58 protein-coding genes and 2 pseudogenes (2 of these 60 cut by a window edge) are annotated in these 54,151 nt (G+C 66.8%); 22 read left to right on the forward strand and 38 right to left on the reverse strand.

Features of this window, described 5'->3' with window-relative positions; all coding sequences use genetic code 11:
• The 4 genes in view from AC1VNX_RS28430 to AC1VNX_RS28445 are tightly spaced (at most 18 nt apart) and all read left to right on the forward strand, a layout consistent with a single transcriptional unit that may run on beyond the window.
• Positions 1-741: the 3' portion of an aromatic ring-hydroxylating dioxygenase subunit alpha gene (locus tag AC1VNX_RS28430; RefSeq protein ID WP_483160901.1), read on the forward strand. Its footprint begins 528 nt before the window's first position; 741 of the gene's 1,269 nt are visible here — the last part of the coding sequence; its start codon lies beyond the left edge, outside the window; the stop codon is at positions 739-741.
• 1 nt (position 742) lies between these two features.
• A complete protein-coding gene (locus AC1VNX_RS28435) occupies positions 743-1,213 on the forward strand; it encodes an aromatic-ring-hydroxylating dioxygenase subunit beta (protein WP_483160902.1) in 471 nt (156 codons plus the stop codon).
• A gap of 8 nt (positions 1,214-1,221) precedes the next feature.
• Positions 1,222-1,539, forward strand: a complete 318-nt coding sequence (locus AC1VNX_RS28440; RefSeq protein ID WP_483160903.1) for a non-heme iron oxygenase ferredoxin subunit — start codon at positions 1,222-1,224, stop codon at positions 1,537-1,539.
• Positions 1,540-1,557: 18 nt separating this feature from the next.
• Positions 1,558-2,784 (forward strand): NAD(P)/FAD-dependent oxidoreductase, encoded by a 1,227-nt coding sequence (locus AC1VNX_RS28445; protein ID WP_483160904.1) that lies wholly within the window; start codon positions 1,558-1,560, stop codon positions 2,782-2,784.
• A gap of 26 nt (positions 2,785-2,810) precedes the next feature.
• Here AC1VNX_RS28445 and AC1VNX_RS28450 read toward each other — a convergent pair whose 3' ends face one another.
• The 5 genes from AC1VNX_RS28450 to psrA all read right to left on the reverse strand — a co-directional run bounded on the left by AC1VNX_RS28450 (position 2,811) and on the right by psrA (position 8,200).
• On the reverse strand, positions 2,811-2,933 hold the full coding sequence (locus AC1VNX_RS28450) for a hypothetical protein (RefSeq protein ID WP_483160905.1): 123 nt from the start codon (positions 2,931-2,933) through the stop codon (positions 2,811-2,813).
• 19 nt (positions 2,934-2,952) lie between these two features.
• On the reverse strand, positions 2,953-4,401 hold the full coding sequence (phnY, locus tag AC1VNX_RS28455; protein WP_483160444.1) for a phosphonoacetaldehyde dehydrogenase: 1,449 nt from the start codon (positions 4,399-4,401) through the stop codon (positions 2,953-2,955).
• A 27-nt stretch (positions 4,402-4,428) separates the two neighbouring features.
• Complete coding sequence (phnA, locus tag AC1VNX_RS28460; protein ID WP_483160906.1) at positions 4,429-5,655, reverse strand: phosphonoacetate hydrolase; 1,227 nt, start codon at positions 5,653-5,655, stop codon at positions 4,429-4,431.
• Between the two features lie 53 nt (positions 5,656-5,708).
• A complete protein-coding gene (locus tag AC1VNX_RS28465) occupies positions 5,709-7,019 on the reverse strand; it encodes an MFS transporter (protein ID WP_483160907.1) in 1,311 nt (436 codons plus the stop codon).
• Positions 7,020-7,108: 89 nt separating this feature from the next.
• Entirely contained in the window at positions 7,109-8,200 is a 1,092-nt protein-coding gene (gene psrA / locus AC1VNX_RS28470) for an iron-containing alcohol dehydrogenase PsrA (protein ID WP_483160908.1), read from the reverse strand.
• Between the two features lie 239 nt (positions 8,201-8,439).
• On the opposite strand from psrA, the gene AC1VNX_RS28475 reads away from it, so the two are divergent.
• Complete coding sequence (locus tag AC1VNX_RS28475) at positions 8,440-9,306, forward strand: LysR substrate-binding domain-containing protein (protein ID WP_483162029.1); 867 nt, start codon at positions 8,440-8,442, stop codon at positions 9,304-9,306.
• Between the two features lie 655 nt (positions 9,307-9,961).
• On the opposite strand, the pseudogene AC1VNX_RS28480 reads toward AC1VNX_RS28475, so the two are convergent.
• The 3 genes and pseudogenes from AC1VNX_RS28480 to AC1VNX_RS28490 all read right to left on the reverse strand — a co-directional run.
• Positions 9,962-10,240: pseudogene (locus AC1VNX_RS28480) on the reverse strand (RNA recognition motif domain-containing protein); the annotation flags it as partial.
• A 61-nt stretch (positions 10,241-10,301) separates the two neighbouring features.
• Positions 10,302-10,568, reverse strand: coding sequence for a translation initiation factor IF-1 (gene infA / locus AC1VNX_RS28485; RefSeq protein WP_369662799.1), 267 nt, complete (start codon positions 10,566-10,568; stop codon positions 10,302-10,304).
• A gap of 28 nt (positions 10,569-10,596) precedes the next feature.
• Complete coding sequence (locus tag AC1VNX_RS28490) at positions 10,597-10,812, reverse strand: hypothetical protein (protein ID WP_184641721.1); 216 nt, start codon at positions 10,810-10,812, stop codon at positions 10,597-10,599.
• A 378-nt stretch (positions 10,813-11,190) separates the two neighbouring features.
• Between AC1VNX_RS28490 and AC1VNX_RS28495 the strand changes: the two genes are divergently transcribed.
• On the forward strand, positions 11,191-11,403 hold the full coding sequence (locus tag AC1VNX_RS28495) for a hypothetical protein (protein WP_483160909.1): 213 nt from the start codon (positions 11,191-11,193) through the stop codon (positions 11,401-11,403).
• 15 nt (positions 11,404-11,418) lie between these two features.
• Entirely contained in the window at positions 11,419-11,613 is a 195-nt protein-coding gene (locus AC1VNX_RS28500; protein ID WP_483160910.1) for a hypothetical protein, read from the forward strand.
• Between the two features lie 79 nt (positions 11,614-11,692).
• On the opposite strand, the gene AC1VNX_RS28505 is transcribed toward AC1VNX_RS28500, so the two are convergent.
• Positions 11,693-12,499: a transglutaminase-like domain-containing protein gene (locus AC1VNX_RS28505; RefSeq protein ID WP_483160911.1), complete on the reverse strand. Its 807-nt coding sequence runs from the start codon at positions 12,497-12,499 to the stop codon at positions 11,693-11,695.
• 480 nt (positions 12,500-12,979) lie between these two features.
• Here AC1VNX_RS28505 and AC1VNX_RS28510 point away from each other — a divergent pair, with 480 nt between their 5' ends.
• The 4 genes from AC1VNX_RS28510 (at position 12,980) to AC1VNX_RS28525 (ending at position 15,498) form a co-directional block, all read left to right on the forward strand.
• The gene (locus AC1VNX_RS28510; protein ID WP_483160912.1) at positions 12,980-13,141 is read left to right on the forward strand and encodes a hypothetical protein; all 162 of its coding nucleotides are present in this window, start codon (positions 12,980-12,982) and stop codon (positions 13,139-13,141) included.
• Between the two features lie 689 nt (positions 13,142-13,830).
• Positions 13,831-13,956: a hypothetical protein gene (locus AC1VNX_RS28515; protein ID WP_483160913.1), complete on the forward strand. Its 126-nt coding sequence runs from the start codon at positions 13,831-13,833 to the stop codon at positions 13,954-13,956.
• Positions 13,957-13,958: 2 nt separating this feature from the next.
• Positions 13,959-14,594, forward strand: coding sequence for a cysteine hydrolase family protein (locus tag AC1VNX_RS28520; RefSeq protein ID WP_483160914.1), 636 nt, complete (start codon positions 13,959-13,961; stop codon positions 14,592-14,594).
• A 31-nt stretch (positions 14,595-14,625) separates the two neighbouring features.
• Complete coding sequence (locus AC1VNX_RS28525; protein WP_483160915.1) at positions 14,626-15,498, forward strand: SDR family oxidoreductase; 873 nt, start codon at positions 14,626-14,628, stop codon at positions 15,496-15,498.
• Positions 15,499-15,722: 224 nt separating this feature from the next.
• Here AC1VNX_RS28525 and AC1VNX_RS28530 read toward each other — a convergent pair whose 3' ends face one another.
• The 3 genes and pseudogenes from AC1VNX_RS28530 to AC1VNX_RS28540 form a co-directional block, all read right to left on the reverse strand.
• Positions 15,723-16,019 carry a hypothetical protein gene (locus AC1VNX_RS28530; RefSeq protein WP_483160916.1) on the reverse strand — a complete coding sequence of 99 codons (297 nt, stop codon included), beginning with the start codon at positions 16,017-16,019 and terminating at the stop codon, positions 15,723-15,725.
• 37 nt (positions 16,020-16,056) lie between these two features.
• On the reverse strand, positions 16,057-16,407 hold the full coding sequence (locus tag AC1VNX_RS28535; protein WP_483160917.1) for a PRC-barrel domain-containing protein: 351 nt from the start codon (positions 16,405-16,407) through the stop codon (positions 16,057-16,059).
• Between the two features lie 408 nt (positions 16,408-16,815).
• Positions 16,816-16,980: pseudogene (locus AC1VNX_RS28540) on the reverse strand (hypothetical protein); the annotation flags it as partial.
• 252 nt (positions 16,981-17,232) lie between these two features.
• Between AC1VNX_RS28540 and AC1VNX_RS28545 the strand changes: the two are divergent.
• Positions 17,233-17,724, forward strand: coding sequence for a hemerythrin domain-containing protein (locus AC1VNX_RS28545; protein ID WP_483160918.1), 492 nt, complete (start codon positions 17,233-17,235; stop codon positions 17,722-17,724).
• Positions 17,725-17,737: 13 nt separating this feature from the next.
• Here AC1VNX_RS28545 and AC1VNX_RS28550 read toward each other — a convergent pair whose 3' ends face one another.
• Entirely contained in the window at positions 17,738-17,893 is a 156-nt protein-coding gene (locus AC1VNX_RS28550; RefSeq protein WP_483160919.1) for a hypothetical protein, read from the reverse strand.
• A 519-nt stretch (positions 17,894-18,412) separates the two neighbouring features.
• On the opposite strand from AC1VNX_RS28550, the gene AC1VNX_RS28555 reads away from it, so the two are divergent.
• Complete coding sequence (locus tag AC1VNX_RS28555; protein ID WP_483160920.1) at positions 18,413-19,132, forward strand: glycosyltransferase family 2 protein; 720 nt, start codon at positions 18,413-18,415, stop codon at positions 19,130-19,132.
• Positions 19,133-19,158: 26 nt separating this feature from the next.
• Positions 19,159-19,458, forward strand: a complete 300-nt coding sequence (locus tag AC1VNX_RS28560; RefSeq protein ID WP_483160921.1) for a DUF2934 domain-containing protein — start codon at positions 19,159-19,161, stop codon at positions 19,456-19,458.
• A 293-nt stretch (positions 19,459-19,751) separates the two neighbouring features.
• Here the strand turns inward: AC1VNX_RS28560 and AC1VNX_RS28565 are convergent, their stop codons facing one another.
• The 5 genes from AC1VNX_RS28565 to AC1VNX_RS28585 all read right to left on the reverse strand — a co-directional run bounded on the left by AC1VNX_RS28565 (position 19,752) and on the right by AC1VNX_RS28585 (position 23,488).
• The gene (locus AC1VNX_RS28565; protein ID WP_483160922.1) at positions 19,752-20,357 is read right to left on the reverse strand and encodes a class I SAM-dependent DNA methyltransferase; all 606 of its coding nucleotides are present in this window, start codon (positions 20,355-20,357) and stop codon (positions 19,752-19,754) included.
• Positions 20,354-21,112, reverse strand: a complete 759-nt coding sequence (locus tag AC1VNX_RS28570) for a PIG-L deacetylase family protein (protein WP_483160923.1) — start codon at positions 21,110-21,112, stop codon at positions 20,354-20,356. The genes AC1VNX_RS28565 and AC1VNX_RS28570 overlap by 4 nt, the downstream gene beginning before the upstream one ends.
• Positions 21,100-22,113, reverse strand: coding sequence for an acyl-CoA dehydrogenase family protein (locus AC1VNX_RS28575; RefSeq protein ID WP_483160924.1), 1,014 nt, complete (start codon positions 22,111-22,113; stop codon positions 21,100-21,102). The genes AC1VNX_RS28570 and AC1VNX_RS28575 overlap by 13 nt, the downstream gene beginning before the upstream one ends.
• 174 nt (positions 22,114-22,287) lie before the next feature.
• Positions 22,288-23,265 (reverse strand): lysylphosphatidylglycerol synthase domain-containing protein, encoded by a 978-nt coding sequence (locus AC1VNX_RS28580; RefSeq protein ID WP_483160925.1) that lies wholly within the window; start codon positions 23,263-23,265, stop codon positions 22,288-22,290.
• A 13-nt stretch (positions 23,266-23,278) separates the two neighbouring features.
• Positions 23,279-23,488, reverse strand: a complete 210-nt coding sequence (locus AC1VNX_RS28585; protein ID WP_483160926.1) for a hypothetical protein — start codon at positions 23,486-23,488, stop codon at positions 23,279-23,281.
• A 350-nt stretch (positions 23,489-23,838) separates the two neighbouring features.
• Between AC1VNX_RS28585 and AC1VNX_RS28590 the strand changes: the two genes are divergently transcribed.
• From AC1VNX_RS28590 to groL, 4 genes are all read left to right on the forward strand, one after another.
• Positions 23,839-24,075 carry a hypothetical protein gene (locus AC1VNX_RS28590; protein WP_483160927.1) on the forward strand — a complete coding sequence of 79 codons (237 nt, stop codon included), beginning with the start codon at positions 23,839-23,841 and terminating at the stop codon, positions 24,073-24,075.
• Between the two features lie 59 nt (positions 24,076-24,134).
• On the forward strand, positions 24,135-24,899 hold the full coding sequence (gene budC, locus AC1VNX_RS28595; RefSeq protein ID WP_483160375.1) for a meso-2,3-butanediol dehydrogenase: 765 nt from the start codon (positions 24,135-24,137) through the stop codon (positions 24,897-24,899).
• A 545-nt stretch (positions 24,900-25,444) separates the two neighbouring features.
• The gene (locus AC1VNX_RS28600; RefSeq protein WP_007835162.1) at positions 25,445-25,735 is read left to right on the forward strand and encodes a co-chaperone GroES; all 291 of its coding nucleotides are present in this window, start codon (positions 25,445-25,447) and stop codon (positions 25,733-25,735) included.
• 29 nt (positions 25,736-25,764) lie between these two features.
• Positions 25,765-27,417: a chaperonin GroEL gene (groL, locus tag AC1VNX_RS28605; protein WP_483160928.1), complete on the forward strand. Its 1,653-nt coding sequence runs from the start codon at positions 25,765-25,767 to the stop codon at positions 27,415-27,417.
• A 160-nt stretch (positions 27,418-27,577) separates the two neighbouring features.
• Here the strand turns inward: groL and xylB are convergent, their stop codons facing one another.
• The 11 genes from xylB to AC1VNX_RS28660 form a co-directional block, all read right to left on the reverse strand.
• On the reverse strand, positions 27,578-29,044 hold the full coding sequence (gene xylB / locus AC1VNX_RS28610) for a xylulokinase (protein WP_483160929.1): 1,467 nt from the start codon (positions 29,042-29,044) through the stop codon (positions 27,578-27,580).
• Between the two features lie 30 nt (positions 29,045-29,074).
• Positions 29,075-30,031, reverse strand: coding sequence for an AraC family transcriptional regulator (locus AC1VNX_RS28615; RefSeq protein WP_483160930.1), 957 nt, complete (start codon positions 30,029-30,031; stop codon positions 29,075-29,077).
• A 14-nt stretch (positions 30,032-30,045) separates the two neighbouring features.
• Positions 30,046-31,020: a carbohydrate kinase family protein gene (locus tag AC1VNX_RS28620; RefSeq protein ID WP_483160931.1), complete on the reverse strand. Its 975-nt coding sequence runs from the start codon at positions 31,018-31,020 to the stop codon at positions 30,046-30,048.
• Positions 31,021-31,041: 21 nt separating this feature from the next.
• Positions 31,042-31,716 carry a transaldolase family protein gene (locus tag AC1VNX_RS28625; RefSeq protein ID WP_483160932.1) on the reverse strand — a complete coding sequence of 225 codons (675 nt, stop codon included), beginning with the start codon at positions 31,714-31,716 and terminating at the stop codon, positions 31,042-31,044.
• Between the two features lie 7 nt (positions 31,717-31,723).
• Positions 31,724-32,512 (reverse strand): L-iditol 2-dehydrogenase, encoded by a 789-nt coding sequence (locus AC1VNX_RS28630; RefSeq protein WP_483160933.1) that lies wholly within the window; start codon positions 32,510-32,512, stop codon positions 31,724-31,726.
• Positions 32,509-33,909 carry a D-arabinitol 4-dehydrogenase gene (gene dalD / locus AC1VNX_RS28635; RefSeq protein WP_483162030.1) on the reverse strand — a complete coding sequence of 467 codons (1,401 nt, stop codon included), beginning with the start codon at positions 33,907-33,909 and terminating at the stop codon, positions 32,509-32,511. The genes AC1VNX_RS28630 and dalD overlap by 4 nt, the downstream gene beginning before the upstream one ends.
• An 82-nt stretch (positions 33,910-33,991) precedes the next feature.
• The gene (locus tag AC1VNX_RS28640) at positions 33,992-35,032 is read right to left on the reverse strand and encodes an ABC transporter ATP-binding protein (RefSeq protein WP_301511864.1); all 1,041 of its coding nucleotides are present in this window, start codon (positions 35,030-35,032) and stop codon (positions 33,992-33,994) included.
• A gap of 170 nt (positions 35,033-35,202) precedes the next feature.
• Positions 35,203-36,039 (reverse strand): carbohydrate ABC transporter permease, encoded by an 837-nt coding sequence (locus tag AC1VNX_RS28645; RefSeq protein WP_483160934.1) that lies wholly within the window; start codon positions 36,037-36,039, stop codon positions 35,203-35,205.
• Positions 36,040-36,052: 13 nt separating this feature from the next.
• A complete protein-coding gene (locus AC1VNX_RS28650; protein WP_483160935.1) occupies positions 36,053-36,910 on the reverse strand; it encodes a carbohydrate ABC transporter permease in 858 nt (285 codons plus the stop codon).
• Positions 36,911-37,051: 141 nt separating this feature from the next.
• Positions 37,052-38,362, reverse strand: coding sequence for an ABC transporter substrate-binding protein (locus AC1VNX_RS28655; RefSeq protein ID WP_483160936.1), 1,311 nt, complete (start codon positions 38,360-38,362; stop codon positions 37,052-37,054).
• A gap of 180 nt (positions 38,363-38,542) precedes the next feature.
• Complete coding sequence (locus AC1VNX_RS28660) at positions 38,543-39,472, reverse strand: LysR family transcriptional regulator (protein WP_483160937.1); 930 nt, start codon at positions 39,470-39,472, stop codon at positions 38,543-38,545.
• Positions 39,473-39,566: 94 nt separating this feature from the next.
• Here AC1VNX_RS28660 and AC1VNX_RS28665 point away from each other — a divergent pair, with 94 nt between their 5' ends.
• Positions 39,567-40,544 (forward strand): Bug family tripartite tricarboxylate transporter substrate binding protein, encoded by a 978-nt coding sequence (locus AC1VNX_RS28665; RefSeq protein ID WP_301511858.1) that lies wholly within the window; start codon positions 39,567-39,569, stop codon positions 40,542-40,544.
• Positions 40,545-40,598: 54 nt separating this feature from the next.
• Positions 40,599-41,660, forward strand: coding sequence for a 4-hydroxythreonine-4-phosphate dehydrogenase PdxA (locus AC1VNX_RS28670; protein ID WP_483160938.1), 1,062 nt, complete (start codon positions 40,599-40,601; stop codon positions 41,658-41,660).
• Positions 41,661-41,733: 73 nt separating this feature from the next.
• Here AC1VNX_RS28670 and AC1VNX_RS28675 read toward each other — a convergent pair whose 3' ends face one another.
• The 3 genes from AC1VNX_RS28675 to tal all read right to left on the reverse strand — a co-directional run bounded on the left by AC1VNX_RS28675 (position 41,734) and on the right by tal (position 44,703).
• Complete coding sequence (locus AC1VNX_RS28675; RefSeq protein WP_483160939.1) at positions 41,734-42,072, reverse strand: DUF805 domain-containing protein; 339 nt, start codon at positions 42,070-42,072, stop codon at positions 41,734-41,736.
• Between the two features lie 121 nt (positions 42,073-42,193).
• Positions 42,194-43,747: a glucose-6-phosphate isomerase gene (gene pgi, locus AC1VNX_RS28680; protein ID WP_483160940.1), complete on the reverse strand. Its 1,554-nt coding sequence runs from the start codon at positions 43,745-43,747 to the stop codon at positions 42,194-42,196.
• Positions 43,748-43,749: 2 nt separating this feature from the next.
• Positions 43,750-44,703 (reverse strand): transaldolase, encoded by a 954-nt coding sequence (tal, locus tag AC1VNX_RS28685; RefSeq protein ID WP_483160941.1) that lies wholly within the window; start codon positions 44,701-44,703, stop codon positions 43,750-43,752.
• Positions 44,704-44,968: 265 nt separating this feature from the next.
• On the opposite strand from tal, the gene AC1VNX_RS28690 reads away from it, so the two are divergent.
• Positions 44,969-45,640 carry a lipocalin family protein gene (locus AC1VNX_RS28690; RefSeq protein ID WP_483160942.1) on the forward strand — a complete coding sequence of 224 codons (672 nt, stop codon included), beginning with the start codon at positions 44,969-44,971 and terminating at the stop codon, positions 45,638-45,640.
• Here the strand turns inward: AC1VNX_RS28690 and AC1VNX_RS28695 are convergent.
• From AC1VNX_RS28695 to AC1VNX_RS28710, 4 genes are read right to left on the reverse strand one after another with little or no spacing between them, the layout of a single operon-like run.
• On the reverse strand, positions 45,586-46,248 hold the full coding sequence (locus AC1VNX_RS28695) for an HAD family hydrolase (RefSeq protein WP_483160943.1): 663 nt from the start codon (positions 46,246-46,248) through the stop codon (positions 45,586-45,588). The genes AC1VNX_RS28690 and AC1VNX_RS28695 overlap by 55 nt on opposite strands.
• Before the next feature lie 12 nt (positions 46,249-46,260).
• Entirely contained in the window at positions 46,261-47,313 is a 1,053-nt protein-coding gene (locus tag AC1VNX_RS28700; protein WP_483160944.1) for an ABC transporter ATP-binding protein, read from the reverse strand.
• A gap of 16 nt (positions 47,314-47,329) precedes the next feature.
• A complete protein-coding gene (locus AC1VNX_RS28705) occupies positions 47,330-49,594 on the reverse strand; it encodes an ABC transporter permease (protein ID WP_483160945.1) in 2,265 nt (754 codons plus the stop codon).
• Positions 49,595-50,611, reverse strand: coding sequence for an ABC transporter substrate-binding protein (locus AC1VNX_RS28710; protein WP_483160946.1), 1,017 nt, complete (start codon positions 50,609-50,611; stop codon positions 49,595-49,597). It lies immediately after the preceding gene.
• A gap of 190 nt (positions 50,612-50,801) precedes the next feature.
• On the opposite strand from AC1VNX_RS28710, the gene zwf reads away from it, so the two are divergent.
• Complete coding sequence (zwf, locus tag AC1VNX_RS28715; protein ID WP_483160947.1) at positions 50,802-52,274, forward strand: glucose-6-phosphate dehydrogenase; 1,473 nt, start codon at positions 50,802-50,804, stop codon at positions 52,272-52,274.
• A gap of 24 nt (positions 52,275-52,298) precedes the next feature.
• Here zwf and ygiD read toward each other — a convergent pair whose 3' ends face one another.
• Both ygiD and AC1VNX_RS28725 read right to left on the reverse strand, forming a co-directional pair.
• Complete coding sequence (gene ygiD / locus AC1VNX_RS28720; protein WP_483160948.1) at positions 52,299-53,198, reverse strand: 4,5-DOPA-extradiol-dioxygenase; 900 nt, start codon at positions 53,196-53,198, stop codon at positions 52,299-52,301.
• Between the two features lie 64 nt (positions 53,199-53,262).
• A protein-coding gene (locus tag AC1VNX_RS28725) for a glycosyltransferase (RefSeq protein ID WP_483160949.1) crosses the window boundary here: on the reverse strand, positions 53,263-54,151 show its end. It continues 1,082 nt past the right edge of the window; the window shows 889 of its 1,971 coding nt (coding positions 1,083-1,971); its start codon lies off the right edge, out of view — the gene reads right to left on this strand; the stop codon is at positions 53,263-53,265.

Raw genomic sequence — 54,151 nt, forward strand, 5'->3', positions numbered from 1 at the left:
CTCGAAGACTTCATGGGCCCGGAGATCCTGGGCTACTTCGACCGGCTCTTCAACGGCCGCAAGCTCACCATCCTCGGCTACAACCGCCAGCGCATTCCGGGCAACTGGAAGCTCATGCAGGAGAACATCAAGGACCCGTACCACCCGGGCCTGCTGCACACCTGGTTCGTGACCTTCGGCCTCTGGCGCGCGGACAACAAGTCGGAGTTGAAGATGGACCGGCACCACCGGCACGCCGCCATGATCTCCACGCGCGGCGCCAGCGGCAAGGCCGAGCAGGTGACACAGGTGTCGAGCTTCAAGGAAAGCATGCAGCTCAACGACCCGCGCTTCCTCGACATCGTGCCCGAGCCCTGGTGGGGCGGCCCGACGGCGGTGATGATGACGCTCTTTCCGAGCGTGATCCTGCAGCAGCAGGTCAACAGCATCTCGACGCGGCACATACAGCCCAGCGGCCCCGGCGCCTTCGACTTCGTGTGGACGCACTTCGGCTTCGAGGACGACACGGCAGAGATGACGCAGCGCCGCCTGCGCCAGGCCAACCTCTTCGGCCCCGCGGGCTTCGTGTCGGCCGACGACGGCGAAGTGATCGAGCTCTCGCAGAAGGGCTTCGAACAGAAGCCCTTCCACCGCACGCTCGCCGAACTCGGCGGCCGCGAGGTCGGCGACACGGACCACATGGTCACCGAGACACTGATCCGGGGCATGTACGAGTACTGGCGCAAGGTGATGGAGGCTTGAGATGGACTTCCAGGACTACTTCGAACTCTCCCAGCTCTACGCCCGCTACGCCCAGGCCGTGAGCTCCAGCGAGTGGGAACTCTGGCCCGAGTTCTTCACGGAAGACTGCGTCTACCGCCTGCAGCCGCGCGAGAACCACGACCGCGGCTTTCCGCTCGCCACGCTCTCCTTCGAGAGCAAGGGCATGCTGAAGGACCGCGTCTACGGCATTCGCGAGACCCTCTTCCACGACCCTTACTACCAGCGCCACGTGGTGGGCGCGCCGGTGGTGCTGAAGGCCGTGCCGGGGCGCATCGAGTCGGAGGCCAACTACGCCGTCTTCCGCACCAAGCTCTCGGAGCTTTCGAGCGTCTTCAGCGTGGGCCGCTACATCGACGTGGTGGTGCGCACCGAAGAGGGCCTGAAGTTCGCCTCGCGCCAGGTCATCTACGACAGCGAAATGATCCCGAACTCCGTCATCTATCCGATCTGAGGACCGCCATGAGTGAGCAGCAATGGACCGACGCCGCCGCGGTCGACGACGTACCGGCGGACGACGTGATTGCCATCCTCGTGGGCGGCAATGAAGTCGCGCTCTACAGCGTCGAAGGCAATGTCTACGCCACCGACAACATCTGCACGCACGGGCATGCCCGCCTGTGCGAAGGCTTCCTGGAAGGCCACGAGATCGAGTGCCCGCTGCACCAGGGCAAGTTCGACGTGCGCAACGGCGCCCCCACCTGCGCGCCGGTGACCGAAGCGATCCGCTCCTACCCCGTGAAGATCGAGGGCGGGCGGGTGTTTCTGTCGCTGGGCTGATCTGCACCGGGACAAGCGATGAGCGCGGAAGAGAAGACGATCGTGATCGTCGGTGCCGGCCAGGCCGGCGGATGGGCGGCGCAGACGCTGCGCGGCGAGGGCTTCGGCGGCAACATCGTGCTGATCGGCGACGAAGCGCATCGACCCTACGAGCGCCCTCCCCTGTCGAAATCGGTGCTCGCCGGCGAAGCCCTTCCGGAGACGACCCGCCTGCAGAAGCCCGAAGCCTTCGACGCGCTGAACGTGGACTGGCGCCCGCGCGTGAGCGCGACGCGCATCGACAGGTCGGCGAAGCAGCTGCACCTGAGCAGCGGCGACGTCGTCGGATACGACAAGCTGATCCTCTGCACGGGCGGCCATGCGCGGAAGCCGGGCATGCTCGGATCGGAACTGCCGGGCGTCTTCACGCTGCGCAACCTCGACGATGCCGCCGCGCTCGGTGCCGCGCTTGCGCCGGACAAGCGGCTGCTGGTCATCGGCGGCGGATGGATCGGGCTCGAAGTGGCCGCGACCGCCCGCAGGAAAGGGCTCGACGTCACGGTCGTGGAAGCAATGCAGCGCCTCTGCGAGCGCACCGTTCCGCCGGAAATCTCCGGCTACCTTCAACGGCTTCATGTTTCGAATGGCGTTCGTGTCGAACTGGGCGCGGGCATCGAGCGCCTGGCGCAAGGAGCAGACGGCACCGGCCTGATCGCCACGCTCGTCGATGGGCGAACGCTGGCCTGCGACGTGGTGCTGGCCGGCATCGGCCTGATCGCGAACGATGAACTCGCGCGAGAGGCAGGCCTGCAGTGCGAGGGCGGCATCGTGGTCGACCCGCAGTGCCGCAGCTCGGACCCAAACATCCTCGCCGCCGGCGATGTCGCCGTCTGGCATTGCGAACGGGCCGGTCGCCGGATGAGGCTGGAGTCCTGGCAGAACGCGCAGGAGCAAGGCATCGCGGCCGCGCGCTCCGCGCTGGGCATGGCTGTCAATCACCAGCCGCTTCCCTGGTTCTGGTCCGACCAGTACGGCATCAATCTCCAGATATTCGGCATGCCGGCACCGGAGCATCACAGGGTGGTGCGCGGCGACATGGAGAGCGACAGTTTTGTCGTGTTCTTTCTCGATGCCGGCAAGGTCGTGGCCGCACTGGGCCCGAACGCGGCGCGTGATCTGCGCTTTGCGCGGCGGCTGATCGAGCGCGGCGCGAGCGTCGATGCGGGCCAGCTTGCCGATCTCCAGATTCCGATGTCGAAGCTCTGATCGGCCGGAACGGCATCAAGCCAGCATCACGCCCAGCACGGCGAAGCGCGCATCGCCACATCGGCCACCGGGCCCGCGAAAAACGAGACGAGGCCCGCACCGATCACCCTCAGCGCCGCGGCCAGCTCGCACAGGGCGACGATGCCCATGATGCCCAGGGGGCGGCAACTACCAGGGCAGCGAATAGGTCTTGGTGTTGGTGAAGCTCTTCATGGCCTCGAGCACGCCTTCCTTGTAGCCCAGGCCGGAGTCCTTGATGCCGCCGAAGGGGGTGAGCTCGAGGCGGTAGCCCGGCACCTCCCGCACGTTGACGCTGCCCACGTTCAGCTCGCGGATGAAGCGCGTGATGTAGTCCATGCGGTTGGTGCACACCGCCGACGACAGGCCATAGGCCGTGCCGTTGGAGATGCGGATCGCCTCCTCGATGTTCCTGAAGCGGATCACCGGCGACACCGGCCCGAAGGTCTCGTGCTTCGCAACGGTCATCTGCGGGTCCACATGGTCGAGCACCGTGGGCGAGTACAGCGCACCGCGGCGCTCGTTGCCATAGAGCAGCCTCGCCCCCGCCTTGATGGCCTCGTTGACCACCGACTCGAACTGGATCGCCGCCGCCTCGTCGATCACCGTGCCCATGTCCGTGGCCGGGTCCATCGGATCGCCGTACTTCAGCGCCTTCGTCTTGGCCACCAGCAGCTCGACGAACCGGTCGGCCACCGACTCGTGCACCAGCATGCGCTTGATGGCCGTGCAGCGCTGGCCCGAGTTCTTGTACGAACCGCTGGCCGCCAGCGTCGCGGCCTCCTCGACGTCGGCATCCTCCATCACGATGATCGGGTCGTTGCCGCCCAGCTCCAGGATCTGGCGCTTGTACACCGCCTTGCCCGCGATGTACTTGCCGATGGCCACGCCGCCGGTGAAGGTGACCAGGTCCACGTCGGCGCTGGTGAGCATCTCGTCGGCGATCTCCTTCGGGTCGCCCGTGACCACCGACAGCATCTGCGGCGGCAGGCCCGCCTCGTACAGGATGTCGGCCAGGATGAAGGCCGTCAGCGGCGTCTTCTCGCTGGGCTTGAGCACCATGCGGTTGTTGGTGGCAATGGAGGGCGCCACCTTGTGGATCACCTGGTTCAGCGGATGGTTGAACGGGGTGATGGCGGTGATGGCGCCCTGCAGCGGCTCGCGCAGCGTGTAGACCTTGCGGCTCTTGCCGTGGTGGGTGAGGTCGCAGGAGAACACCTGGCCGTCGTCCACCAGCGCCTGGTTGGCGGCGAACAGCAGCACGTCGGAGGCTCGGCCCACTTCGTACAGCGAGTCCTTGCGGCACAGGCCCGACTCCATGGTGATGACGCGCGAGATCTCGTCCAGGCGCGAGGCGATGATCTCGCCCGCGCGCATCAGGATCTTGTAGCGCTCGTAGCGCGTGAGCGTGGGCTTGTAGTCGCGCGCGATCTTGTAGGCCACCCGCACGTCCTCCAGCGTGGCCTTGGGCACGGTGGCGATGACTTCGCCGGTGTAGGGGTAGGTGACGTCGATGGTGCGGTCGCGGTGCACGCGCTCGCCGGCAATGCGCAGGGCCTCGCGGTGGACGGTGCCTGGCTTCAGGATGGCTTGGCTCATGGGGAAGTGCTCCGGAAGTCGTTGTCGTTACTGGGCGTGGTTCAGCGCGATGTCCAGCGCATCGAAGTTGCGCAGCCGGCGCCCGGCGGCAATGCCGGTGACCGGGCGGTTGCAGATCAGCGGCACGCGCTGCTCGGAGACGCCGCCGTGCGAGCGCAGCGGCACTTCGAGCGCCGAGAGGTCGTGGCGGCTGGCCGAGGTGCCGATGACGGTGCTCTGCTCGCTGACCACCACGATGTCGCCGATGCGATCGGGCGGCAGCTCAAAGCGTTCGGCGGCGTCCTTGCGCGAGAGCACCAGCTCCATGCCGGGGATGCCCTTGATGCGCTCGATCCAGCCGGGCACGCTGGCTTCAGCGGGCGCGTACACGGTGGCGAAGGAGCCGAGCGCGCCGTGGTGCACCACGTAGGGGTCGGTGATCGGCAGGATGACCCGTGCCTCGTCCTGGCCGTACCAGCCGTCGAGCACGTCCTGCAGGTAGATGACCTTGGGCGCGCCGGCTGCGTCGTGCTTGTCGTTCATGCCGTGGTCGGCGGTGACGACGATGGTGGCGCCCAGGGCGTCGAGCTGCGCGAGGTAGCCGTCCATCATGGCGTAGAAGGCGTTGGCGGCGGGGCTGCCGGGGGCGGCCTTGTGCTGCACATAGTCGGTGGTCGACAGGTACATGAGGTCGGGGCGGCGCGACTCCATGAGCTTGACGCCGGCGGCGAAGACGAACTCCGACAGTTCGGCGCTGTACACCGAGGGCACGGGCATGCCGACCATGTCGAGCACGTTGTCGATGCCGTTCTCCTCCATCGTCACCTGGTCGGACTTCTCCGACGAGAAGCAGATGCCCTTCATGCGGTGGCCCAGGAGCTTGCGCAGCTTGTCCTTGGCGGTCACCACCGCGACCTTGGCGCCGGCATCCGCGAAGGCGGCCAGCACGGTGCCGGCGCGCAGGTACTTGGGGTCGTTCATCATGACTTCCTGGCCGAGCTCGCGGTCGAAGAAGTAGTTGCCGCAGATGCCGTGCACGGCCGGCGGCACGCCGGTCACGATGGACAGGTTGTTGGGGTTGGTGAACGAGGGCACCACGCAATCGGCCAGCAGGTCGGCGCCGGACTTCCTCATGCGGTCGAAGTACGGGGCCACGCCGGCGGCAATTGCCGCGTCGAGGTACGCGGGCTCGCAGCCGTCGACGCACACGACCACGACAGGGCGACTCATCCAGCGGTAGCTGCGGGCGTTGACTTCCAGCGATTCGGGTTTCATGGCAAGGATTCCTTGGTGGAGATGGATCGAAGAAGGAAGGCAGGGCAGTCGCCTCAGCGGCGGATGAAGACAGCGATGGCTGCGCTGATGAGGCAGCTGGCCGCGACGATCGGGAAGACCATCGACGTGCTGCCCGAGTGGTCCAGCAGCCGGCCGATCAGCGGCTCGCCGAGGCCCGCCAGCAGGTACGAGAAGAAGTTCATGACGCCGGTGGCGGTGCCCGAGCGCTTGGCACCCACGAGGTCGGGGCACAGCGCCCAGAACGAAGAGGCGGGGCCATAGACGAAGAAGCCTGCGAGGAACAGAAGCGCCAGCCCGCCGATGCTCGTGGGCAGCAGGTACATGCCGACGGAGGCCGCCGCACCCAGCAGCATGTACAGCACGATGGCCTTGTAGCGCTTCGAGCCGAAGACGCGGTCCGAAATCCAGCCGTTGGTCAGCGCGCCGAAGGCCATGCCTACCGGCAGCGCCACCGAGATCCAGGCCGGATCGATCATGCCGTCGGCCATCTTGCTCCAGTCCTTGCCGAGGAAGTGCACCGGCACCCAGACGATCAGCCCGTAGCGCGCCGCGTTCTGGAAGCCGATGGCGAGCGCCGCGATGAGCAGCTTCGGGTTGCTGAGCACGGCCTTGTAGCGGCTCCACGAGCTTTCCTCGGGCACGGCGTGGTTCGCTGCGGCGGCCTTCGCGTCCTCCGCATTGGCGATGCCGGTGTCGGGCGACTTGAAGCCCAGGTCCTCGGGGCGCTCCCGTGCGATCAGGTAGAACGCGATGCCGCCCACCAGCATCAGCAGCACGGGCAGCCTGAAGATCCAGCGCCAGTCCAGGTGCAGCACGTTGACGACCACGATGGAGGTGACGAACGACAGGATCGACGCGCACCCGGCCGCGAAGGTGTAGAAGCCGAACACCTTGCCGCGCTCGCCGGTACCCCACCAGTTCGACAGCAGGCGGCTGCCCGGCGCCCAGCCGAGCGCCTGGAAGTAGCCGTTGATGCCCCAGGGGATGGCAAGCGACTTGAAGCCGACGGCGAAGCTCACCACCCAGTTCGCCGCACAGGACAGGATGGCGCCGGCCGTCATCACCCGGCGGCCGCCGAACTTGTCCGCGAGGTTGCCGTTGATCGCCTGGCCGATGGCGTAGCACCACAGGAGACTGGCCGAAGCCCAGCCCAGGACTTCCTTGGACAGGCCGAACTCGCGCTGCAGGCCGGGAATGGCGAACCCGAAGGTCTGCCGCCCCGTGTAGAAGAAGAGGTAGCAGAACATGGCGGCCAGCAGCATTCGCCACTGCGCCTTCCTGAACGAATTCTCGAGAGGCGGAACGTAGGTACCCGCCTGCAGACCCTGGTTTGCCACTTGCATGTCTTGTCTCCTGTTCTTGACGGGCGTGGACCCGTGAAACCGGCTGTGCCGCCGGTGCTTTTCTCTCGACCTTCCTGGGCTTCGACCGGCTAGGCGGACACCGCGCCGATGAAGTTCTTGCCGCGCGCGCCGTCCATGGCGCGGGCAATCATGGCCTCGGCCTCGGCGTCCGCCACGCCATAGTCCGCGAACTCGGTCTTCACGCCCAGCTCCTGCAGGAAGCCGCGAAGGCGCAGGGCGCCAGCGCGCAGGTCGGGGCCGAACAGGCGCTGCAGCGTGCGGTCACGATCGGGCGACCGCGCCCACGCTTTCTCGAGGACGATCGGCAGCGTGAACGAGCAGGCAATGCCGTGGGGCAGGCCGTAGCGCAGCGTCATCTCGTAGGAGATCGAATGGGCCAGCGCCGTCTTCGTGTTGGAGAACGCAAGCCCCGCCTTGAGCGCGGCCATGGCCATGCGCTCGCGCAGGTCGATGCTGCGAAGGTCCTTCATCAGCGCAGGCAGGCATTCGAAGATGTCCTGCACGGCGGAGATGGCGAAGGTGTCGGAGACAGGGTTCGCGTTCACGTTCCATACCGACTCCAGCGCGTGGGACAGCGCATCGAGCCCGGTCGACACGGTGGTTCCCGCCGGCACCGAGAGCATCAGCTCAGGGTCCACGATGGCCGCCTCGGGCCAGGTGGACTCCAGGTGCAGCGAATATTTCTTCTGCCGGACGGAATCCCAGATCGTGGCCCAGGGCGTCACCTCGCTGCCGGTGCCGGCCGTCGTCGGCACCGCAATGAGCGGTTTGACGCTGGCGGGCTCGAAGGACTTGCCGCTCGCCAGCAGGCCGACCAGTTCGTCGAAGCGGCCGCTCGCGGTGCCCACCATCAGCGCCTTGGCAGTGTCGATGGCGCTGCCGCCGCCGACGGCGACGATCGCGTCGCAGGCGCCGGGCGCCCTCCAGAAGCGGCCGTAGAGCGCATCGAGGTGCGCCACGTCGGGATTAGGGCGCACGTCGTCGATCACCTCGACCAGCGAGCCGGCCAGCAGTTTCTCGAGGCGCGCCACCAGCCCCAGTTCGCGCGCCTCGGGAAAGGTGACGACAGCGACGCGGCGGCCGGCGAGGATGGATGGCAGCCGTTCCAGGCTGCCCTGGCCGCTGTGGATGGATACGGGATTGCGGTATGCGTGGGGCATCGGGTCTGTCTCGTGTGGGTGGTTGCTTTTTTGGCTGCTTCTGCGTCGCGCTGTGCCGCGCGTTCGTCGGTGGAAGCAGTGTCGAAGCGGCCCGTCGCTGCGTCCAATCGCATTTCCGGTGGGCGCATGGTCGAAAACCGATGGATGGACACAGCCCGTGGCGGCATCGCCCCCGGGGAAAGCGCCCATTCGCGGGCGGCCGTGCCTGTGAGAGGCTTTGCGATCCTGAAGCCAAATCCATGTTCCATCAGTACTACAAATCGATCAGGTGCTTCCATGCCGTCGCGAAGACCGGTGGTTTCACCTCTGCGGCGCAGTACCTGCACATCGGGCAGCCGACCGTGACCGACCAGGTCAAGTCACTGGAGACCCGCTTCAACGTGGAACTCTTCCTGCGCAGCGGCCGCAGCGTGAAGCTCACTGCCGCAGGGGAGCGGTTCTATGCCATCACGCAGGGGCTGTTCGGGCAGGAAGAGGAGGCCATGCTCTTCCTTCAGAGCGCCCGCAAGCTCAAGGTGGGGCTGGTGCGCGTGGGCGCGGTGTCGCCGCCCATCGCGATGGAGCTGGCGCGCAATTTCAAGGAGGCCCATCCTGCGCTGGACGTCAACGTGTCCATCGGATCGGAGGAGTCCACCTTGCGGGGCCTGCAGGATTTCAGCATCGACGTCGGCATCGTCGTCGAGCCGGCGGCGGCCGAGGGACTTCACATCGAGCCCTACCGCACGGAGCGCATCGTGGCAGTGGTGCCCAAGGGCCATGCATGGACGAAGCGAGCGTCCATCGCCACCCGCGACATCCAAGGCGAGACGGTCATCATGCGCGAGCCAGGCTCCAAGACCCGGCATCGCGTTGAAAGCGCCTGCCAGCAACAGAATGTGGACCTGCACTGCGCCATGGAAATCAACAGCCGCGAAGCCATTCAGCATGCAGTGGCCAACGGAATGGGCGTGTCCTTCGTCACCCAGGTGGAGTTCATCCCGCTGCCGGGCCTGGCGGCGGTCACCATCGACGACGAGCAGCTGTCGATCAGCTACTCATTGTGCTGCCTCTCCAGCCGCCGGAAGCGGCCCCTGATCGATTCCCTCTTTGAGGTTGCACTGAGGTGAAGCTCCGCAACGCCCCTTTGCGTCTTGCGCAGGTTCGATGTCGAGCTGACTGGACCGGGAAAGACCTGGCGTCGATCGGGATGTATCGCGGCGCATTCCGACTGAAGGGGAAACAACCACACTGCGGCAGTTCGTGCCATCGCGCGCCCTGGGCGATGAGTACGTCCCCGGCGACTAACGACCGGAGCGTCACCAGGCACATGGGCGTGCCCATCGAGATCGTGCAGCCGAGCCTCTGCGGGCGACGCATCCGCCAGGCAAGAGTTCAACGTGCGCGCCATCTGATAGACAGCTGAGCCCGTCGCGGCGCGATGCCTGTCAGGCTCGCGACTTCTTCTGCCACTCCCAGGGCCCCAAGGTCTGCCGGCGCCGCAGTTCGGCGCGCCCTTCTTCGGTGATGTCCTTGATCACGATCGATGGGTGATCGGCCGTGTCTTCCGGGCGAGATTGCGACCCTGCGTTCTGCAGAAGGACCCAACTCTTCGCTTTCAGCGCCCCCCGTGAAGGAAACCTCCTCGGGCTTGAGGATGGTCAGCGGAAAGACCGCATGCTCGATGCTGCGCAGGAATGCAACATGCGCAATCGACTCCGCGCTGTCTGCCTCCGTCAAATCCGGGACGAAAGAGGGGCCGATCGTCATGGTGGCTCAGTTGCGATAGCCACCGCCGAAGCCACCGGTGCGCGGCTCCATCGGACGCGCCAGATTGACGGTCAGTGCACGACCATCGATTTCCTTGCCATGGAGCCCTTCGATGGCGGCCTGCGCTTCCGCAGGCGAGCCCATCTCGACGAAACCAAAGCCCTTGGAGCGACCGGTATCGCGCTCCATCATGACCTTGGCCGAGGAGACATGACCGAAGGCCGAAAATTGTTGCTGCAGCGCGTCTTCACGCACCGTGTACGAGAGATTGCCGACGTAGAGTTTGTTGTCCATGATTTGCTTTCTTGAGTGAACCGAGATTCGGTATGAAATGGATGGGAGCCGGCGCGCAGGCCTACCGAACAGGGCGCCGCACGAGCGAAGAGCCGCTCTGGGTGCGAGGCTCCAGATGACGGAACGTGATCCGCCCCTTGTTGAGATCGTAGGGTGACATCTCCAGCGAGACTTTGTCGCCTGCGAGCACGCGGATGCGGTGCTTGCGCATCTTTCCGCCCGAGTAGCAGATCAGGCTGTGCCCGTTGTCGAGAGTGACGCGAAAGCGCGAATCAGGCAGCACCTCCTGCACCCGGCCTTGCATTTCAATCAGTTCTTCCTTGCCCACGACGCTCCTTCAGTGATTGGCCGGATGCTCAGGCCAGCTGGTTGTTCAGCACGAAATGACGGCCTTGCATCAGTGCATAGCGCGCCGCTCGCGCGGCGCTGTCGAAACGCGGAATGAGCCGGAAGACCCGGTCATGCATGCCACGGCGGATGGAAACCGAGGCAGCGTACTGCCCGGTATCCGTGAGTTTGGTCATTGGGGTGACGAGGTATCTGCCCACCTCGTGGGCCTGTGGAATCTGCATGTGATAAAGCGAGCGCTTGCCCTGAGGGCGCGCCGAGGCGGCGCGTGCCGGCGTTGGACCGGTCAGGCGCACGAAGTGAAACCGTGAAGGAAACGGGAGGGAACGGTCCGTGGGATGTTCTCTATTGAACGGACCGACGATGAAGCTCGCTGAGGGGAATGACGCTCCGCCGATGGAGGCGGAAATGGGTCACCTTGTCGGAGAGTTGAGGCCTGTGCGGGAGGCGGCTGCCGCAAGGTGTCAATCAAGGATTGAGGCAACGAGCACGCCGCAATCAATATGCCTAGTGTAGGTGATCTCGGGGCGCGTGGTATTTCGTGCCCCGCAGGCGGTGTTCCGGTGTTACGCTGACTCGCTTCATTTGCATGAAGGATCAGCATGACTCAGGCGCTTCTTTCCCTACCCCGGCAGGAAGCGCTTCGCGCCGATCTGCCCCACGTGGCCGATCTGCTGCACCACCGGCGTGCAGGCGAAATCGACGAGGCGGCGATCGACGATATGGTCTCGTTGTCCTGGCTCGAATGGCTGAGCGGATCGCTTCAGCTGACGACCACGGGTGTGAACATCTGCCGCCAGCAGCAGCCGAAGTAGGAACGTGCCTGAGCCATGAACCAGACGGACGTGATGCTCAAGATCGTGGAGATGGCTCGCATTGGCGGGGCACTTCCCGCAGACGAGGCGGTATCGCTGGTCGCGGCGAAAGTCGCGGACCTGGACATGTCATGCGAAGGCGTTCAACAGGAAGCTACCGACCTGATGCGTCTGGGCGCGACGATATGGTCGCTGGCCGGCCCGAGATAGACAACGCCTGCAAGCCCGTCTCGTCGCGCTCCCAGCCGACGGCAGGTACCACAGCGAAGATTGGCTGTGCCTTCTGGGCTCATTGAACTTCGTCGCACCAGACCTTGAAACCGTCCAGCTGATCCGGTCCGAAGGTGCAGGACAACGCCACGTCGCTGGCATCTCGTCCCTGCGCAATCAGCACGCGGCCGATGCGCGGCACGTTGTTGCGCGCGTCGAACGTGTACCAACGGTCATCCAGGAACGCCTCGAACCAACCTGCGAAGTCCATTGGACCGAAGGGTGGCGCAGTTCCGACATCGCCCAGATACCCGGTGCAATAGCGCGCTGGAATGTTCAGGCAGCGACACAGAGCAATGGCCAGGTGCGCATAGTCCCGGCACACGCCCTTCCCTTCCTTGAAAGCTTCCATGGCCGAACGGGTACGTCGAGCATGCTGATAGCCGAACTCGATGTGCCGGTGCACGAAATCGCACACCGCCTGCACACGCCCCCATCCGCTGGGCCCGCTCCCAAAACGCTGCCAGGCAAAATCGGACAGCAAGTCGGTTTCGCAGTAACGGCTGCCCAGCAGATACACCAAGGTGGATTCGGGCAGGTGTTCCACCGCCGTCTGGGAAGCGGACGGAGCAATGACGTCCGGCGAGCCGCTGTCACGGACCAAGGCATCCGTGCTCAATACAAAGCGCCCCGCTGGAGCGACCAGGCGCGTGCACCAGTTCCCGAACAGGTCTCGGTAAGCGGTCGTGGGCACCGCCGGATGCGTGAGCAGATGATCCGCGCGCAGGAGGTCCGATGCTCTTGAATAGTGGATGCTGAGATTCAGAATCATCGGTGTCGGCCGAGGAAACTTGTAGGCGATTTCGAAGCCGAGCTGGATGTTCATGGCCCCATCATGCTCCCTGGTGCGGGCTTCCTTGAGGAATAAGTGGTTCCCGCACTCCTGGCCCTCGCCCGCCACAGTGCAAGTTGCCCGGTTTTCGAAGCGTGCAGGCCAGGACTACCAAGGACGGCGCACCGTCCTACGCGGCCTCGCCGCTGGGGCGCTAGCGTCTTCTGACTTGCCGCTCGCGCCAACCATCGATCCCGATGCCGTACCCGTGGGAAGCTGTTCGGAGAGCGCCATGGCGAGCGAGCTTCTTGTCCACGATGGAAGATTGGGACTCTGGGTCTGCTCCAGCGTCCGTCAGCCCATCGAGAACGGCGGACTATGTGCCAGCGCCGAGGTCACCTTGGACGGCAAGCATCGCTGCAGATTGACGTTGATCCTGCCACGATCCTGGGTTGAAACCGATCTCGAATCCTTCAAGCGGCGTTGCCTGAACTGGGTCCTGGAAGCCGACAGGCGCACGAACGCCAGCGTCCGGTGAAACTCGCCTTTGACGGCGAGTCGGTGAAGGCGTCCAGGTTTGTCGCGGGCGGGTTCCTGTCAAAGGCAAAAGAAGAGGTCCAGCAAAGGGCGATGCTCGATCGGATCGAGAAGTTGGAGCGCTTGCAAACGCCGCGCTGTCGCTGGCGGGCGAAATGAGGAGGACGCTTCCTGCAGGCGCCGAGCCTTCGGCAGGCTGACGAGCCGCTGCCCGGCGAATGTCCGCTGACGATAGCAGCGGTCGCTCGGGCCGCAGGCGGCGAATGACTCTGGTCAGTCTGCGCACGTCGGTCGGCATCCTCGTGGGCGTCAGCTTCGCTGCATTTCTAGCGATCCCTGTCACGACGCTATCGCCAGACCAAGAGCTGGCTTGAGGCCAGCCGATTTCTGGAACTACCCGCTCTCCTTCTGGTGCTGCGGTGCGTGCTCCAAGCTGGCACGCCTGTGACGGTAGGCCGGCTAAGCGGCCTGCAAGTCAGGTTGACACAAGACATGCACTTGCGTATCGGCTCGTCGCTCCAGAGAGATGAGGATGCCTGTAGGCCGTCCGTCTTCGTCGTGTCGAAGCTGGATTCGATGTTCACGAAGGCCTCGTAAGGATCTGGACGAAGCCCTGCGTCAGCAGGCCGGCGGCATGCCGCTGGCAGAAGGCGAAAGCGCGGTGCTCGAGTGGGACGGCAAGCTGAGCATCATCAAGCGACGGTCCTGAACCGCAGCCCACGCCGCTCACGTAAGAAAGCGCCGACCTGCAGCGGCGGCGATTGCTTCACTCGGGCGTGCGGCCGCCGCTAACACTGGGGGCACCGGACGACCTCCCGTCATCCGTCATTCCAGACAGGGAGCACGCCATGAGCAGTAGCAACAACATCCGCGTCACGGGCACCGGAGACGGCACCCGCCCCACCACCAGTGGCGGCGTGGACAACATCGGCGGCGCGGAGTCCTTCACTGCACGCAAGACCTTTCCGGTTTGAGCATGGCCGCGCCTCGCCGTCTCTCTGCCAGTTCGTCGCCGCCGCGCGGCGCGCTGGCGGTCGAGGCGGCTAACGGTGAAACCGCCCTGCTCATCATCGACATGATCAGCTGCTGGGACTTTCCCGACGCCCACAGGCTGCTGCCCGCCGCCGCGGCGGTCGCGCCCGCCATCGCGGCCCTGAAGCGCCGATGCAAGGCACGGGGCGTGCCTGTGATCTACGCCAACGACAACCGCGGCCGCTGGCGTTCCGACTTCAGCGCGCTGGTGGACCTGTCGATGGCTGGCGGCGGCCTTGGGGCGACCGTCACTGCCGGCCTCGCGCCTGACCACGACGACTACTTCGTGCTGAAGCCGCAGCAATCCGCCTTCGTCGCCACGCCGCTCGAACAGCTGCTGGGCGTTCTGCAGGCGCGTCGCCTCATCTTGAGCGGCGTGGCCAGCGACCAGTGCGTGCTGAGCACGGCCTCCGACGCGCGCATGCGCGGCTTCGAGGTGGCGCTTCCGAAGGACTGCACCGCCACGCAGACGGACAGGCGCCACGCGATGCTGCTGGAGCAGTGCGACACGGTCTTCGGCATCGCGACCACCCCCGGCTCGCGCATCCGTCTGCCCGCCGGGCGAAAGCGCAAGCCATGAGACCACTGTTTCATTCCGTCTGGAGAAAGCCATGACACATCGCATGCAATCCGGCCCGAAGCCTCCTTTCGACACGCCTCGCCAGGCGCCGCCCGGCCTTGAATCGCGGATGGAACCGCCGCCGGACTTCGGCGAGTCTTCATACGTCGGCTCCGGCAAGCTTGTCGGAAAGGCCGCGCTCATCACCGGCGGCGACAGCGGCATAGGCCGCGCCGTGGCGCTCGCCTTCGCGCGCGAAGGTGCGGACGTGCTGATCTCCTACCTTGCCGAGGAAGAATCTGACGCCCGGCGCACCGCCGAACTCATCGAGAAGGAGGGCCGCACCTGCGTCGCCATGCCCGGCGACATCCGCGAGGAGTCCCATTGCAGGAAGCTGGTGGACACCGCCATGGAGCGCTTCGGCAAGCTCGACGTCCTGGTGAACAACGCGGCCTTCCAGATGGCGCACAAGGACCTGGCCGAGATCACGGCGGAGGAGCTGGACCGCACCTTCCGCACCAACGTCTACGCCAACTTCTTTCTCTGCAAGGCGGCGGCGGCCTGCATGAAGCCGGGCAGCGCCATCATCAGCACGGCATCGGTCAACGCCGACAAGCCCAACGCCACGCTGGTGGCCTACGCCGCGACCAAGGGCGCGATCCAGAACATGTCCGGCGGCATGGCCCAACTGCTGGCCGAAAAGGGCATCCGCGTGAACTGCGTGGCGCCGGGCCCGTTCTGGACGCCGCTGATTCCATCGACGCTGCCACCCGACAGAGTGAAGAACTTCGGCATGCAGACGCCGATGAAGCGACCAGGCCAGCCAGCGGAGCTGCAGGCGGTGTACGTACTGCTTGCTTCCGACCAGGCGAGCTATATATCCGGGGCCACGGTGGCGGTGACCGGAGGCGTGCCCTTCATCTGAGCGCGAGGCCGCGCCAGCAAGGGAGCCAAGGCGTATGTACGCACACATCCAGCCAGGCGCACGGAACTTGGCGCTCACGCGGCCTGGACCGAATCGCGGCCCTGGAAAGCGTGGGGCCCGCCGGGCTGTACTGGCGTCGACCGGGAAAACGCCGGCCGCAGTTCGTCATGAACGACCCGTTCTATGCGCCATCCGCCTTCAGCATGGTCCGGTATGCAGTGCCCTCAGGCGCCACTTCGTACACCACTACGCTCGTGAATCCATCGCATGGCCTGCTGTTCGCCATGACGCAGCGCTTCGGCCTCCGTGGCGTAGGCGGCATTGTCCGAATCCGCGGGAAGCCGGATGTTCTCTTCATCCGAATTGCCTGAGCGGCAGAAAACGACGGGCTCATAGACCCCGCGATCGGTACGCCGAGTGCCACAGGAGACGAACCAACCGCGGTAGTCGAAGGTGAGAAGCCGGTCGGCCACGCCGTACAAACCGGACGTACCGGGCGAGCCGGGAATACTGGAAGCCACGCGTTTTTCCTCGGCTGAAGAGAACTCCCCTGCTCCCTCAGAGGCCGTAGTACTTGTTGATGCTTGCGCTGTAGCGGTCGTCATAGTCCGGCACCCGGTCTTCGGCATAGCGCGGCGCCCCTTCGAGCATGACCTTGTCGATCGGCACCACATAGCCATCCTGCGAGGTGTCGTACTTGAGCAGGTTCCAGGGAATGGGGTAGCGGTCGGTGCCGATGCCGAGGAAGCCGCCGAACTCCATGACGGCGTAGCGCACCTGGCCCGTGAGCTTGTCGATCATGAGGTCGTCGATGGTGCCGAGCTTGTCGCCCGAGGGGTTGTAGACCTTGGTGCCCTCGACGCGATCCGACGAGATGACGTTGGCATTGGCGCTGGAAGTGACGTCCATGATGAATCTCCTGCCGGCACCGCTGGGAGAGCGCCGGTACTCGTGTGTTTGCTGAGCCCAGAGTTCAGGTATCTCTCCGCTGAAAGAACGCACGGATCGGTTGTGACACCGTCGAGTTGTAGGAAGGCTCCTCATGTCCGCGACGTGGGGCTCAGGCATGGCATCGCCTCTCCGACGGGGGACATGAGCCCTTCCATGTGCCCGTCTTCGGCCTTCAGGTTCACGCCCGGCGGTACGACAAGCCCCCCTGTCGGTGCCATGCCCGAAGGCTCCCCAGTCGCCGCGCGAGATTCGCCGCGTCATAGGGCGCGCGGACCTTGGTGTCTTTGTCGAGATAGCAGAACACGTCCTGCGGGCGCTCCATCGGTCAAGTGCGGCGTCGCCATAGCCGCTCGCGTAGATTTCCTTGTCGCCATGGAGCCGGACATAGACGAAGTCCGCGGTGAGGTTTTCGCTGGAAGGCCACTTCCCGCGTGGCGGTTGCGAAGCCCACCCGGAGCTTTCAGCTGTTCGTCGTGCGCTCGCGCAAGCGCCAGAACCGCTGCGGCATCGCGCGGCAGCAGCGCAAGGAATGAGTCCAGGCGCTCAGGGTCGTGGATCATTCCCGGAGGCACCTGCCACAGAACGGGCCCGGGCGATACCGACCTTCACGCTGTCGTACCTCGCAAGCGTCACCGGTGTTTCGGCTTGTTGCTCAGGAAGATGTGCGCCGCCGGCCACGTCCGGTGCCTTCCTACGTCGGGCAGGCGCCACGCACTCCATCTTGCGGACTCCCGCTTACTTCTGGTTCTCCCGATACCCCTCAACCCACGCATGGAGCCCACGATGCCAACGACCCGCCGCGCAACCCCCGATGCCTGCAGCCTTCTCGACACCGACCACAAGAACGTGAAGAAGCTCTTCACTTCCTACGACGATCTCGCCCACTCCCGCTCCGCCAGCGCACCCGACAAGAAACGCGAGCTCGCGATGCAGATCTGCATGGAGCTGCAGGTGCACACGCAGATCGAGGAAGAGATCTTCTATCCCGCTCTGCGTGAAGCCATCAGCGAGACCGACCTGCTCGACGAAGCCGAGGTGGAGCACGCCAGCGCCAAGGAACTGATCGCGCAGATCCAGGACGCGACCGAGATCGACGAGAAGTTCGACGCCAAGGTGAAGGTGCTCGGCGAGTACATCGACCATCACGTGAAGGAAGAGCGCAACGAGATCTTCGTGAAGGCACGCGCAACGCGTGGACTCGACCTTGTCGCCATGCGCGAGCAGCTTGCGCAGCGCAAGGAAGAGCTGATGGCGGAGATGGAAGCAATGGCCTGAGGGCCCATCTCACTCAGAACCAGGCCGTCGCAAGTGACGCCACGGCGGCCATCGGCATCGCGGCGGCGAGGATGGCGTAAAACGCCGGGGCCTTGCCCGGCGCATGGCCAAGCCCCTTTTGAACGCCCAGCAGACTCGCGAGCGCATACGCGGCCGAGCCGGCCAGCACGGGCAGTGTTCGACTTCCCGCCCTCGCGAACGTCCCACCGGAACGGCATCTGGAACGGCATCTACTTGTTCTCGAGTTATCGGATGCTCCTCGGCTGAAGGTAGCCCCCTGCCAGTCCGGGCAATGTGGATGGCCAGGAGGCCTCGGGGTGTCGGACAAGAGCATTTCGCGGTGCCGGCAGCCGGATGTCACTGCTGCCACCACCGCAGTTGCGATCACTATGTCTTGGAAGAAACGGACTTGAGGGTGCTTGGGTTCGATACGGCTGGCGCAAGAGGCAGCTTTTTTGCCGCAACTCTGTCTGTTCGACCCAGTCAATGCATCGCTGCTTGAGCAGGTCGACACCGGCAATGTCTCCAACAGCGGAAAAGGTGCTTTCCACACTCTTCACCAGATAGATCGTGCAGAGCCAAGGGGCATACAAGCAAGCCTACAAGTGGAGCGCGTGCGCGCTGACGCATCCAGGGTTGCGATCCGTTCAGTCTCATCCCGTCTTAGGAATGCCATGGAGAGAGACGAATGATCGGTATTGTCGTACCAGCGCACAACGAAGAAGGTTGCATTCGTGCCTGTTTGCGCGCTCTGAGCAACGCAGCCCGGCATCCCGATCTGACCGGCGAAGCCGTGGAAATCGTCGTGGTGCTGGATGAATGCAGCGACGCCACCGGCGTTCACGCTCAAGCGGGCGGGGCAATGACCGTGAGCATCCGGGCACGCAACGTCGGCATGGCACGTGCGGTGGGAGCGCAGGCGCTTCTCGAACGAGGTGCCCGCTGGCTTGCCTTTACCGATGCCGACACGGTGGTGTCTTCTTCGTGGCTCGTCGACCAGCTCTCACTGCGCTGTGACGCAGTGTGCGGGACTGTCGGCGTGGCCGACTGGACACCTCATGGCGAGAACGCCCGATTTCTGGCCGAGCACTTTCGGCAGACATACACGGATGACGAAGACCATGCGCACGTGCACGGGGCCAACCTGGGTGTATCCGCGGCTGCTTACCGGCGAACGGGTGGCTTCAAATATCTGGCGTGCAGCGAAGACGTTGCGTTGGTCAATGCACTGATCGCATCTGGCGCTCGTGTGGCATGGAGCGCGAAACCACGCGTGGTCACGAGCGCGCGCAAGGATGCGAGGGCCGTGGGCGGCTTTGCGGATGCGCTGATCCAAGTGGTAGTTCAGCAGTTGGAGGCGGCTTCGCAGCCGCTACTGGCCCCGATGCGAGTTCCTTCAACCCCATAAGACGCCCTCAATTTCAAGGAGTCATCATGAAGCGAGATCCCAAAACCGCGCCTATGTCGCCTGTCAACATCGACCAGAACAGAGCCATTGGGCAGGACAGCCCCACCGAGGGAAGTCACATGGGCAAGGAAGCGCACAAGACGCAAGGTGCCCCTGGACAGGACAACCAACTCGAGCGGACCGGCACAGACGAACCCAGTCGCGAAGAGGCGATCCGCAAGGCCGCCTACGACGCGTACCTGCGACGCGGCGGTGCCCCCGGCAGCGAAACCGATGACTGGCTCGAGGCGGAAGCGCAGGTGGACAGGCAGCGCAGCAAGGAGTGACTCGCCAGTTGCGATGGCGTGGTCTTGGGCATCTTATGAACCGCCGGGCCCCATATGCACGCGGACCGCAGCCATCCAACTGTTGCCTGTTGCCCATCTGGACCCTCTCCGCCCGCGGCGCTCAACAGCGCGTTGCTGAGCAAGAACACCCAGTTTCGGCACCGTCTTGTACTAAATGCGACCAGCCAAGCCGCGGCAATTGACGCGAGGAAGGCTGGCCACTGAACCAGATCCAGCACGTTGTCCATGACTTTGCTTTCACTGCGATTCCGTTCGAACGCCAATGGCGCCGATCACCGGATGCCTTCGTACTCGGCCACCGAGCGGCCATCGCGTGCCCACACCTGCAGCACGAAGTCGTCTTCCTCGTGGAGCACGAGGCGCGGCAGGCCGAGCGCCGAAAGCGCCGCATGCACTTCGTGCGTGGAAAGACTGCGCTGCGCGAAATCCGCGCGCCAGTCGCAGGCGACCAGCGTGCCGTCCGCTTCGAGCGAATCCCCGCAGCATTCGGCCACGCGCCGCATCTCGTCGCGCTCGAGGAAGTAGCCGAGCTCGCTCAGGACGATCAGGTCGAAGCCACCCGCATCGCGCGGCCACTCCGCAGGCAAGGTCTGTCGTTCCAGACGTACGTTGGCGAGCGCACCGGTGCGTCTGCGCGCGATCTCCAGCGCATGCGGCGAGAAGTCGCTCGCCAGCAGGTTGTCGCAGCGCTGCGACAACGCCTGCGTCAACTCGCCGGTGCCGCAACCCGGCTCGTAGGCACGCCGGTACCGGGCCTGGGGCAACGCGGCCAGCAGCACCGTGCGCTTGCGGATCTCGTACCAGCGATGGCGCACTGCGTAAGGGTCCTCGCTGGCTGCATAGAGCGCGTCGAAATACGACCTGCGCCCGCCGCTCACAGGAACACCACCTCGTAGGAACGCCGCGCCCGCGCGACGGTGGTGGCGCGCAGCACCGGGCCGGCGCCGGTGGATGCATCGCGGCGCAGCTGGCTCGTGAACGCCTGCACGGCAGCGCGCTTGCGCCGGATGGCTTCTTCGTCCAGGTCGATGCGGACCGCATGCTGCCAGGGCATGCGCCCGTCGCCGGGATGCGACCAGTGCCAACCCCAGACGGGCACTTCCGCCAGCCGTGCTCCCGAAGCAGCGCAGGCAAGCGCACAGGCCTGGCCTGTGGCTTCGTGATCAGGATGGCCATCGCGGCGCCAAGTGGTGAACACCACGTCGCGCGGCCGCAGCAGCGATACGAGCCGCGCGGCCAGCGTGCCGCGAACGGCCGCCAGACCGCCATCGGGCAGGCCCAGCCGCACGGGCTCGACAGGCAGCCCCAGGCGCTCGAGCGCGAGCCGGGATTCGAGCGGGCGCTGCGTCGCCAGCCGCTGGACAGGCCACTCGGTCGAGCCGTCGTGGCTTGCCGTGCCGTCGGTCACCGCGATGACTTCGATCCGCACACCGGCATCCGCCAATTGCGCAAGCAGCCCACCCACCGAGAGCACTTCGTCGTCGGGATGCGGAGCCACCACCACAGCGCGGGCGTTGCGCGGCACCAGCGTGCGCGCATCGGTGCGGGGCAGCGCGGCCAGACCTGGCCAGCCGTTCCACTCGGCCTCGGTCGTGCCTTCTCCGCGAATGGCGGAACGGGCTACAGCATCCATGAAGAAGACTCCTTTCCGCCCCCTTGCGCAGTGAGCGTGCCGAGGGCGGCGAGATCGCGTTCGGCGTGGCTCTGGCGAAGAAACACCGGCAGGTCGGCCATGGCCCGGGCGAAGGCCCGGTTGCGGCACAGCGGGCCCGCGCCTAGCGCCCTGCCCGCATGGCGCATGACCTCGTTGGCGGCCTGCTCCACGGCCAGCCGTGCGCGCAGGGCGACCTGCCTGGCGTCGTCGCGCGGGTGCCGGTCGATCCACTCGGCCGTCTCGCGCAGCAGCGCGGCCGCGGGCGTCAATGCCGCATCGATGGCGCCTAGATGCGCGAGCCGGTGGGGGTCCGGCGCCTTGCCCATGAGTTCATGCACCGTTCGCGCGATGCCGAGAGCTCCGCCGAACCAGCATGCGGCGATGCCCGCGCCGCCCTGCCAGAAGCCGGGGCGGCGCGTGTAGTCGCCGGGCCGGCCGATCGCGATGGCCGCCGCGTGGTCGAAACGGACGTCAACGCTGGCGCTGTCCGCCATACCGACCGCATGCCATCCCTCGTCCGTGACGCGTACCCCCGGCTGATCCATGGCAATGGCGGCAAGGCAAGGCTCGCCGTCGCGGTTCCAGCAGCTCACGACGGCGTGCGTGACAGTGGCCGCACCGGAGCACCAGGCCTTGGTGCCGTTCAGGCGAACGGCCGCGCCTCCGTCCTCTTGGGCGATCACCCGGGCATCCGGCGGTTCGGCGCACCAGGTCGCCCATCGCGCGCCTTCGCATGCGGGCGGCACGCTGCCGAGCTCGGCCTGGATCGCGAGTGCGTCCGTATGGCCTTCGAAAAGCTTGACCAGGGAGAGATCGTGGGCCGCGACTTCCGCCAGCACGCGCCAGCGCGCCAGCGTCTGGCCGGCGCCCGGCATGGGCAGCACATCGAGCCCTGCGTTCACCAGATGCTTGAGCGCCAAGTCGCTGCCGTGCCGCAGCTGCAGGTGCCGCAAGTCGTTGTCGGAGGGCTGGTCGTACATGGAGCGAAGAGCGGGAAAGATCGGAAGGGAAATGCACTTCGCGCCAAGTTAGGCAAGCCGCGCATCGCGGCTCGTCGGTTGGCTGCCCTCGCATCTGTAGGAGGAACCGCGAGGCTGGAGCTGGTGCGACATCGCTCTGAGCAGACCTGCCCCTTGGCCTTGACAGTCGGGATCTCACGCAGCCGACGCTTCGACCGGCGGCATGATGCCCTCCTGCGCGGGCAGGTTGCGCTCGAGGAACAGATACAACGCCAATCCGCCTGCCAGCGGGACCAGGTAGTACAAGGCCCGGTACGCCAGCACGGCCCCCATCAGCGCGCCCTGCTTCACCGTACCCGACAGCAAAGCGAGATACACCGCCTCCAGCACGCCCAAGCCGGCCGGGATCGGCGTGAGCACTCCGACGATCGACGCCGCGAGCAACACGCTCAGGGTGGTGGCGTAGGGCACCTTCTGCCCCAGCAGCAGGTACATGACCGTGCCCATGAGCGCCCAGTTGGCAGTGGAAAGCAGCAGCTGCGTTGCAGCGATGCGCGCGCTTGGCAAATGAAGATGCCTGCCCCTGATCACCCATTCGCGCTTGCGCGAGATGGCGCACGCCACCACGTAGCCCAGCGTCAGCAGGATCATCGCCGCGCCGAGCGCGCGCAACGCGCCCTCCCCGATGGGCGCCTGCCGGGGCGGCTCGATGACGCCAGCCGCGAAAAGACCGCCGGCCAGCAGCCCGTAGCCAAGCCAGTTGGTCGCAAGGCTGAGCCCGACGATCTGGGCGACGGTGGCTTCGTCGAGGCCGGCGCGTGCGTAGAGACGCGCACGCATCCCGATGCCGCCGACCAGCGAACCGAGATTCAGGTTGAACGCATAGCTCGTGACGGCGATGGCCCAGGTGCGCCAGTACGACAAGCGGTGGCGCAGATGATGCTTGCCGATAAGGTCGAAGCAGCCGTAGAGCGCATGGCTGACCGTGGCGAGTCCGAGCACCGCGAGCAGCAGCCAGGGCGAATATCGTTGCAGCGCATGCCAGGCACCGGCCCAGTCGATCTTGTGGACATGGGATAGCAGCATGGCCAGGACGGCAATGCCGAGCAGAGGCAGCAACCATCGCCGGCAGCGCTGCCATCGCGTCGAGCCGGCGGCGGCTCGGGAGTTCATGGCACCCGCCGGCTCAGTGAGAGTCCCGTTCGGTATCGGACTCATCAACCTTCCCGGGTGTCTTGTGCTCGGCTTCGCCCTTGTCGTGGAGCTTCTTGTTGGTCACTTCCTTCATCAGATGCTCGCCCTCGATGTCGCGACCATCGCTGGGTACCGACTCCTCCTGCGTGACTTCGGGTTCTTCATGCGTGGACTGCCTGGCAGGGTTTGGCTTCTTTGACATGGATGGCTCCTCGAACTCTGAAACTCTGAAACTCTGAACATGTGTGGAATCTTCGACGTCTGCGGCAGTCGCGCCGCCATCCGTCGACGACGCAGGGTGCAGGACATTTGCCATTGCCGCGATTGACGGCGCGAGGTGGCGCAAGGCGGCGCCCGACAATGCCTGGACTTCCGTTCGATGCCCAGGACAAGGCAATGAATGAGCCTGAGGCGCTTTTGCGCGACAGCCACCTCAGTCGATGTCCGACACGGCGCGCGGTACGAAGTCCTAGCGTTTCTCTTGCGGGGGATGTCTTCTTCCATCCGCCCTCATTCCATTCATTCGCGCCATTGCAGGAAAGGAAAGATGCCATGAGCGAACTATCGAGAAGACAGCAAGCCAGGGACGACAGGCGCGACAACCAGCGCGTCTTCGTGTTCAGCGTGACCGTGGCCATCCTCGTGATGCTCGGCGCCCTGTTTTACTTTTATGCCGTGGACAAGCGCGGCGAAGGCCCCTCGCACGAGGCAACGCCGCCGGCCGCGCAGGTACAGGGCGGCGCGCAGACGGTTCCCGCCCCAGCACCTGCAGCCCCGCCACCGAAATAGATGAAGGCCGCCGGACGCCGGTCTCTTCATCACCCGGACACATGATCGTGAGGATCGATATGCAACGTTTCAAGGATCGCGTCGTCATCGTGACCGGCGCTGGCAGCGGCATTGGCGAAGCCACCGCGCACCGTTTTTCGCGGGAAGGCGCGAACGTGGTGCTCGCGGGGGACACGCTTGCCAAGCTGCAGCATGTGGCACGTGAGTTGCCGGACGAACGCACCCTGGTGAAGTTGACCGATGTGTCCAGCTTCAGCCAGGTGCAGGCACTGGTGGATGCGACCATCGAGCGCTTCGGCGCGCTGCACGTGCTCTTCAACAATGCCGGCATCGCGGTCGAAGGCACGGTCACGCAGCCGCCGCTGGAAGATTGGAACCGGATCATGGCAGTCAACGCCGGCGGCGTGTTCCACGGCTGCCGCGCGGCCATGCCGCATCTGGTGCGCAGCAGGGGCTGCATCGTGAACACCGCTTCGGTCTCCGGCCTGGGCGGCGACTGGGGCATGGGTTTCTACAACGCGTCAAAGGGCGCGATCGTCAACTTCACCAAGGCTCTCGCGCTGGACCACGGCAAGAGCGGCGTGCGGGTGAACGCCGTGTGCCCCAGCCTCACCTTCACGCCGATGACCGAGGACATGAAAGGCGACAACGCGCTGATGGCGAAGTTCGCCGAGCGCATCCCGCTCGGGCGCGGTGCCGATCCCTCGGAGATCGCGGCCGTGGTTGCCTTTCTGGCGAGTGACGATGCAAGTTTTGTCTCGGGCGTCGCGATGCCGGTGGATGGCGGGCTGATGGCGTCCAACGGCCAGCCCGACATGGGCTGAGGAGCGGCACCACCATGGCAACGAACACAGTCGGCGAGGGCATGCGCACGCTGAAGGCGGTGATACGGGAATACTGAGCCAGCGTCATGGCCGGCCGGCCGGAAAAGACGACGACCTGAAGCGCTGGCCACATCGTCAGCACCCGCGTCTAGCTGACAAATGAGGGGCTGTATTGGCTCCGCCCTACTCCAGGGCAATCATTCTGCAGATTCATCGCTCCATTGAATTTCATCCGGGTAAATTTTGATCAAAAATTAGGCGATCAAGGCGCATTCATGCACGTTCAGCAGCGTCTTCCAGCGGCCTGCGGCAGCAGCAACCCCTCGGAAAAGTACGGTCGTGCAGTTCCGAGTTAGCTGAGAACCGACATCCGCACCGACAACGGCCAGCCAACCCGGCCTTGAAACGTCATCGATTGCCCTTATGATTAGCACTCGCTGCTGACGAGTGCTAACAACGGCCTCGCTTCCAGCCGATGGGCTGCCGGGCTCCGGTCCGGCACCCGACCACAAACCCGTTTCTTATCCATACATCCAGGAGATGCAATGAAACTTCGTCCTTTGGCCGATCGCGTGATCGTCAAGCGTGTTGACAGCGAAACCAAGACTGCCTCCGGCATCGTCATCCCCGACGCAGCCGCCGAGAAGCCCGATCAGGGTGAAGTCCTGGCCGTGGGCCCGGGCAAGCGCAACGACAAGGGCGAGCTGGCCGCACTGACCGTGAAGGTCGGCGACCGCGTCCTGTTCGGCAAGTACAGCGGCCAGACCGTCAAGGTCGGCGGCGACGAACTGCTGGTCATGAAGGAAGACGACCTGTTCGCAGTCGTCGAGAAGTAATTCAAACATCCCACTCGGAGTAAACAAACATGGCAGCAAAAGACGTAGTCTTCGGCGGTGAAGCCCGCGCACGCATGGTCGAGGGTGTGAACATCCTGGCCAACGCAGTCAAGGTGACCCTGGGCCCCAAGGGCCGTAACGTGGTGCTCGAGCGCTCGTTCGGCGCCCCCACCGTCACCAAGGACGGCGTGTCGGTCGCCAAGGAAATCGAACTGAAGGACAAGCTGCAGAACATGGGCGCCCAGCTCGTGAAGGAAGTGGCCTCCAAGACCAGCGACAACGCTGGTGACGGCACCACGACCGCTACCGTGCTGGCTCAAGCCATCGTTCGCGAAGGCTTCAAGTACGTGGCCGCGGGCATCAACCCGATGGACCTGAAGCGCGGCATCGACAAGGCCGTGACGGCCCTGGTCGAAGAGCTGAAGAAGGCTTCGAAGCCCACCACCACGTCGAAGGAAATCGCTCAAGTCGGCTCGATCTCGGCCAACAGCGACGAAACCATCGGCAAGCTCATCGCCGACGCGATGGACAAGGTCGGCAAGGAAGGCGTGATCACCGTGGAAGACGGCAAGTCGCTCGAGAGCGAACTCGACGTCGTCGAAGGCATGCAGTTCGACCGCGGCTACCTGTCGCCCTACTTCATCAACAACCCCGAGAAGCAATCGGCGCTGCTGGACAACCCCTTCGTGCTGCTGTTCGACAAGAAGATCAGCAACATCCGTGACCTGCTCCCCACGCTGGAACAAGTCGCCAAGGCCGGCCGTCCGCTGCTGATCATTGCCGAAGAAGTCGAGGGCGAAGCCCTGGCTACGCTGGTCGTGAACACGATCCGTGGCATCCTGAAGGTCGTGGCCGTCAAGGCTCCTGGCTTCGGCGACCGCCGCAAGGCCATGCTGGAAGACATCGCCATCCTGACGGGCGGCAAGGTCATCGCTGAAGAAGTGGGCCTGACGCTCGAAAAGGTGACGCTGGCCGACCTGGGCCAAGCCAAGCGCATCGAAGTGGGCAAGGAAAACACCATCATCATCGACGGCGCCGGCGCTGCTGCCGACATCGAAGCCCGCGTGAAGCAAGTGCGCGTGCAGATCGAGGAAGCCACGAGCGACTACGACCGTGAAAAGCTGCAAGAGCGCGTGGCCAAGCTGGCCGGCGGTGTTGCCGTGATCAAGGTTGGCGCCGCCACCGAAGTCGAAATGAAGGAAAAGAAGGCTCGCGTCGAAGACGCCCTGCACGCTACCCGCGCTGCAGTGGAAGAAGGCGTAGTGGCCGGCGGCGGCGTGGCTCTGCTGCGTGCCAAGCAAGCCGTGGGCGACAAGATCAAGGGCGACAACGCCGATCAGGACGCCGGCATCAAGCTGGTGCTGAAGGCCATCGAAGCTCCCCTGCGCGAAATCGTGAACAACGCCGGCGGCGAAGCCTCGGTGGTGGTGAACGCGGTTCTGGCCGGCAAGGGCAACTACGGCTTCAATGCCGCCAACGACACGTACGGCGACATGCTCGAGCTGGGCATCCTGGACCCGACGAAGGTCACCCGCACCGCACTGCAGAACGCCGCTTCGGTGTCCTCGCTGCTGCTGACGACCGAAGCCATGGTGGCTGACGCTCCGAAGGACGACGCCCCCGCTGGCGGCGGCATGCCCGACATGGGCGGCATGGGTGGCATGGGCGGCATGGGCATGTAACTGGCTCGCCCCAGGCTGCGCGGCACTTCGTGTCCGCTACGCCTACCCCCTACCGGGGGCGACACCTGCGGACCGGCAGAGCCGGATCCGCGGTGTCTCGCGAAATGAAAGAAGCCCGGCTTGCGCCGGGCTTTTTTCATGGGCGGTCGTGATCGCTCTGCTACTGGAATTGCGCCTGCACCGCCTTGTAGAGCGCCTGAAAGCGCGCATGCCTAGTCCTGTGGACATCGGCTCCATCGGTCGACGGAACCAGCTTCTGCTTCACCGGCGGCAGCGTGCACACCTCTGCCACCTCGCCCCCATCCGCCAGCCAGGCCAGCCGCGCCGCACCCAGCGCCCCGCCCGTCTCGCTGCCCGCATAGAGCGTGAGCGGAACCTGGAAGATGTCGGCCAGCAACTGCCCCCACCAAACGCTGCGTGCACCGCCGCCCACCAGCGCCATTTCGCGCAGCGGCATGTCGGCCGGCAGCCGCAGGGTGTCAAAGCCGTCGCGCAGGCCGAAGCTCACGCCCTCGACCACGGCGTAGGCGATTTCCGCCGGTCCGTGTGCATGCGTGAGCCCGAAGAGAACGCCTTGGGCATTGGGGTTGTTGTGCGGCGAGCGTTCGCCTGACAGGTACGGCAGGAACAGCGGGCAACGCTCGCGCCGTGCCGACGGTATGGATGCGGCCGCTTCGAGCAGCGCGGCCTCGTCGACGAACTTGAAAGTCTTCGCCGCCCAGCTCACCGCGCTCGCGGCGGAGAGCATCACCGACATCTGGTGCCAGCGCTTCGGCAGGGCGTGGCAGAAAGCGTGCATTGCCTGCGCGGGGTTCGGCAAGAAGCGGTCGGTCGACACGAACACCACGCCCGAGGTGCCCAGCGAGACAAAGCCCTGCCCCGGCTCGACCAGCCCCATGCCGACCGCGCTGGCCGCGTTGTCGCCCGCACCGCCCGCGATCTTCACGCCATCGCTCAGGCCCCAGCGCGCCGCCAGCTCGGGCTTGAGCTGAGCCGACACCTCGCTGCCTTCGACCAGCCTCGGCATGTGCGCACGCGTGAGCCCCGTGGCCGCGAGCAGTTCGTCGGACCAGTCGCGCGCGCCCACGTCCAGCCACAGCGTGCCTGCCGCATCCGACATCTCGCTGACCGCCTCGCCGCTGAGCATGAAGCGCAGCCAGTCCTTCGGCAGCAGCACGCGTGCGACGCGGCTGAAGATTTCGGGCTCGTGCTCGCGCACCCACAGCAGCTTGGGCGCGGTGAAGCCGGGCATCGCCAGGTTGCCCGCGATCTCGCCGAGCCTCGGCACGGCGCGCGTGAGCGCCTCGCACTGCGCACCGCTGCGGCCGTCGTTCCAGAGGATCGCCGGGCGCAGCACCTCGCCAGCTTCGTCGAGCAGCGTCGCGCCATGCATCTGGCCCGACAGACCGATGGCCCGTACCGACGCGAGCGCCTCGCCGTGCGAGGCCTTGAGTTGCGCCATCACCTCTTCGAGCGCCTGCCACCACTGCCGCGGCGCCTGCTCCGACCACAGCGGCTGCGGCCGTTCGACCGTGAGCGGCGCGCGCGCCACGCCCACGATGCGGTGATCGTCGGCGAGCAGCAGCGCCTTGAGCTCGGACGTGCCGAGGTCGAGTCCAAGATACAAGATGACCCCCTGGTTTCGTGCTTGGGAAGCTTAGGAAGAGATGCCGCCGCCGAAGCGCGTGTCCGCCTGCCGGCGGAACTCGCTCGGCGTCATGCCCTTGATTTCAAGGAAGCGCCGGTTGAAGTTCGCCACGTTGTTGAAGCCCACCTGGTAGCAGATGTCGGTCACGTAGTGGTCGGTCTGCATCAGCAGGTGGCAGGCGCTGTTGATGCGCACGCGGTTGACGAAGTCGGTGAAGCTGTTGCCGGTGGAGCGCCTGAAGAAGCGGCTGAATCGGCTCTCGCTCATGCCCAGCTCGGCCGCCACGTCCGACATCGAGATCGGCTCGGCCATGTTGTTGGTGATGCGGTTGACGATGCCGTTGATCTGGTCGACCTGCGCGTCGCCGTCGGCGCCCTGCGCGCCCTGCATCTGCACGCTCGACAGCAGGCGGTAGTCGGTGCATTGCGCCAAGTCGGCCATGAAGTCGAGGAACAGGCCCAGCCGGCGCACGCCGCGCGCGGCCTTGATGCGGTCCCAGTGCGCCTGCGCCTGCTGCGACATGCCGAAGAACTCGATGCCATGGCGCGCCCGCTCCAGCAGCTGCATCACCTCGCGCAGCTCGGGAATCTGCGCCGCCGCGTGCTCGATGGGCTCGTGGCGGAACTGGATCACCCTGTCGCGCCCCGCCGCGCCGCCCTCGGGCACGTCGAGCGAGATCCAGTTGTGCGGCAGCCTCGGCCCGCACAGCACCAGATGCCCCGGCTGGAAGGGTCCGATCCAGTCGCCGATGAAGGCCTTGCCCGAGGTCTCGGTGATCAGGTGCAGCTCGTACTCTTCATGAAAGTGCCACCGCACCAGCGGGCTCGGAAAGCCGTGCGCGAGGCAGCGCACCACGCCGGTTTCTTCGGGAGCCTCGTAGCCCAGCGAGGGGGAGCGCGCGAAGTCGCGCTCCAGTTCGGGCTGGCGCTGGCGGGGAATCGAGCGCTTGCGGGTGGACGTCGTCATGATGGCAGCACGGCTCAGGGCCGGGAAGCAGCAGCAACAGCGGTATTTTGTGCCTTCGCCAGCGCGGCGTGAACCGCTTCCAGCGTCGGCGGATCGGCACCCTCGCGGGTGCAATTCAGCGCGGCGGCGGTGGCGGCGAAGCCCATCACGGCCTTCCAGCTCTCGTCGCTCAGCCCGTCGAGCTGCTCCGGCCGCTCGATGCCGTGCGAAAGCAGCGCCACGGAAAGCCCCGCCGTGAAGGTGTCGCCCGCGCCGATGGTGTCGACCACGGCGACACGCGGCGCCGCCACGCTCAGCGGTGCATGGCCCGCGCGCCAGAGCGTCGCGCCGTCGCCGCCGCGCGTGACGATCACGGCGCGCGCGCCAGCCTTCAGGCACTCGGAGGCCAGCGCATCGACGGGCTGGCCGGGCGCGAGCAGCGCCGCGTCCTCGTCGCTGAGCTTGACCAGGTCGGCCATGCCGAACCAGCCGTTCACGCGCTCGCGATAGGCGGCGATGTCGGTGATGAGGCTGGGCCGCACGTTCGGGTCGAACACGATCACGCGCTGCCCCCGGTTCGCCGCGATCAGGTCGGCGATGCGCGCGGCGGCCGGGTCCTGCAGCAGCGAGATCGAGCCGAAGTGCAAAAAGCGGCACTCCGCCGGCAGCTGCGGCAGCGGCTCGGGCGCCCAGGTGGCGTCGGCGCTGCCTTGCGTATAGAAGGCGTAGCGGTTGGTCTGCGGCGTTCGCTCGACGAAGGCCAGCGTCGAAGGCGCGCCGCTGCGCAGGATGAAGCTGGTGTCCACGCCGTTGCGCTGCAGGAAGCCCATCAGCCGCTCGCCGAACAGGTCGGTGGAAAGCTGCGTGAGAAAGCCCGTGGGCTGCCCGAGCCGCGCGCAAGCCACGGCCGTGTTCAGCGGCGAACCTCCCTCGTGTCCGAGGAACGCCAGGGTGCCAGCCTCGCTGGCGGTGAAATCGATGAGGGCTTCGCCCGTGAGTGCAATGCGCATGGTGTCTGGATTCTGGCGCGGTCAGGCCGGCAGGTCGCGCGGGTCGGCGAGAAAGCCGCTTTCCGCTGCCAGCGTGGCGGGATGGTCGAGCAATTCGGAAAACAGGCGTGGCGGAATGGTGATGGCCCCCACGCCGATCCGCAACAGCGAAAGATAGGCCTCGCGCGAGCGGATGCTCGCCACCAGCAGCCGCGTGCCCGACGCTGGCCGCTGGGCGACCAGCGCCTGCATCTGCGCAATCAGCCCCAGCCCGTCGGCGCCGGAGTCTTCCAGCCGGCCCAGGTACGGCGCGGCATAGGCGGCGCCCAGCTGCGACGCGAAGTGCGCCTGCTCGGGCGCGTACACCGCAGTCCAGGTCACGGGCACGCCCTGCGCGATGAGCCGCGCGCCGGCCACGAAGCCCTGGCGCGTGGCCGGGATCTTCACCACCAGCTGGCCCGGCGCGAAGTGCGCGAGCAGCGCCTGGGCGTCCTCCAGCATGCCGTCGGCATCCTGCGAATACACCTGCGCCTGCACCTGCCGCGCGCCCAGCTCGATGCAGCGCCGCAGCAGGCCCGGCACTTCGGCGCGGCCGATGCCTGCACGCCTGAGCAGCGTCGGGTTGGTCGTCACGCCGTGCACCACCGGGTGCGGCAGGCAGGCCTGCAGCTCGGCCATGTCGGCGCTGTCGAGGTACAGGTGGAAGTCGTGGTTCATCTGGTCTTCAGCTCATGACGTTGCCGCCGTCGACGTTGAGGGTCTGCGCCGTGATGTAGCGCGCCTCGTCGCTGGCGAGGAACACCGCCGCCCCCGCGATGTCGTCCGGCACGCCCATGCGTCCGAGCGGCACCGCCAGGCCGACCTGCCGCTTCTTCTCTCCGGGCGGCAGCCCTTCGGCCTTGGCGAACAGGCTGTCCACATGGTCCCACATCGGCGTGTCGACCACACCGGGGGCGATGCCGTTGACGCGGATGCCGTGCGGCGCCATGGCCAGCGCGGCGCTCTGCGTGTAGCTGATGACGGCCGCCTTGGTCGCGCAGTAGTGCGACACCAGCGCCTCGCCGCGGCGCCCGGCCTGCGAGGCCATGTTGATGACCGAGGCGCCCTGCGTGCCCGCCTCCACCATGTGGCGCAGCACCGCCTGCATCACGAAGAACATGCCCTTCACGTTGACCGCGAACAGACGGTCGAAGGAAGCCTCGTCGCTGTCGAGCAGCGGCGCGAGGTCGAACACCGCCGCGTTGTTGAACAGCGTGTGGACCGGCCCGAAGGCCACCTGCGCCTCGGCCAGCATGTGCGCGATGGCCTGCGTGTCGGTCACGTCGGCCGCGATGTAGGCGAGGCTGTCGGGGTGGCGCTGCTGCAGCGCGCGCACGGCCTCGGGCGCGGCGGGCGCGCGGTCGATCACCGTGCAGCGCGCGCCTTCGGCGATGCAGGCCGCGGCCACGGCCAGGCCGATACCGCCGCCCGCGCCGGTCAGCAGCACATGCCTGCCCTGCAGCCTGCCGCTCATGGCTTGCGCTCCGCCGCCTGCACGAAGCGCGCGACGCGCTCGCCCGCGCGGCGCACCGCGTCGATCAGCCGCGCGTCGCCGGCGATGTTGCCCCACAGCCCCGTGTCGGAACACAGCGCGACGACCGGGTCGGCCGCGTCGCAGATGGCGTGCGCCACCGCCTCGTCCATGCCCTGGTCCTGGTAGGCGTAGGGCAGCGCGCCCTTGTGCCAGCGCTGCAGGAAGGCCAGGAACAGCGCGGGCAGCATCGCCACGCTCTCGACGGGCTGGCCGGCCGCGAGGCGCTCGCGCACCGTCGGAGCGATGAAGCCCGGGATCTTCGAGAAGCCGTCCGCCGCCACGCGCTGGTTGGTGTCGCGGATGGCCGGGTTGCCGAAGCGGTCGAGCACCACGTCGCGGTAGGCCGCGAGGTCGATCGGGCTCGGGCTCAGGCAGGGAATGACGTCGTCGGTGACGTAGTCGAAAGCCATCTTGCGGATGGCCGCGTCGTGCGTGCCCTCGTGGATGAAGCCCAGCCCGATCAGCGTGCCCGCCCAGGCAATGCAGCTGTGCGTGGCGTTGAGGATGCGGATCTTGGCCTCTTCATACGGCTGCACCGACTCGACCAGCTCCACGCCCACGCGGCCCCAGTCGGGGCGGCCGGCCGCGAAGTTGTCTTCGATCACCCACTGGATGAAGCTCTCGCCGGTGATGGCGGCCGCGTCATCGCGGCCCGTGGCCGCCTTCACGCGCGCGCGCAGCTCGGGCGGCGGGCGCGGCGTGATGCGGTCGACCATCGCATTCGGGCAGCGGGTGTTCGCGTTCACCCAGGCCAGCAGGTCGGCGTCGCCCGCCAGGCCGATGAACTCCAGCAGGCCGGCGCGGAAGCGGTCCCCGTTGTGGCGCAGGTTGTCGCAGTTCAGCAGCGTGAGCGGCCCGGCGTTCGCGGCCTTGCGCGCGCGCAGGATGGCGCAGACGGCACCGTAGATGGTCACGCCCTTGCCTTCGGTCTCGCCGCCTTCACCGCGGCGCGCACGCTCCACGTCGGCCGCGAGGTCGCCGAAGGACAGGTCGAGCCTGCCCTTGTCGTCGAGGTAGTAGCCTGCCTCGGTCACGGTGAACGACACGATGCGCGTCGAGGGCGCCGCGCCGCGCGCGATCACGCGTGCCAGCGAGGGCTCCCAGGGAAGCACCTCGCGGATGGCGGCGATCTCCTCGTAGCGGTACTCGCCCGCGGGTGAGACTGTTTCGAGCGTGTAGCGCCCGCCCTGGGCCTCGAGCGCGGCGACGACCTCGGCCATGTCCGGCCGGATGTTGGCACCCGAGAGCGACCAGCGGGTGTCGCCCGCGTCGATCAGCCGCTGCAGGTACACGGCCTGGTGGGCGCGGTGGAACGAGCCCAGGCCGAGATGGAGCACCGTGAACTCGGACAGAGCCGGTGGAGTTTGCGCAATGGTCACGAGAAGGTCCGTTGAAAAGACGGTGGACAGATGGTTGGGGTCACGCGGCGACCGAGCGGCCTTCGCGGTTGAAGAGATGCAGCACCGAAGGGTCGAGCTCCACCGCCACGTCGTCGCCGGCCTGCAGCGGCGTGCGGTCGTTCTGCCGCGCGATCAGCGGCACGCCGGCCACGTCGACGTGGATCAGCGTGTCGGCGCCCAGCGCCTCGATCAGCTCGACGCGGCCCAGCACGTCCGACACCGGCGCGCCCTGCTTCGGATGCACGCGCAGCCCCTCGGGGCGCACACCCAGGAAGCCGTCGGCCGGCAGGCGCCCGCCGGTGGCGGCGGAGAAGGAAGGAATGGCGTTCGCCGCCACCATGTTCATCGACGGCATGCCGATGAACTGCGCCACGAACTGGTTGGCCGGGCGGTCGTACAGCTCCAGCGGCGTGCCGACCTGCTCGATCAGCCCATCCTTCAGCACCACCACGCGGTCGGCCAGCGTCATGGCTTCCACCTGGTCGTGCGTCACGTAGATGGTGGTCGCGCCCAGCGCGCGGTGCAGCTTGTGGATCTCCACGCGGGTGTTGCCGCGCAGCGCCGCGTCGAGGTTCGACAGCGGTTCATCGAACAGGAACACCTTCGGCGCCCGCACGATCGCACGGCCGATGGCCACGCGCTGGCGCTGGCCGCCCGACAGGTCCTTGGGCGTGCGGTCGAGGTACTGCGTGAGGTTCAGCGTCTTCGCCGCGTACTCGACCTTGGTCTTGATCTCGCTCTTGGACACGCCCGCGAGCTTCAGCGCGAAGGACATGTTGTCGTACACGCTCATGTGCGGATAGAGCGCGTAGCTCTGGAACACCATCGCGAGATCGCGCTTGCCCGAGGGAGCCCAGGTGATGTCCTTGCCGTCGAGCAGCAGGTTGCCGCTGGTGATCGGCTCCAGCCCCGCGATCAGCCGCAGCAGCGTCGACTTGCCGCAGCCCGAAGGCCCGACGAAGACGATGAACTCGCCCTTCTGGATCTGCAGGTCGACGCCCTTGATGATGTTGACTTCACCAAAGCTCTTCTTGATGTTCTTGAGTTCGAGGTAGGCCATTCACGACTCCTTGATGTTTTGCCGGCAGGCGAGCGATGCGCCGACGTTGTTCGAAAGCGCGCGACGCGATCCGCAGGCTGCCGCGGAACCGGCTTTGCCGGGCCGCAGGCAGCGCCCCCTCGAGGGGGTTGGCGAAGCGACACGCAGTGCGCGAAGACTGGGGGTGGCGTTCATTTCACGGCGCCGAAGGTCAGGCCTTGGACGAGCTGCTTCTGACTGAACCAGCCGAACACCACGATCGGCGCGATGGCCATCAGCGAAGCCGCCGACAACTTGGCCCAGAACAGGCCCTCGGGGCTGGAGTACGAGGCGATGAGCGTGGCCAGCGTGCCGGCCTTGGCGGAGGTGAGGTTCAGCGCCCAGAAGGCCTCGTTCCAGCTCAGCACCAGGCACAGCAGGCCGGTGGATGCGAGCCCGCCCACCGACAGCGGCATCACGACGTGGCGGAACTCGGTCCAGAGGCTGGCGCCGTCCATGCGCGCCGCTTCGAGAATCTCGTTCGGAATGTCCTTGTAGGCGCTGTAGAGCATCCACACCATGATCGGCAGGTTCGACAGCGTGAACACGATGGTCAGCGCGGGGAGCGAGTCCAGCATGCCCGCCGTCTGCGCAATGACGTAGATCGGCACCAGCGCGCCCACGGCCGGCATCATCTTGGTGGAGAGCATCCACATCAGGATGTCGCGCGTCTTCTTCGTGCGGAAGAAGGCCATCGAGTACGCGGCGGGCGCCGCGATCAGCAGGCCCAGGATGGTCGAGCCCAGGCTGGTGATGAGCGAATTGCGCGCATACAGCAGGTAGTCGCTGCGGCGCTGCACCTCGCCGAAGTTGTCGAGCGTGGGCTCGAAGACGAAGAGCGGCGGCACATGGATGGCCTGCAGCTCCGTCTTGAAGGCCGTAAGGAACAGCCAGCCGAGCGGGAAGAACAGCAGCAGCGCGACGGCCCACGCGCCGACGGTGCGAATGGCCTGCGGCAGGAAGTTGCTGGGGGCTTGTTGTTGTTGCATGGCGTGTTGCTCCTCAGTCGAGGTTCTTGCCGATGATCCGGATGAGGAACACGGCCACGATGTTGGCCAGCACCACCGCGAAGAGCGCACCCGCCGAGGCCACGCCCACGTCGAAGTTCATGAGCGACTGCTTGAAGATCATGTAGGTCATGTTCGTGCTCTCGTTGCCCGGGCCGCCGTTGGTGGTGATGGCGATCTCCGCGAACACGCTGAGCAGGAAGATCATCTCGATCATGATCACCACCGCCATCGGGCGCGCGAGGTGCGGAATGGTGAGATAGAAGAAGCGCTGGATGGCGCTCGCGCCGTCCATGCGCGCGGCCTCCATCTGCTCGCGGTCGAGCGACTGCAGCGAGGTGATGAAGATCAGGCAGGCGAAGGGCAGCCACTGCCAGGCCACCATGATGATCACCGACAGCAGCGGCACGTCGGTGAGCCAGTCGATGGGCTGCGCGCCGAAGGTGCGCCAGACGTCGGCCAGGATGCCGTAGATGGGGTTCATCATCATGTGCTTCCACAGCAGCGCGTTGACCGCGGGCATGACGAAGAAGGGCGAGATCAGCAGCACGCGCACGATGCCGCGCCCCGGGAAGGGCTCGTTCACCAGCAGCGCGAGCAGCACGCCGAGCACCACCGTGATGACGATCACGCTGCCGATCAGCAGCAGCGTGTTCCATGTGGCCGGCCAGAAGTCGGGGTCGGTGATGAAGTAGTGAAAGTTCTCGATGCCCGCGAAGGTGCGCTCGCCGGGCTGCATGAGGTTGTAGTTGACGAACGAGAAGTACAACGTCATCACGAGCGGCACGATCATCCAGAGGAAGAGCGTTAGCACCGCGGGCGCCATGAGGGCGCGGGGCAGGAGTCTTTTCATTTTGTGTCCTCTCTGGGGGCTGTTGCTCCCTCTCCCGCTTGCGGGAGAGGGTTGGGGTGAGGGCATGCGGCGTCGACGACGCACGCGCTGCCGCCCCCTCACCCTGGCCCTCTCCCCGAGGGGAGAGGGGAAGGAAGCGGGTTACTTGTAGTACCCGGCCTTCTTCATCTCACGCTCGGCCGCGGTCTGCGAAGTCTTCAGCGCCTGGTCCACAGTGACCTTGCCCGACAGCGCCGCGCTCATCTGCTGGCCCACCGCCACGCCGATGGCCTGGAACTCAGGAATGGCCGCGTACTGCACGCCGACATACGGCGACTTCGGCAAGGTGCTGTCGGTGAGGTTCGCGCTGTCGATCGCCTTCTTCTCTGCCGCTGCGAACTTGGCGACCTTCTGGAACTCGGGGTTCGCGTAGGTCGACTTGCGCGTGCCTGTGGGCACGGAGGCCCAGCCGGTTTCCTTGGCCACGAGGTTGATGTATTCCTTGGAGGTGGCCCACTTGATGAACTTCTGCGCCGCCTCGTCCTTGGTCGAGCTGGCCGGAATGGCGAGGTTCCACGACCACAGCCAGTTGGCGCCCTTCGGCGTGGAGGCGGTCGGCGCCTGCGCGAAGGCCACCTTGTCGGCCACCTTCGACTGCTTCGGGTCGCTGATGAACGAGGCCGCGATGGTCGCGTCCACCCAGGCCGCGCACTTGCCTTCGTTGAAGAGCGCGAGGTTCTCGTTGAAGCTGTTGGCCGAGGCTCCCGGAGGGCCGTCCTTCTTCATCAGGTCGACGTAGAAGGTGATGGCGTCCTTCCAGGGCTTGGTGTCGATCTGCGGTTTCCACTGCATGTCGAACCACTGGCCGCCGTTGGTGTTGACCAGCGTGGTCAGGAAGGCCATGTTGTCGCCCCAGCCCGGCTTGCCGCGCAGGCACATGCCGTACACGCCGGCCTTCGGGTCGTTGGCCTTGTCGGCGAACTCTTTCACCTGCGCCCAGGTGGGCTGGTCGGAGAATTTCACGCCCACCTTGTCGGCGAGGTCCTTGCGGTACATGAGCATCGAGCTCTCGCCGTAGAAGGGAGCGGCGTAGAGCTTGCCTTCGTTCGACAAACCGTCGCGGATGGCGGGCAGCAGGTCGTCCACGTCGTAGGCGGCGTCGGTGGCGATGGGCTTGAGCCAGCCCTTCTTCGACCAGATCGGCGTCTCGTACAGGCCGATGGTCATCACGTCGAACTGGCCGCCCTTGGTGGCAATGTCGGTGGTCACGCGCTGGCGCAGCGTGCCCTCTTCGAGCGTCACCCACTTGAGCTTGATGTCGGGGTTGGCCTTCTCGAAGAAGGGGGTGAGCTTCTGCATCTCGATCATGTGGCCGTTGTTCACGGTCGCGATCACGAGTTCGGTGGCGGCCTGCGAGACGACGCCCGTACCGATGAGTGCGAGGACGAGGCCCGCTTTCAGAAAACGCTTCATGTTGTCTCCTAGAGGTGAGCGACGCCCTCTTGTTTGTCGGGTCGCCGTGCCGGGAATTCTGGAGAAGCGTGCCTGCGATTTTGGTACTGACGCCGCCATCACCAGTACTTTCATGCACCAGTTGGCTAGTGAATTCCCTAGTTAACGCAATACAGCATGGAAAACCGCAAGCCAAAGGTTTCAGGCGCTGCCCAATAGCTGCCGCCGCAGCTGCGCTGCCGCAGGCGACAGCGCCCGGTCGGCGCGGGTGATGAGACAGATCGGCGGCACCCGCACCGGCAGCTCCACCGGCACCACCCGCAGCACGCCCAGCCGGGCGTAGTGTTCGGCTTGCGAGGCGGGCATCACGGCCGCCATGTCGGAGTTCTCCAGCAAGGCCGTGATGGCGATGGGCGATGCCGTTTCGATGATGTCCAGCCGCTCCCGTATGCCCGCCTCCCGCATCGCCGCCTCGAAGCGCCCGCGCTGCGGCGAGCCCGGCGGCTGCAGCACCCACGACCAGCCCGCCATCTCGGCCAGCGTGACGGTGCCGCGCTCGAACACCGGGTGGGCGGCGCGAACCACCACCACCTGCGACTCGCCCAGAAGCGGCACGCTCGCGTACTTCGCCTCGTCGTGGCCGTCGGTGAGGCGGCCCAGCACGAAGTCGACGTCGCCCTGCTCCAGCTGCGCCTGGATCACGTCGCTGGTCTCGACCACCACCGACACCGCCACCTGCGGATGCCGGCGGTGGTACTCCACCAGCGCCGGCGCCAGCAACCCCGGCACCGCGCCCGGCACGCTGCCCACGCGCAGCGCGCCGCTCAGGCCGGAGCGCAGGGCCAGCATTTCCTCGCGGGCGGTGCCGAAGTCGCTGAGCACGCGGCGGGCATAGCGGATCAGGATCTCGCCGTAGGGCGTGGGCTCCATGCCGCGCGCCAGGCGCTCGAAGAGCTTCTCGCCCAGCGAATCCTCCAGCTGCTGCAGCAGCTTGGTGGCCGCCGGCTGGCTGATGTTCATCGCCTCGGCCGCCCGGCCGAGATGGCGATGGGTATCGAGCCGGGCCAGCAGCAGCAGCTGGCGCGGCCGCACGAGGAGCATCAGCGAGGCGTCGGAAAGCCCTTGGGTCATGCACAAAAGTATATGGACCTCCGGGCTTTTTCGATTGGATCGAGCTGGCAATGCTCCGTACGCTTGCCCTCACTACAAGCAGGAGACAACCTCGATGAAGCCTCTCTTTTTCGCCCGCGCGGCAGGGCTGGTGGCCATGGCGCTACTGACGGCAACAGCGTCCAGCGCGCAGCAGGCCTACCCCGACAAGCCGATGCGCATCATGGTCGGCGCCTCGCCCGGCGGCGGCACCGACATCCTGGCGCGGGTGCTGGCCGACAAGTTCTCGCCCGCGCTGAAGCAGCCGGTGGTGGTCGAGAACCGCCCGGGCGCCTCCAACACCATCGCGGGCGAGCTCACGGCACGCGCGCCTGCCGACGGCGCCACGCTGCTGCTGGCCACAAACACGGCGCAGGCGGTGGCCCCACACATCCTCAAGCTCAAGTACGACCCGCTGAAGGACCTGCAGCCCGTCGGCCTGGTCGCCGTGATGCCCAACGTGCTGGTGGTGTCGGCCAACTCGCCCTACAGGTCGGTGAAGGACCTGGTGGCGGCCATGGCCGCGAAGCCGGGCGGCTTCAAGTACGCCTCCTCGGGCATCGGCAGCACGCAGCACGTGGGCGGCGAGGCCTTCAACCTCGCCACCGGCATGAAGTCGATCCACGTGCCCTACAAGGGCAGCTCGCAGGCGCACGTCGACATCATCGCGGGCGAGGTCGACATGATGTTCGACAGCACCTCCTCGGCCATGGGCCAGATCAAGGCCGGCAAGTTCCGCGCGCTGGCGGTGAGCGCGCCGCAGCGCTCGCCCGAACTGCCCGACGTGCCGACGCTGGCCGAGCAGGGCATCAAGGGCGCCGACGTGTCCACCTGGTATGGCCTGTACGTCACGGCCGGCACGCCGCGCCCCGCGGTGGAGCGGCTGAGCGCCGAACTCTCGCGCACGCTGAAACTGGCCGACGTACAGACGCGCATCAAGGCACTGGGCGGCGAGCCCGGCGGGCTGACCGGCGAACCCTTCGCGGCGATGAACAGGCAGGAGTTCGACCACTACGGCCAGCTCGTGCGCGACGCCAACATCAAGGCCGAATGAAGCGGCCGGTTCCTCCTCTTTCTCTCTTTCCTTCAACCGTATCCGACCGACACCATGTCCCTCCCCTCCAAGACTTCAGGCGCGACTTCCGCCAGGCCCCGCATCGTCGTGCTGCTCGGCGACCCGAGCGGCGTCGGCCCCGAGATGGCGGTGAAGCTGCTGGCGCGCCAGCGCAACCTCGACGCCGCGCGCGTGCTGTTGATCGCCGATCCGGCGGTGCTCGCGGCTGGCGAGCGCATCGCAGGCGAGAAGCTGAACCCGCTGCGGGTGGACAGCCTCGACGCGCTGCGCTTCGAGGACGGCCGTCCCAGCCTGCTCGCGTGCGACTGGATGGAAGGACGCGAGCCTGTGCTTGGCGAGTCGAACGAGCAGTCGGGCCGCGCCTCGTTCGAGGCGCTGGAGCTGGCCACGCTGGCGGTGCAGCGCGGGCAGGCCGAGGGCATCCTCTTCGCGCCGCTCAACAAGCATTCGCTGCGCCTGGGCGGCCTGGTGCACGAGGACGAGCTGCGCTACATGCAGGAGCGCTTCGCGGTGACGGGCTTCGTATGCGAGTTCAACCTCACGGGCTCGCTGTGGACCTCGCGCGTGACCTCGCACATTCCGCTGAAGGACGTGGCGAGCCACATCACGGTGCAGGGCGTGAGCGACGCGGTGAAGATCATCGCCGCCGCGCTGCGCCGCGCGGGCGTGGCGCATCCGCGCATCGCGGTGACGGGGCTCAACCCGCACGCGGGCGACGGCGGCTCCATCGGCATGGAAGAAATCGAGATCATCGCGCCCGCCATCGAGCAGCTGCGCGCCGAGGGCCTCGATGCGCGCGGTCCCTTCTCGCCCGACACGGTGTTCATCGGCGCGCGGCGCGGCGACGTCGATGCGGTGGTGTCGATGTACCACGACCAGGGCCAGATCGCGATGAAGCTCATGGGCTTCGAGCAGGGCGTGACGCTGCACGGCGGCCTGCCGGTGCCGGTGGCCACCTCGGCCAGCGGCAGCGCCTTCGACATCGCGGGCAAGGGCATCGCGCAGATCGAGGGGCTGCAGCAGGCCTTCGACCTGTGCGTGCGCATGGCGAGCGGCGCACCCGTGCGCGAGCAAGCACAGGCGGTGGCGGCCTGACGCATCGCGCGAAGCAAGGCAAAAAAGAAAAGGGCCGCTTGCGCGGCCCTTTTGCATTGGAAACCCGGAAGACTCAGGCCGAGACTGCCGGCGCTTCGCCGTAGTTGTTGGGCTGGGGCTGCGAGGGCTGAACGTAGAAGTAGATCAGCACGAGGTTGACGATCGGGATGATCATCAGGAGCTGCAGCCAGCCGCTCTTGCCGATGTCATGCAGGCGGCGGGCGCCCACTGCCAGCGCGGGCAGCAGGAAGGCCAGGGCTGCGATGCCGTAGACGTACTGGTGGATGAGGCTGGCGATGATCAGGACGATCACCTCGGCCAGCACAAACCACCAGTATTCGGAACGCGATGCGCGGCCGTTGAAATCGGCGTACTTGCTGAAGCAGGTCTTGACTGCTGTTTGAAAATCCATTGATCGACTCCTCTTTTGTGATTGGTCCCAGGGAAATTTCCCGGGGCCATCATATCGACGCGTCATTCAACGGCAAATACGGCCGGAAGCCATAGCCTGGCTTAAAACAAAAGACCCCGGATCAGCGTCCGAGCCGCTTCAGCAGGCCTGCGGTCGAAGCATCGAGCCCCGTGACATCGCCCGATGCGAGGCGCGGTTCGATGTCTTTTGCGAGCACCTTGCCGAGCTCCACGCCCCACTGGTCGAAGCTGTTGATGCCCCACAGCGCGCCGCTGGTGAACACGCGATGCTCGTACATCGCGAGGAAGGCGCCCAGCGCCTCGGGCGTGAGCTTCTCGAACACGAAGAAGCTGCTCGGCCGGTTGCCCGGAAAGTTCCTGTGGCCGCCCTCGTCGAGCTTGCCCACCATCAGCGCCTGTGCCTGCGCGAGCGCATTGGCCAGCAGCTTCGGGTGGTGGCCTTCGAGGTCGTGCGAGGCATCGCGCACCGCCACGAACTCGAGCGGCGTCACGTCGGTGCCCTGGTGCAGCATCTGGAAGTAGGCGTGCTGGCCATTGGTGCCGGGCTCGCCCCACAGCACCGGCGAGGTGCCGAAGGCCAGCGGCTTGCCGCCTGCGTCGACCTGCTTGCCGTTGCTTTCCATCTCGAGCTGCTGCAGGTAGGCCGGCACGCGCTTCAACGCGCTGTGGTACGGCGCGATGCTGCGGCTCGTGAACTTGTGGAAGTTGCGATACCAGACATCGAGCAGCCCGAGACGCACCGGCAGGTTGCGCTCAAGCGGCGCGGTGCGGAAGTGCTCGTCCATCGCATGCGCGCCGGCGAGCAGCCGGCGGAAGCCCTCTGCGCCGATGGCCAGCGCGATCGGCAGGCCGATGGCCGACCACAGCGAATAGCGCCCGCCCACCCAGTCCCAGAAGCCGAAGGTGGTGTCGATGCCGAACTTCTTCGCCGCTTCCACGTTGGTGGTGAGCGCCGCGAAGTGGCCCGCGATGTCGGTGCCGCCCGATTGCTCGTACCAGCGCTTGGCCGACTGCGCGTTCGTCATCGTCTCGGCCGTGGTGAAGGTCTTCGAGGCGATGAGGAACAGCGTGTGCTCGGGCGCCAGGCCCTGCAGCACGCCTGCCAGCTCGTGGCCATCGACGTTCGAAACGAAGTGGAAGCGCTTGCCCGGCGCGGCGAACTCGGCCAGCGCCAGCACTGCCATCTGCGGGCCGAGGTCGGAGCCGCCGATGCCGATGTTGACCACGTCGGTGATCGTATGGTCGGCGCGCACTTTCTCGGCATAGGCCAGCATCGCGTCGAGCGTGGCGTGCACCTCGCGCAGCTCGTTGGCCGTCTTCGGGCCCGTGGGCGCATCGGCCGGCGCGCGCAGCAGCGTATGCAGCACGGCGCGGTCCTCGGTGTTGTTGATGTGCTCGCCGGCGAACATGGCGTCGCGGTGCGCTTCGAGGCCGCATTCGCGGGCCAGCTTGAAGAGCAGCTCTTCGGTGCGCGCGTCGATCAGGTTCTTCGACAGGTCGGCGAACACGTGAGGCGCCTCCTGGCTGAAGCGCTCGAAGCGGCCGGCGTCGTCCACGAAGGCATGGCGCAGGTCGAACTGGCGGCCCGCGGTGTCGAAGCCGGCCTGCAGTTGCGCCCAGGCCGGCGCGCGGTCGCAGCGAAGGGTCATGGCCATCTTTACTTGCCGCTTTCCTGCATGAGCTTTTCGAGCTTCACGGCGTCGGCCGCGAAGGCGCGGATGCCTTCGGCCAGCTTTTCGGTGGCCATGGCGTCTTCATTGAGCGCGAAGCGGAAGCCCGCCTCGTCGTAGCTGACCTTGGCGATGTCGGCGCCGGTGGCCTTGGCGTCCAGCGCATGCTGCAGCGGCTCGTTGCTCGCGGCCAGCTCGGCCAGCAGCTCGGGGCTGATGGTCAGCAGGTCGCAGCCGGCCAGGGCCTTGATCTGGCCCACATTGCGGAAGCTCGCGCCCATGACTTCGGTCTTGATGCCGTGCTGCTTGTAGTACGCGTAGATCTGCCGCACCGACTTCACGCCGGGGTCGTTGGCACCGGAGCTTTCGGCTTCGTTCCAGCTGGCGCCGGCCGACTTCTTGTACCAGTCGTAGATGCGGCCCACGAAGGGCGAGATCAGCTGCACGCCCGCAGCGCCGCAGGCCACGGCCTGCGCGAAGGAGAACAGCAGCGTCAGGTTGGTGCGGATGCCTTTCTGCTCGAGCTTGCGCGCGGCCTCGATGCCTTCCCAGGTGGAGGCCACCTTGATGAGCAGGCGCTTCTCGGTGTCGATTCCTTCGGCCTTGTACAGCGCCACGATGCGCTCGCCGCGCGCGACGGTCGCGGCCGTGTCGAAGGACAGGCGGGCGTCGACCTCGGTGGAGACGCGGCCCGGGATGATGGAGAGGATTTCGGTGCCGAAGCGCACCAGCAGGCGGTCGATGACCTCGTCGAGCGGCTTGCCTGCGTGCTTCTTCACGGTCTCGTCGAGCAGAGGCCGGTACTCGGGCTTCTGCACGGCCTTGAGGATCAGCGACGGGTTGGTGGTCGCGTCCTGCGGCTTGGAAATGCTGAGCTGTTTGAAGTCACCGGTGTCGGCGACGACGGTGGTCCACTGGCGGAGTGCATCGAGTTGGTTCATGAAATCATTATCCTGTGCCGGTTGTGACAAGACCTGCACGCAGTTGCGCGCCGGCCGATGTTTTCATGCGCACCGTAGCACGGGTTTCCGCGCGGCTCCATCGGCCTGCCGCCGGTGGGGTTGTCGGACTTCCGCGCTCCCGCAGCCACCTGCCTTCCCGCCCCCGCGCCCTACATGGCCTGTGGTCCGTGGCTGACGGCCACGCGCACCGCCCCTGGCTAGCCTGAGGCTTACGCCGAACGTCTTCATCCTCAGGAGTGCCCCCATGACCCAACGCCCGCGCCCCGGCGCCACCGCCGTCCAGCCTTTCGACGACCGCCGCACCAGCCATGCGATAGGCGCGATGGCCACGGCATTCGTCGTCGGAGGCGTGGCCGCCTGGTTCGCGATGGGCGCGGCACGCAGCGCCACCCGCGCCCGCCTTGCCGGCCCGGCCGATGGCGCCCCGCTGATGCGCGCGCCGCTGCAGGTGGTAGCGCCCCTCGACCTGCAGCGCTATGCCGGCATCTGGCACGAGCAGGCTCGACTGCCGAACCGCTTCCAGAAGCAATGCGCTGGCCCCGTCAGCGCCGAATACACGCCGCAGCCCGACGGCACCGTGCAGGTGCGCAACCGCTGCCTGCGGGAGGACGGGAATTTCGACGAGGCCGTCGGCACCGCCCGCGTGGTGCCGGTGGCAGGCCAGCCCGGCGCGGGCCGTCTCGAAGTGCGCTTCGCCCCGGCCTGGCTGGGATGGCTGCCGATGGTCTGGGGCGACTACTGGATCCTGAAGCTGGACCGCGACTACCAGGTGTCGCTGGTCGGCACGCCCGACCGCGAGTACCTGTGGGTGCTCTCTCGCGCCCCGCGCCTGGAAGACGCGGTGCTCCAGGCCGAGCTGGACTACGCCCGCAGCCTGGGGTTCGACACCGGCAAGGTGATGCTGACCGGCAGGTAGCGCTGCAGCTGCGAAGGCAGCATGGCCGGCGAGGTGCAGTGGATGGCCTGCCAGCCGAAGGCGCGCGCCGCCTCCACGTTGGCGGCCGAGTCGTCGATGAACACGGTCTGCGCCGGGTCGAGCGCATGGCGCGTCGCCAGCACCTCGTATATCTCGCGCTCGGGCTTGAGAAACTTCACGTCCCCCGAGAACACGCCGCCGTCGAAGCGCCCCATGAAGGCATGCCGACGCTCGATGGCGCGGGCGTAAGGCGCGGGCATGTTCGACAGGTAGTACAGCTTCAGCGGCTGCCCGACGTCGCGGTGGGCGATCAGCTGTTCGAGCATCTCGACCGTGACGCCGATGGGCTCCAGCCGTTCGCCCAGCCCGTCGAGCATGGCGAAAAGCGGCTCGGGCGGCAGCGCCAGCCTGGCCGACATGCGGGCGATGGAGTCGGCCAGCGTGCGGGTGCCGCAGTCGAAGCTGGTCCAGTCGTCGTGATGGAAAAGCGCGCGGCCCATGGCCGCCGCGGCGGCTTCAGTGGGTGCGTGTGGGGCGAGATGGGCCTGTACCAGCCGGGTGGGCTCCCATGCGAACAGCACGGCGCCCAGGTCGAAAACCACGTTCATGACGCCATTGTTTCATGCGCCGGGCACCACGCTCACGCCATGGGCTCCCAGGGACAGGGTGGCCTGTGCGCCGGCCGCCAGCGGGCTGGACAGGTCGGTCGACACCACGAAGACCGGCCCCAGGGCTGTGTCGAAGCCGTATTCGTAGAAGCTGCCGAGGTAGGCTGCCTTGCGCAGCGTGGCCGGCAAGCCGCCTCCAGCATCGGTGGCACCGATCTGCCATGCCTCCGGCCGCACCGCCACCTTCACCGCGCCGGGCGCCACCGCGTAGCGCGGCTGCAGGCGCAGCGGGCCCAGCGCCACGCTGCCGTCGGCCTCGGCCACCGCCGGGAACACCATCGCCTCGCCCATGAAACCTGCGACGAACTCGCTCTCGGGCCGGCCGTAGAGCTGCTCGGGCGTGCCGCGCTGGGCGATCACGCCGTGGTCCATGACGATGATCTGGTCGCTCACCGCCAGCGCCTCGCTCTGGTCGTGCGTGACGTAGGCCACCGTGAGCTTCAGCCGCTGCTGCAGCGCGCGGATTTCCTCGCGCATCTCGCGGCGCAGCCGGGCGTCGAGGTTCGACAGCGGCTCGTCGAAGAGCAGCACCGCCGGCTCCAGCACCAGCGCACGCGCCAGCGCCACCCGCTGCTGCTGGCCGCCCGAGAGCTCGCTGGGCAGCCGCTCGTCGAAGCCGACCAGGCCCACGCCGCGCAGCGCCTCGCGCGCCCGCGCCGTGGCCTCGTCTTTCTTCACGCCGCTCATGCGCAGGCCGTAGGCCACGTTCTCGATCACGCTCATGTGCGGGAACAGCGCGTAGCTCTGGAACATCATGCTCACGTTGCGCTCGGCCGGCCCCAGCGTGGTCACGTCGCGCCCGCCCATGAAGATCGATCCCGAAGTGGGAGATTCGAGCCCCGCGATCATGCGCAGCGTGGTCGTCTTGCCGCAGCCCGAGGGGCCGAGGATGGTGGTGAGCGTGCCCACCGGCACTTCGAAGCTGATGCCCTTGACGGCCAGCGGCGCGTTCTTGTCCGCGCCGTAGCGCTTGGTGACGTTGCGGAATTCGATGCCGTTGCTCATGGATTCTTCTCTCGTTTCAGTGCACGGGCGCGGGCACCACGGGTGTCGTTCCCGCCTTTCGCCGCCCCAGCTTGCGCTCCCCCACCACCCACTGCACCAGCGCGATGGCCAGCGACATCAGGATCATGAGCACCGTGCAGTAAGCGAGCGCGATGCCGTAGTCGCCATTGCCCACGCGGCCGATGATGTACGTGGTGGCGAGTTCGTTCTCGGCCGTGACCAGGAAGATCACCGCGCTCACCGTGGTCATGGCGCGCACGAAGCTGTAGACCAGCGCGGCCACCAGCGCGGGCTTCAGCAGCGGCAGCACCACCCTGAAGAGCGTCTGCGAGGTGGAGGCGCGCAGCATCAGCGAGGCTTCGTCGAGCGAGCGGTCGAGCTGCTTGAAAGCGGCAGTGCCGGCCCGTACGCCCACCGGCAGGTTCCGGAACATGAAGCACAGCACGATGATGAGCCCCGTGCCCGTGAGCTCGAAGGGCGGCACGTTGAAGGCCAGGATGTAGCTCACGCCCAGCACCGTGCCCGGAATCGCGAAGGCCAGCAGCGCGCCGAACTCGAAGAGGCCCTGCCCCCTGAACTCATTGCGCGCCAGCAGCCATGCGATGAGCAGGCCCAGCGCTGCGGTGATGGGCGCCGAGATGCCCGCCAGCTTGAGCGTGGTGAGCAGCGAGTTCCACGCGGTGCCGGCCCACACCAGCCCGAACTGCCCCCATTCGAGCGAGAACGCCGTCTTGAAATGGTTCAGCGTGAAGGTGTAGTCGCGGCCCCAGGTCTGCACGAAGCCGCCCGCGAAGGCGAACAGGTAGACCACGGCGGTGAACGCGATCCACGGCAGCGCGATGCACAGGATGGTGCGGCGCACGCCGTCGGGCAGCGCCATCGGGATGCCGGCATCGCCTTTGCCGCTGACGGTCGTGTAGTTCTGCTTGCCCAGCAGGCCGCGCTGCAGCGCGAACACGCCGAGCGCGAAGAGCGTGAGCACCCAGGCCAGCGAGGCCGCGCGGCCCTGGTCGTACTGCGCGCCGACGATAGCGAAGAAGATGTCGGTCGACAGCACCGAGAACTGCCCGCCCACCACCACCGGATTGCCGAAGTCGGCAATGCTCTCGATGAAGCCCACCAGGAAGGCGTTGGCCAGCCCAGGCTTCAAGAGCGGCAGCGTGATGGTGAAGAAGGCCCTGCGGCGGTCGGCGCGCAGCATCTGCGCGGCCTCCTCCAGGCTGGGCGCGATGCCCTGCACCACGCCGCGCATGATCATGAAGGCGATGGGCGTGAAGGCGAAGAGCTGCGCCACCAGCACGCCCGGCATGCCGTAGAACCAGCGCGTGGGCTCGATGCCGAAGGCACTTTCCAGCACCTGGTTGACGATGCCGGCGCGGCCAAACAGCAGGATCAAGCCGAGGCCCACCACGAAGGGCGGCGTGATGATCGGCAGCAGCGCCAGCACCCGCAGCGCGCCCTGTCCGCGCTTGCTGCCGCGCTCGGCCATCAGCGCCATCAGCGTGCCGAGGAAGGTGGTGCCCGCCGCCGTGAGCAGCGCCAGCACCAACGTGTTCCAGGCCACGCCGCAGCGCACCCCGCCCGCGAGGCAGCCCAGCCCCCAGATGCGCTCGGTGAACACGCGCGCGAAGAAGGCGGCGACCGACCATTGCCCGTCTTCATCGAAGAACGCACCCGACAGCGCCTTGCTCACCGGGTAGGCGATGAACAGCGCCATCAGCACGCCGCAGCCGACCACCGCCGCCGAGACGAACAGGTCACCCTTGAAGAGCCCCAGCCGCGCGATGCCGAAGGCCGCCAGCAGCACCAGCGCCGTGAGCGCCACGAAGCCGCCCGCGCCGATGCCGAACTGGTTGGCCGCCAGCTCGCCGAACTGCGCGTTGAGCGCGGCCACGCTCCAGCCGCGCGCGCCGATGGTGAAGCCCGCAAGGGCGAGCCCCAGCGCGCCGACCAGCCCGCCGGCCAGCAGCCAGCGCCCCTGCGCCCTGCCGGCCGGAAGCCACGCGCCCACGGCGCACAGCAGCAGGCCAGCCAGTCCCACGAAGAGCCAGACACGGCCCTGCGTGGCCGCCTGCATCAGGCCGTTGGCGCCCTCGCCCTGGCCGAACACCTGCGGAACGGCTTCGTACCAGGTCGAATCCTGGATCGCATACCAGGGCAGCAGCAAGTAGGCCGCGAAACCCAGCGCGATCCACGCCCGGATCCAGCGCTGCGAGCGCCGGGCCGCGGCGAGCGATGCCGGATTGGCCGGCACGCCCGCGTCGATGGAACCCGCTTTCACTTAGCGCGGCAGCGAGTTGACGTCCTTCTCCCAGCGCGCGATCAGGCGGCGGCGCTCGGCGCTGGCGCCGTACTTGGCGTAGTCGTAGTTGATGAACTTGATCTTCTTGAAATCGGGAATGCGCGGATCGAGCTTTGCATTCACGTTGCTCGGCAGCTGGAACTGCTTGTTGGCGGCGCCCAGTTCCTGCGCGGCGGGCGTCAGCGCCCACTCGTAGAACTTCTTGGCGGCGTCGAGGTTGCGCGCGCCCTTGACGATGCTCATGGAGCCGATCTCGGCGCCGGTGCCGTCGCTGGGCGTGATGGTCTCGACCGGAAAGCCCTGCATCTTCTCGCCGGGGCCGTCGTGCACGAAGCTGATCGACACGGCCGTCTCGCCGCGCGCCACCGCCTTGATCGGGCCGGTGCCCGAGCGGGTGTACTGGCCGACGTTCCTGTGCAGCGCCTTGAGGTAGTCGAAAGCCTTGTCCTCGCCCATGAGCTGCACCAGCGTGGCGATCATGGTGTAGGCCGTGCCGCTGGAGGCCGGGTTGGCCACCTGGATGTCGCCCTTGTATTCGGGCTTGAGCAGGTCGGCCCAGGTCTTGGGCACGGGCAGCTTCTTCTTGGCCAGCAGCTCGGGGTTGTAGCCGAAGCCCAGCGGGCCGGAGTAGATGCCGACGGTCTTGTAGCCCGACTGCTTGGCCTGTTGCTGCGCCCACGGGTGCAACTGCGGCAGCGTGGGCGACTTGTATTCGAGGGTGAGCCCCTGTTCGGCCGCCTGCAGGTGCGGGTCGCCGGTGCCGCCGAACCAGACGTCGGTCTTGGGGTTGTCCTTCTCCGCGATCAGCTGGGCCAGGGCCTCGCCCGAGCCCTTGAGCGCCATGTTGATGCGCACGCCGGTGGTGCGGGCATAGACCGTGGAGATCACGCTGCACCATTCGGCCTGCACCGAGCAGATCACGTTGACGGTCTGGGCCGAAGCCGCGGCCGACAGGCTCAGCAGCGCCGCTGCGGCAAAAACCTTGTTCTTTTTCATCTGGTCTCTCTTCCTCTGAGCAATAAAAAAGGCCTCGCGGCCGTCAGGCAGCGTAGCTTTAGTACAGGCCGGGCGAATCCGTACAAGTACCATCGTGGCTGGCGCAGTCGCTTTCTCGACCAGGGTGGCGACCAGGGCCGCGACCAGGGCAGCCTGGCCAGGCATTCAGACAAGGAAGGAAAGTTTTCTCATGAGCTTCGATCTCGTTCTGTTCGGCGGTACTGGCGATCTCGCGTGGCGCAAGCTGATGCCCGCGCTGTTCCAGGCATTCCGCCACGGCAGCCTGCCACCCGACGGGCGCATCGTCGGCGTGGCGCGAGACGACCTGTCGGACGACCAGTACCGGGAACTGATCCAGTCGCGCTTCAGTGCCGTCGAAGGCGCCAAGCGGCCCTCGCCCGAGGAATTCAAGAAATTCGCCTCCATGCTGCACTACCTGCGCATGGACCTCTCCAAGCCCGACGACTACGCCCGCCTGGCCGGCCTGCTCAATCAGCGCGACGCCAAGACGGTCGTGATGTACGTGGCCACCGCCCCCGCGCTCTTCACCCAGGTGGTCGAGCAGATCGCCGCGGCCGGCCTGAACGGCCCCCGAACCCGCATCGTGCTGGAGAAGCCGCTGGGCCACGACCTGGCCTCCAACCGCGCCATCAACTCGGCCGTGGGCAAGGTGCTCGAGGAGAAGCAGGTCTTCCGCATCGACCACTACCTCGGCAAGCCCTCGGTGCAGAACCTGTTCGCGATGCGCTTCGGCAATGCGCTGTTCGAGCCCATCTGGCGCCGCGAGCACATCGCCAACATCCAGATCACCATCGCCGAAGACCTTGGCGTGGAAAAGCGCGGCGCCTTCTACGACCAGACCGGCGCGCTGCGCGACATGGTGCAGAACCACGCGCTGCAGCTGCTGTGCGCCGTGGCCATGGAGCCGCCCATCAACTCGCACGCCGACGCCATCCGCGACGAGAAGCTCAAGGTGCTGCGGGCACTCAAGCCCTGGACGCCCGAGAGCCTGGGCCTGCACGCGGTGCGCGGCCAGTACACCGCCGGCACGGCCTACGGCGAGCGGGTGCAGGGCTACCGCGACGAGCCGGGCGTGAACCCCGACAGCCGCACCGAGACCTTCGTGGCGCTGCGCACCGAGATCGCCAACTGGCGCTGGGCCGGCGTGCCCTTCTACATCCGCACCGGCAAGCGCCTGGCCTCGCGCGACGCACGCATCGAGGTCAACTTCAGGCCCACGCCGCACGCCATCTACCGCGCGCCGGCCGGCAACGTCAACAAGCTGGTGATCAACCTGCAGCCCAAGGACGGGCTGGAGCTGCACATGCTCGCGCAGGCCCAGGACAACCGCCAGCGCAGCAACGGCAACCAGAGCGCGGCCGCGCAACTCGCGCCGGTGCAGCTCGACCTGGACTTCGACAAGCGCTTCGGCTCCGAGCGCGTGGGCGCCTACGAGCGCCTGCTGCTCGACGTGATCGACGGCCGCCTGAACCTGTTCGTGCGCAGCGACGAGCAGGAAGAGGCATGGCGCTGGGTCGAGCCGCTGATCGACAACTGGGAATCGGACGGCGGCCCGCGCCCCTACGCGGCTGGCACCTGGGGGCCGAGCGCATCGAGCGCGATGATCGCGCGCGACGGCTTCTCATGGGGCGAGGAGCAGTAAGCCCCCGCCCTTTTCCCGGCCCGCTCAGCCGAACTGCAGGCAACGCATGCTGAGCGTGCCCGACTGGAACCCCTCGTAGACCGTCTTCGCTCGCTCGCTGCTGCCCGCCGCGCCCAGCGCGTAGAGAAAGGGGTAGTAGTGATCGGGCATCGCCACGGCGGTGGCCGCGCCTTCCAGCTTCGCGTAGTCGACCAGCGCCCGGTCGTCACGGCCCGCCAACGCCGACTTCACGGCATCGTCGAAGGACTGCGCCCATGGCCGGCTGGCGCTCGGGCCATCCGGCGTTCCACGGTCGGTGGCGCGCAGGTTGTGCACCACGTTGCCGCTGCCCATCACCAGCACGCCCTTGTCGCGCAGCGCGGCCAGGTCGCGTCCCACCGCATAGTGGAATGCGGCCGGCTTGTCGTAGTCGATGCTGAGCTGGAACACCGGCACGTCGGCCTTCGGGTAGAGGTGCTTCAGCACCGTCCAGGTGCCGTGGTCCAGGCCCCACTGGTCAGTAGCGATCACCGGCGCCTGCTTCACCGCACCGACGGCCTCGCGGGCCAGCGCCGGATGGCCCGGCGCGGGGTACTCGATGTCGAACAGCGCCTGCGGAAAGCCGCCGAAGTCGTGGATCGTCTTCGGCCTCTCCTGCACGCCGACGCCGGTGGCGCCCCGGCTGAGCCAGTGCGCCGACACGCTGAGGATCGCCGACGGCCGGGGAAGCTCCCTGCCCCACGCCGCCAGCCGGCGCGTGAAGGCGTTGTCGGTGATGGCGTTCATCGGCGAGCCGTGGCCGATGAAGATCACCGGCATGCGGCGCGTGGCAGCGCCCGCGGCCTGCGCGCTGCAGGCAAGCGAAGCCAGCACGGCGGTTGCGCCGAGCGCGGTGCCCATCAGGAAGCCGCGGCGGCCCGGTTCGGAAGTTGCAAGTGTCGTCATCATCGGCATGGCGGCACTCTGCAACAGTTTCCGGCGCAAGGCAGTGCCTTTGCGCACACTTTCTTCATGAAGCCGACCGCGTCTCCGCAGGCGCGAAGGTCAGGATGCGCTCTCCCAGCGGGGCCAGGAAGTCGCGCAGCAGCGGCTCGCGCATCAGCTCGCCGACGTAGCTCGGCGGGAGGCACTGGTTCGCGGCGTACACATCGAGGACGCGCAGGCACTCGCGGCGCAGCGTGGTGACGGCGTGGGCATCTTCGTGCCGTTCGCACGCCAGTGCCATTTCGCGCAGCAGCGCCCTGGCGTCGGAGGCTTTGGGGGCCCACTGCTGACCATAGAGCCTTGCCAGCCGGCGCGCATCGGCCGATGGCAGGTCCGGAAAGACCAGCGGGAGCAGGCGTTCACGAACGTGGAAGAGCGCGACGACGTCGGCTTCCGTGGGAGCCTCCGGCGCGATGTCCGCTTCCCGACCCAGCACCACGTCCAGGTTGGCCAGCAGGGCGCCGTCGGCGGCGAGCGCGATCAGCAGGCCCATCCATGCGAATCGGCCTAGGGTGGCGTCGAAACCCAGGCCGAGCTGTCGGAGGCGCGGCAGCGAGAGCATCAGGCTGCCCATCTGCAAAGGCTGCTCCCGGGGCATGTGGGCCAACAGGCCGGCGAGGATCTGCGCATGCATCTCCGGCAGGCGCCTGACCCCGGCATCGCCGAGAGATTGCCAGGCGCCCATGGCCCCGACCGCCGGCGAGCCCTGCAGGAACGCGGCCTGCACCTGGAGCCGGTTCACTTCCGCGTGCATGGCGGGCGACCACAGGGCGAGCCAGTCGCCTTCCGCCTGCGACAGCCCCCATTGCGCGGCGGCGGCCCAGCCCATCGGCGCCGGAGCCTGCAGCAGCCGGAGCCCGGCAAGGCGCGGATCGGCGTTCATCCGCTCGCGGATCACGGCCACCGTGTCGTCG

It is taken from the genome of Variovorax sp. TLI9-5A, assembly GCF_056867935.1.

Bases quoted from the DNA above. Each gene is read 5' to 3' on its own strand.
- AC1VNX_RS28435 (WP_483160902.1), top strand. From the start codon at position 743: ATGGACTTCCAGGACTACTTCGAACTCTCCCAGCTCTACGCCCGCTAC.
- AC1VNX_RS28440 (WP_483160903.1), top strand. From the start codon at position 1,222: ATGAGTGAGCAGCAATGGACCGACGCCGCCGCGGTCGACGACGTACCG.
- AC1VNX_RS28445 (WP_483160904.1), top strand. From the start codon at position 1,558: ATGAGCGCGGAAGAGAAGACGATCGTGATCGTCGGTGCCGGCCAGGCC.
- AC1VNX_RS28450 (WP_483160905.1), bottom strand. From the start codon at position 2,933: ATGGGCATCGTCGCCCTGTGCGAGCTGGCCGCGGCGCTGAGGGTGATC.
- phnY (WP_483160444.1), bottom strand. From the start codon at position 4,401: ATGAGCCAAGCCATCCTGAAGCCAGGCACCGTCCACCGCGAGGCCCTG.
- phnA (WP_483160906.1), bottom strand. From the start codon at position 5,655: ATGAAACCCGAATCGCTGGAAGTCAACGCCCGCAGCTACCGCTGGATG.
- AC1VNX_RS28465 (WP_483160907.1), bottom strand. From the start codon at position 7,019: ATGCAAGTGGCAAACCAGGGTCTGCAGGCGGGTACCTACGTTCCGCCT.
- psrA (WP_483160908.1), bottom strand. From the start codon at position 8,200: ATGCCCCACGCATACCGCAATCCCGTATCCATCCACAGCGGCCAGGGC.
- AC1VNX_RS28475 (WP_483162029.1), top strand. From the start codon at position 8,440: ATGTTCCATCAGTACTACAAATCGATCAGGTGCTTCCATGCCGTCGCG.
- AC1VNX_RS28490 (WP_184641721.1), bottom strand. From the start codon at position 10,812: ATGCAGATTCCACAGGCCCACGAGGTGGGCAGATACCTCGTCACCCCA.
- AC1VNX_RS28495 (WP_483160909.1), top strand. From the start codon at position 11,191: ATGACTCAGGCGCTTCTTTCCCTACCCCGGCAGGAAGCGCTTCGCGCC.
- AC1VNX_RS28500 (WP_483160910.1), top strand. From the start codon at position 11,419: ATGAACCAGACGGACGTGATGCTCAAGATCGTGGAGATGGCTCGCATT.
- AC1VNX_RS28505 (WP_483160911.1), bottom strand. From the start codon at position 12,499: ATGAACATCCAGCTCGGCTTCGAAATCGCCTACAAGTTTCCTCGGCCG.
- AC1VNX_RS28515 (WP_483160913.1), top strand. From the start codon at position 13,831: ATGAGCAGTAGCAACAACATCCGCGTCACGGGCACCGGAGACGGCACC.
- AC1VNX_RS28520 (WP_483160914.1), top strand. From the start codon at position 13,959: ATGGCCGCGCCTCGCCGTCTCTCTGCCAGTTCGTCGCCGCCGCGCGGC.
- AC1VNX_RS28525 (WP_483160915.1), top strand. From the start codon at position 14,626: ATGACACATCGCATGCAATCCGGCCCGAAGCCTCCTTTCGACACGCCT.
- AC1VNX_RS28535 (WP_483160917.1), bottom strand. From the start codon at position 16,407: ATGGACGTCACTTCCAGCGCCAATGCCAACGTCATCTCGTCGGATCGC.
- AC1VNX_RS28545 (WP_483160918.1), top strand. From the start codon at position 17,233: ATGCCAACGACCCGCCGCGCAACCCCCGATGCCTGCAGCCTTCTCGAC.
- AC1VNX_RS28555 (WP_483160920.1), top strand. From the start codon at position 18,413: ATGATCGGTATTGTCGTACCAGCGCACAACGAAGAAGGTTGCATTCGT.
- AC1VNX_RS28560 (WP_483160921.1), top strand. From the start codon at position 19,159: ATGAAGCGAGATCCCAAAACCGCGCCTATGTCGCCTGTCAACATCGAC.
- AC1VNX_RS28570 (WP_483160923.1), bottom strand. From the start codon at position 21,112: ATGGATGCTGTAGCCCGTTCCGCCATTCGCGGAGAAGGCACGACCGAG.
- AC1VNX_RS28575 (WP_483160924.1), bottom strand. From the start codon at position 22,113: ATGTACGACCAGCCCTCCGACAACGACTTGCGGCACCTGCAGCTGCGG.
- AC1VNX_RS28580 (WP_483160925.1), bottom strand. From the start codon at position 23,265: ATGAACTCCCGAGCCGCCGCCGGCTCGACGCGATGGCAGCGCTGCCGG.
- AC1VNX_RS28585 (WP_483160926.1), bottom strand. From the start codon at position 23,488: ATGTCAAAGAAGCCAAACCCTGCCAGGCAGTCCACGCATGAAGAACCC.
- AC1VNX_RS28590 (WP_483160927.1), top strand. From the start codon at position 23,839: ATGAGCGAACTATCGAGAAGACAGCAAGCCAGGGACGACAGGCGCGAC.
- budC (WP_483160375.1), top strand. From the start codon at position 24,135: ATGCAACGTTTCAAGGATCGCGTCGTCATCGTGACCGGCGCTGGCAGC.
- AC1VNX_RS28600 (WP_007835162.1), top strand. From the start codon at position 25,445: ATGAAACTTCGTCCTTTGGCCGATCGCGTGATCGTCAAGCGTGTTGAC.
- groL (WP_483160928.1), top strand. From the start codon at position 25,765: ATGGCAGCAAAAGACGTAGTCTTCGGCGGTGAAGCCCGCGCACGCATG.
- AC1VNX_RS28615 (WP_483160930.1), bottom strand. From the start codon at position 30,031: ATGACGACGTCCACCCGCAAGCGCTCGATTCCCCGCCAGCGCCAGCCC.
- AC1VNX_RS28620 (WP_483160931.1), bottom strand. From the start codon at position 31,020: ATGCGCATTGCACTCACGGGCGAAGCCCTCATCGATTTCACCGCCAGC.
- AC1VNX_RS28625 (WP_483160932.1), bottom strand. From the start codon at position 31,716: ATGAACCACGACTTCCACCTGTACCTCGACAGCGCCGACATGGCCGAG.
- AC1VNX_RS28630 (WP_483160933.1), bottom strand. From the start codon at position 32,512: ATGAGCGGCAGGCTGCAGGGCAGGCATGTGCTGCTGACCGGCGCGGGC.
- AC1VNX_RS28640 (WP_301511864.1), bottom strand. From the start codon at position 35,032: ATGGCCTACCTCGAACTCAAGAACATCAAGAAGAGCTTTGGTGAAGTC.
- AC1VNX_RS28645 (WP_483160934.1), bottom strand. From the start codon at position 36,039: ATGCAACAACAACAAGCCCCCAGCAACTTCCTGCCGCAGGCCATTCGC.
- AC1VNX_RS28650 (WP_483160935.1), bottom strand. From the start codon at position 36,910: ATGAAAAGACTCCTGCCCCGCGCCCTCATGGCGCCCGCGGTGCTAACG.
- AC1VNX_RS28655 (WP_483160936.1), bottom strand. From the start codon at position 38,362: ATGAAGCGTTTTCTGAAAGCGGGCCTCGTCCTCGCACTCATCGGTACG.
- AC1VNX_RS28660 (WP_483160937.1), bottom strand. From the start codon at position 39,472: ATGACCCAAGGGCTTTCCGACGCCTCGCTGATGCTCCTCGTGCGGCCG.
- AC1VNX_RS28665 (WP_301511858.1), top strand. From the start codon at position 39,567: ATGAAGCCTCTCTTTTTCGCCCGCGCGGCAGGGCTGGTGGCCATGGCG.
- AC1VNX_RS28670 (WP_483160938.1), top strand. From the start codon at position 40,599: ATGTCCCTCCCCTCCAAGACTTCAGGCGCGACTTCCGCCAGGCCCCGC.
- AC1VNX_RS28675 (WP_483160939.1), bottom strand. From the start codon at position 42,072: ATGGATTTTCAAACAGCAGTCAAGACCTGCTTCAGCAAGTACGCCGAT.
- pgi (WP_483160940.1), bottom strand. From the start codon at position 43,747: ATGGCCATGACCCTTCGCTGCGACCGCGCGCCGGCCTGGGCGCAACTG.
- tal (WP_483160941.1), bottom strand. From the start codon at position 44,703: ATGAACCAACTCGATGCACTCCGCCAGTGGACCACCGTCGTCGCCGAC.
- AC1VNX_RS28690 (WP_483160942.1), top strand. From the start codon at position 44,969: ATGACCCAACGCCCGCGCCCCGGCGCCACCGCCGTCCAGCCTTTCGAC.
- AC1VNX_RS28695 (WP_483160943.1), bottom strand. From the start codon at position 46,248: ATGAACGTGGTTTTCGACCTGGGCGCCGTGCTGTTCGCATGGGAGCCC.
- AC1VNX_RS28700 (WP_483160944.1), bottom strand. From the start codon at position 47,313: ATGAGCAACGGCATCGAATTCCGCAACGTCACCAAGCGCTACGGCGCG.
- AC1VNX_RS28710 (WP_483160946.1), bottom strand. From the start codon at position 50,611: ATGAAAAAGAACAAGGTTTTTGCCGCAGCGGCGCTGCTGAGCCTGTCG.
- zwf (WP_483160947.1), top strand. From the start codon at position 50,802: ATGAGCTTCGATCTCGTTCTGTTCGGCGGTACTGGCGATCTCGCGTGG.
- ygiD (WP_483160948.1), bottom strand. From the start codon at position 53,198: ATGACGACACTTGCAACTTCCGAACCGGGCCGCCGCGGCTTCCTGATG.